This is a genomic window from Psychrobacter glacincola (genome assembly GCF_904846215.1).
In the GTDB taxonomy this organism is placed as follows: Bacteria; Pseudomonadota; Gammaproteobacteria; order Pseudomonadales; family Moraxellaceae; genus Psychrobacter; species Psychrobacter glacincola.
Genome location: NZ_CAJGZK010000014.1, coordinates 1 through 57,671, shown reverse-complemented (window position 1 = coordinate 57,671; position 57,671 = coordinate 1). Strand labels below are relative to the sequence as shown.

At 43.6% G+C, this 57,671-nt stretch carries 50 protein-coding genes and 3 tRNA genes (1 of these 53 running past the window's edge); 31 read left to right on the top strand and 22 right to left on the bottom strand.

Annotation, left to right across the window (positions count from 1 at the left end):
* The 8 genes from JMW90_RS09210 to JMW90_RS09175 form a co-directional block, all read right to left on the bottom strand.
* Positions 1-480: the 5' portion of a DinB family protein gene (locus JMW90_RS09210; RefSeq protein ID WP_201563441.1), read on the bottom strand. Its footprint begins 75 nt before the window's first position; the window shows 480 of its 555 coding nt (coding positions 1-480); the start codon lies at positions 478-480; the stop codon falls past the left edge of the window.
* 98 nt (positions 481-578) lie between these two features.
* Positions 579-770, bottom strand: a complete 192-nt coding sequence (locus JMW90_RS09205; protein ID WP_201563439.1) for a hypothetical protein — start codon at positions 768-770, stop codon at positions 579-581.
* Between the two features lie 29 nt (positions 771-799).
* Complete coding sequence (locus JMW90_RS09200) at positions 800-1,684, bottom strand: N-acetylmuramoyl-L-alanine amidase (protein ID WP_201563437.1); 885 nt, start codon at positions 1,682-1,684, stop codon at positions 800-802.
* A 6-nt stretch (positions 1,685-1,690) separates the two neighbouring features.
* The gene (locus JMW90_RS09195) at positions 1,691-2,461 is read right to left on the bottom strand and encodes an MOSC domain-containing protein (RefSeq protein ID WP_201563435.1); all 771 of its coding nucleotides are present in this window, start codon (positions 2,459-2,461) and stop codon (positions 1,691-1,693) included.
* 198 nt (positions 2,462-2,659) lie between these two features.
* Positions 2,660-3,073: a ribosome silencing factor gene (gene rsfS, locus JMW90_RS09190; RefSeq protein WP_201550532.1), complete on the bottom strand. Its 414-nt coding sequence runs from the start codon at positions 3,071-3,073 to the stop codon at positions 2,660-2,662.
* 153 nt (positions 3,074-3,226) lie between these two features.
* Entirely contained in the window at positions 3,227-4,135 is a 909-nt protein-coding gene (locus tag JMW90_RS09185; RefSeq protein ID WP_201563433.1) for a nicotinate-nicotinamide nucleotide adenylyltransferase, read from the bottom strand.
* A 372-nt stretch (positions 4,136-4,507) separates the two neighbouring features.
* Positions 4,508-6,664 carry a phosphate acetyltransferase gene (pta, locus tag JMW90_RS09180; protein ID WP_201563431.1) on the bottom strand — a complete coding sequence of 719 codons (2,157 nt, stop codon included), beginning with the start codon at positions 6,662-6,664 and terminating at the stop codon, positions 4,508-4,510.
* Between the two features lie 110 nt (positions 6,665-6,774).
* Positions 6,775-8,007, bottom strand: a complete 1,233-nt coding sequence (locus tag JMW90_RS09175; protein WP_201563429.1) for an acetate/propionate family kinase — start codon at positions 8,005-8,007, stop codon at positions 6,775-6,777.
* Between the two features lie 785 nt (positions 8,008-8,792).
* Between JMW90_RS09175 and lptM the strand changes: the two genes are divergently transcribed.
* From lptM to JMW90_RS09155, 4 genes are all read left to right on the top strand, one after another.
* Positions 8,793-9,101 (top strand): LPS translocon maturation chaperone LptM, encoded by a 309-nt coding sequence (gene lptM / locus JMW90_RS09170; RefSeq protein ID WP_201563427.1) that lies wholly within the window; start codon positions 8,793-8,795, stop codon positions 9,099-9,101.
* A 102-nt stretch (positions 9,102-9,203) separates the two neighbouring features.
* On the top strand, positions 9,204-10,535 hold the full coding sequence (lysA, locus tag JMW90_RS09165) for a diaminopimelate decarboxylase (RefSeq protein WP_201563425.1): 1,332 nt from the start codon (positions 9,204-9,206) through the stop codon (positions 10,533-10,535).
* A gap of 200 nt (positions 10,536-10,735) precedes the next feature.
* Positions 10,736-11,623 carry a diaminopimelate epimerase gene (dapF, locus tag JMW90_RS09160; RefSeq protein ID WP_201563423.1) on the top strand — a complete coding sequence of 296 codons (888 nt, stop codon included), beginning with the start codon at positions 10,736-10,738 and terminating at the stop codon, positions 11,621-11,623.
* A gap of 63 nt (positions 11,624-11,686) precedes the next feature.
* Positions 11,687-12,736, top strand: coding sequence for a tyrosine recombinase XerC (locus JMW90_RS09155; RefSeq protein ID WP_201563421.1), 1,050 nt, complete (start codon positions 11,687-11,689; stop codon positions 12,734-12,736).
* 60 nt (positions 12,737-12,796) lie between these two features.
* Here JMW90_RS09155 and JMW90_RS09150 read toward each other — a convergent pair whose 3' ends face one another.
* Positions 12,797-13,693 (bottom strand): carbon-nitrogen hydrolase family protein, encoded by an 897-nt coding sequence (locus tag JMW90_RS09150; RefSeq protein ID WP_201563419.1) that lies wholly within the window; start codon positions 13,691-13,693, stop codon positions 12,797-12,799.
* Positions 13,694-14,226: 533 nt separating this feature from the next.
* Here JMW90_RS09150 and rpoN point away from each other — a divergent pair.
* A complete protein-coding gene (gene rpoN, locus JMW90_RS09145; protein WP_201563417.1) occupies positions 14,227-15,879 on the top strand; it encodes an RNA polymerase factor sigma-54 in 1,653 nt (550 codons plus the stop codon).
* Positions 15,880-16,281: 402 nt separating this feature from the next.
* Positions 16,282-16,650 (top strand): ribosome hibernation-promoting factor, HPF/YfiA family, encoded by a 369-nt coding sequence (hpf, locus tag JMW90_RS09140; RefSeq protein WP_201563415.1) that lies wholly within the window; start codon positions 16,282-16,284, stop codon positions 16,648-16,650.
* A 306-nt stretch (positions 16,651-16,956) separates the two neighbouring features.
* On the opposite strand, the gene thiS is transcribed toward hpf, so the two are convergent.
* From thiS to JMW90_RS09120, 4 genes are all read right to left on the bottom strand, one after another.
* The gene (gene thiS, locus JMW90_RS09135) at positions 16,957-17,157 is read right to left on the bottom strand and encodes a sulfur carrier protein ThiS (RefSeq protein ID WP_011512598.1); all 201 of its coding nucleotides are present in this window, start codon (positions 17,155-17,157) and stop codon (positions 16,957-16,959) included.
* A 244-nt stretch (positions 17,158-17,401) separates the two neighbouring features.
* A complete protein-coding gene (locus JMW90_RS09130; protein ID WP_201563413.1) occupies positions 17,402-17,770 on the bottom strand; it encodes a DUF423 domain-containing protein in 369 nt (122 codons plus the stop codon).
* Between the two features lie 70 nt (positions 17,771-17,840).
* Positions 17,841-18,704 (bottom strand): RNA polymerase sigma factor RpoH, encoded by an 864-nt coding sequence (rpoH, locus tag JMW90_RS09125; protein ID WP_201563476.1) that lies wholly within the window; start codon positions 18,702-18,704, stop codon positions 17,841-17,843.
* Between the two features lie 241 nt (positions 18,705-18,945).
* Entirely contained in the window at positions 18,946-19,413 is a 468-nt protein-coding gene (locus JMW90_RS09120) for a sulfurtransferase TusA family protein (protein WP_201563411.1), read from the bottom strand.
* Positions 19,414-19,798: 385 nt separating this feature from the next.
* On the opposite strand from JMW90_RS09120, the gene JMW90_RS09115 reads away from it, so the two are divergent.
* The gene (locus tag JMW90_RS09115; RefSeq protein ID WP_227691921.1) at positions 19,799-21,484 is read left to right on the top strand and encodes a M48 family metalloprotease; all 1,686 of its coding nucleotides are present in this window, start codon (positions 19,799-19,801) and stop codon (positions 21,482-21,484) included.
* A 75-nt stretch (positions 21,485-21,559) separates the two neighbouring features.
* Here JMW90_RS09115 and JMW90_RS09110 read toward each other — a convergent pair whose 3' ends face one another.
* A complete protein-coding gene (locus tag JMW90_RS09110; protein WP_201563409.1) occupies positions 21,560-22,009 on the bottom strand; it encodes a GatB/YqeY domain-containing protein in 450 nt (149 codons plus the stop codon).
* A gap of 193 nt (positions 22,010-22,202) precedes the next feature.
* Positions 22,203-22,418, bottom strand: coding sequence for a 30S ribosomal protein S21 (gene rpsU, locus JMW90_RS09105; RefSeq protein WP_079690742.1), 216 nt, complete (start codon positions 22,416-22,418; stop codon positions 22,203-22,205).
* Between the two features lie 433 nt (positions 22,419-22,851).
* On the opposite strand from rpsU, the gene JMW90_RS09100 reads away from it, so the two are divergent.
* The 4 genes from JMW90_RS09100 to JMW90_RS09085 all read left to right on the top strand — a co-directional run bounded on the left by JMW90_RS09100 (position 22,852) and on the right by JMW90_RS09085 (position 25,421).
* Positions 22,852-23,256 carry a hypothetical protein gene (locus JMW90_RS09100; RefSeq protein WP_201563406.1) on the top strand — a complete coding sequence of 135 codons (405 nt, stop codon included), beginning with the start codon at positions 22,852-22,854 and terminating at the stop codon, positions 23,254-23,256.
* 66 nt (positions 23,257-23,322) lie between these two features.
* Entirely contained in the window at positions 23,323-23,796 is a 474-nt protein-coding gene (locus JMW90_RS09095; RefSeq protein ID WP_201563404.1) for a c-type cytochrome, read from the top strand.
* Between the two features lie 139 nt (positions 23,797-23,935).
* The gene (gene tsaD / locus JMW90_RS09090) at positions 23,936-24,994 is read left to right on the top strand and encodes a tRNA (adenosine(37)-N6)-threonylcarbamoyltransferase complex transferase subunit TsaD (protein ID WP_201563402.1); all 1,059 of its coding nucleotides are present in this window, start codon (positions 23,936-23,938) and stop codon (positions 24,992-24,994) included.
* Positions 24,995-25,049: 55 nt separating this feature from the next.
* Positions 25,050-25,421 (top strand): CrcB family protein, encoded by a 372-nt coding sequence (locus JMW90_RS09085; protein ID WP_201563400.1) that lies wholly within the window; start codon positions 25,050-25,052, stop codon positions 25,419-25,421.
* A 73-nt stretch (positions 25,422-25,494) separates the two neighbouring features.
* On the opposite strand, the gene JMW90_RS09080 is transcribed toward JMW90_RS09085, so the two are convergent.
* Complete coding sequence (locus JMW90_RS09080; protein WP_201563398.1) at positions 25,495-26,385, bottom strand: LysR family transcriptional regulator; 891 nt, start codon at positions 26,383-26,385, stop codon at positions 25,495-25,497.
* Between the two features lie 692 nt (positions 26,386-27,077).
* Here JMW90_RS09080 and JMW90_RS09075 point away from each other — a divergent pair.
* The 3 genes from JMW90_RS09075 to JMW90_RS09065 all read left to right on the top strand — a co-directional run bounded on the left by JMW90_RS09075 (position 27,078) and on the right by JMW90_RS09065 (position 29,573).
* Positions 27,078-27,716 (top strand): carbonic anhydrase, encoded by a 639-nt coding sequence (locus JMW90_RS09075; protein ID WP_201563396.1) that lies wholly within the window; start codon positions 27,078-27,080, stop codon positions 27,714-27,716.
* 248 nt (positions 27,717-27,964) lie between these two features.
* Positions 27,965-28,534, top strand: a complete 570-nt coding sequence (gene gloA, locus JMW90_RS09070; RefSeq protein ID WP_201563394.1) for a lactoylglutathione lyase — start codon at positions 27,965-27,967, stop codon at positions 28,532-28,534.
* Between the two features lie 70 nt (positions 28,535-28,604).
* Complete coding sequence (locus JMW90_RS09065) at positions 28,605-29,573, top strand: mechanosensitive ion channel family protein (protein ID WP_201563392.1); 969 nt, start codon at positions 28,605-28,607, stop codon at positions 29,571-29,573.
* A gap of 340 nt (positions 29,574-29,913) precedes the next feature.
* On the opposite strand, the gene JMW90_RS09060 is transcribed toward JMW90_RS09065, so the two are convergent.
* The 3 genes from JMW90_RS09060 to ribA form a co-directional block, all read right to left on the bottom strand.
* Positions 29,914-30,384 (bottom strand): c-type cytochrome, encoded by a 471-nt coding sequence (locus tag JMW90_RS09060; protein ID WP_201563390.1) that lies wholly within the window; start codon positions 30,382-30,384, stop codon positions 29,914-29,916.
* A gap of 441 nt (positions 30,385-30,825) precedes the next feature.
* Positions 30,826-31,833: an oxygen-dependent coproporphyrinogen oxidase gene (gene hemF / locus JMW90_RS09055; RefSeq protein WP_201563388.1), complete on the bottom strand. Its 1,008-nt coding sequence runs from the start codon at positions 31,831-31,833 to the stop codon at positions 30,826-30,828.
* An 18-nt stretch (positions 31,834-31,851) separates the two neighbouring features.
* Complete coding sequence (gene ribA, locus JMW90_RS09050; RefSeq protein ID WP_201563386.1) at positions 31,852-32,544, bottom strand: GTP cyclohydrolase II; 693 nt, start codon at positions 32,542-32,544, stop codon at positions 31,852-31,854.
* A gap of 567 nt (positions 32,545-33,111) precedes the next feature.
* On the opposite strand from ribA, the gene dxs reads away from it, so the two are divergent.
* Positions 33,112-35,181 carry a 1-deoxy-D-xylulose-5-phosphate synthase gene (gene dxs / locus JMW90_RS09045; RefSeq protein WP_227691920.1) on the top strand — a complete coding sequence of 690 codons (2,070 nt, stop codon included), beginning with the start codon at positions 33,112-33,114 and terminating at the stop codon, positions 35,179-35,181.
* A gap of 369 nt (positions 35,182-35,550) precedes the next feature.
* Positions 35,551-36,378, top strand: coding sequence for an inositol monophosphatase family protein (locus JMW90_RS09040; RefSeq protein ID WP_201563384.1), 828 nt, complete (start codon positions 35,551-35,553; stop codon positions 36,376-36,378).
* A gap of 46 nt (positions 36,379-36,424) precedes the next feature.
* On the opposite strand, the gene JMW90_RS09035 is transcribed toward JMW90_RS09040, so the two are convergent.
* Together JMW90_RS09035 and JMW90_RS09030 are read right to left on the bottom strand one after the other, a co-directional pair.
* A complete protein-coding gene (locus JMW90_RS09035; protein ID WP_201563382.1) occupies positions 36,425-37,864 on the bottom strand; it encodes a WS/DGAT/MGAT family O-acyltransferase in 1,440 nt (479 codons plus the stop codon).
* A 46-nt stretch (positions 37,865-37,910) separates the two neighbouring features.
* The gene (locus JMW90_RS09030) at positions 37,911-38,693 is read right to left on the bottom strand and encodes a thiazole synthase (protein ID WP_465269374.1); all 783 of its coding nucleotides are present in this window, start codon (positions 38,691-38,693) and stop codon (positions 37,911-37,913) included.
* Positions 38,694-38,893: 200 nt separating this feature from the next.
* Between JMW90_RS09030 and gspE the strand changes: the two genes are divergently transcribed.
* Positions 38,894-40,462 carry a type II secretion system ATPase GspE gene (gene gspE, locus JMW90_RS09025; protein WP_201563378.1) on the top strand — a complete coding sequence of 523 codons (1,569 nt, stop codon included), beginning with the start codon at positions 38,894-38,896 and terminating at the stop codon, positions 40,460-40,462.
* A gap of 28 nt (positions 40,463-40,490) precedes the next feature.
* Here the strand turns inward: gspE and JMW90_RS09020 are convergent, their stop codons facing one another.
* Positions 40,491-41,168, bottom strand: a complete 678-nt coding sequence (locus tag JMW90_RS09020; RefSeq protein ID WP_201563376.1) for a DUF4442 domain-containing protein — start codon at positions 41,166-41,168, stop codon at positions 40,491-40,493.
* 310 nt (positions 41,169-41,478) lie between these two features.
* On the opposite strand from JMW90_RS09020, the gene JMW90_RS09015 reads away from it, so the two are divergent.
* The 14 genes from JMW90_RS09015 to JMW90_RS08950 form a co-directional block, all read left to right on the top strand.
* Positions 41,479-42,936 carry an McrB family protein gene (locus JMW90_RS09015; protein ID WP_201563374.1) on the top strand — a complete coding sequence of 486 codons (1,458 nt, stop codon included), beginning with the start codon at positions 41,479-41,481 and terminating at the stop codon, positions 42,934-42,936.
* A 72-nt stretch (positions 42,937-43,008) separates the two neighbouring features.
* Positions 43,009-44,484 (top strand): McrC family protein, encoded by a 1,476-nt coding sequence (locus tag JMW90_RS09010; RefSeq protein ID WP_201563470.1) that lies wholly within the window; start codon positions 43,009-43,011, stop codon positions 44,482-44,484.
* 245 nt (positions 44,485-44,729) lie between these two features.
* Positions 44,730-44,806 (top strand) — tRNA-Pro (locus JMW90_RS09005).
* A 93-nt stretch (positions 44,807-44,899) separates the two neighbouring features.
* Positions 44,900-44,976 (top strand) — tRNA-Arg (locus JMW90_RS09000).
* A 40-nt stretch (positions 44,977-45,016) separates the two neighbouring features.
* Positions 45,017-45,092: transfer RNA gene (locus tag JMW90_RS08995), tRNA-His, on the top strand.
* 377 nt (positions 45,093-45,469) lie between these two features.
* Positions 45,470-46,405, top strand: a complete 936-nt coding sequence (locus JMW90_RS08990; protein ID WP_201563372.1) for an AraC family transcriptional regulator — start codon at positions 45,470-45,472, stop codon at positions 46,403-46,405.
* A gap of 565 nt (positions 46,406-46,970) precedes the next feature.
* Positions 46,971-48,062, top strand: a complete 1,092-nt coding sequence (locus tag JMW90_RS08985) for a hypothetical protein (RefSeq protein WP_201563370.1) — start codon at positions 46,971-46,973, stop codon at positions 48,060-48,062.
* A gap of 100 nt (positions 48,063-48,162) precedes the next feature.
* On the top strand, positions 48,163-49,365 hold the full coding sequence (gspF, locus tag JMW90_RS08980) for a type II secretion system inner membrane protein GspF (protein ID WP_201563368.1): 1,203 nt from the start codon (positions 48,163-48,165) through the stop codon (positions 49,363-49,365).
* A gap of 724 nt (positions 49,366-50,089) precedes the next feature.
* Positions 50,090-50,572 carry a type II secretion system major pseudopilin GspG gene (gspG, locus tag JMW90_RS08975; RefSeq protein ID WP_201563366.1) on the top strand — a complete coding sequence of 161 codons (483 nt, stop codon included), beginning with the start codon at positions 50,090-50,092 and terminating at the stop codon, positions 50,570-50,572.
* 441 nt (positions 50,573-51,013) lie between these two features.
* A complete protein-coding gene (locus tag JMW90_RS08970) occupies positions 51,014-51,538 on the top strand; it encodes a protein-disulfide reductase DsbD N-terminal domain-containing protein (protein WP_227691918.1) in 525 nt (174 codons plus the stop codon).
* Positions 51,539-51,597: 59 nt separating this feature from the next.
* Positions 51,598-53,886 (top strand): cytochrome c biogenesis protein CcdA, encoded by a 2,289-nt coding sequence (locus tag JMW90_RS08965; RefSeq protein ID WP_201563362.1) that lies wholly within the window; start codon positions 51,598-51,600, stop codon positions 53,884-53,886.
* Between the two features lie 624 nt (positions 53,887-54,510).
* The gene (locus JMW90_RS08960; RefSeq protein ID WP_201563360.1) at positions 54,511-55,944 is read left to right on the top strand and encodes a phospholipase A; all 1,434 of its coding nucleotides are present in this window, start codon (positions 54,511-54,513) and stop codon (positions 55,942-55,944) included.
* A 57-nt stretch (positions 55,945-56,001) separates the two neighbouring features.
* A complete protein-coding gene (locus tag JMW90_RS08955; protein WP_201563358.1) occupies positions 56,002-56,880 on the top strand; it encodes a ComF family protein in 879 nt (292 codons plus the stop codon).
* Positions 56,881-57,130: 250 nt separating this feature from the next.
* Positions 57,131-57,671, top strand: a 541-nt coding sequence (locus JMW90_RS08950; RefSeq protein WP_201563356.1) for a pilus assembly FimT family protein, incomplete at its 3' end; no start/stop codon positions are given.

The window sequence follows — 57,671 nt, the reverse complement described above, 5'->3', positions numbered from 1 at the left end:
AAGTAACGTAGTTACTTGCCCGCGATGATGAGTTTGATGATTAAAAAGATGTTGTAGCAACATAGAAAAAGACTTATTGAAGGTATCGTTATTAGTATTTTGATAACCCAAGCTTTTTGAATAATCGCTTTCGTCTGATTCCTCAATGAATCGAATCATTATCTGATCTAGAGCCTGCCTATTTCTACTAAAACCATGTTTGTCATCATATAAAATCTGAGTAAGCTTAGTAGGTAACGGGAAATCTTTTAACGGCTCTAAAGCTTTAAATCCTGTTGGATAACTGGGGTGTTGGTTTAAACGATTGAGCCAAATTAAATCGCCAACCATTAAATGATTTAGCGTACCTAATATGGAACCAAAAAATGCCTTTTTGTTCTCCCATAAAATATTGTCAGAAGTGGTCAAAATACTGTCACATATTTTTTTATTTATTAGCGCATTGTATGATGCCATGATTTTAAAGTTGGGTTTTATCATTGTATTTGCGCCATAGGCTTTTTTCAGGTTTCAGGTTTCAGGTTTCAGGTTTTTTATATTGCGATAGTATTCCGAACTTTATGTCGCTAATACTCAAATCATTTTTTAACTTCTTTCTGAGCTTCAGCAATCAACTCATGAAGCTTAGCACTCTCTTTTAGTACACAAGCTTCATACGCAGAAAGTGGCTCAGGTTCTTGTTCAACTTCTCGCTCTTGTTTAGCTTTTTCTTCTAGGTATTTTTGAAGTTCGTTTTGTTCATTTTGCTCATTGCATTGTGAGTTACTCATGACTTATGTCTCCTACTATTTTTTATCACTTAATAAAAGTCATCACGACCAGCATACTTCTTATTGAGTGCGCGTAGTATCGCATAAGTTTCTAAATCCAGCTCGCCCGTTGGCTGCTGCGGTCTGAAATGCAATTGAAACGCATAAATAACATCACGACTGGCTTTATCCCACTCATCACTGTCATTGATTTGATACCCATAATCGCGGAACGCTTGCTTAATATCGGGTATCGTTGCCGCGTCAAAATTCTTTTGATTCATAAAAAATTGCTTATCAAATGCATCATACCAAGCGCCAATACCATATTGCTCGTACAGTCGTTGCCAAGGAAACTTCGCACCCGGATCAATCTTGCGAGAAGGTGCCATATCCGCGTGACCGATGATATTCTTTGGTGAGATATCATATCTGGCTGCCAAATCTTGCACCAGCTGCGCAACTTTCTTAATCTGCAACTCATTAAATTCTACATAGTGCTCATAAGGATGATAGTCGAGCGCGCCGTTTTTTAAAGCGTTTCGATATTCAGGCTTAATCCCTGCATTGACGATTTCGATGCCGATAGAGGTATCATTGAGTATCGTTCTACTTGCAAAGCCGCCCGCGCCAGCATGCCAAGCGCGTTCGCTTTCGGGCACTAGGTTATAAATTTTATTATCGTCATGGTCTAAAATCAGATAGTGGGCGCTCACATTTCCAGTGGTCAACAGTTTGATAGCGCGGGCATTATTGCTCACCGTATAATGCAGAATAATGGTTTTAATACGCTCACTTTTGCCAGTGGCTTGGTAAGTTTCGCTATCAATAACAAAGGGTTCAGTATTCGCTATTTGGGTGTTATTAGTGGTCACGCAACCAATTAGAGGTAGCGTTAAGGCACATGCTAATGCTAAAAAGATATTTTTTGCCATGAAATGCTAACCCTTTTTAATCTTCTTTGCCAAAACGGTTTTCCAGCTCTCTTCCAAACACTCAATCGCAAGCCAAGGCTCAATAACTTCTGCTGCAAACTTCTCTTTTGAATTAGCCAGTTGCCACAGTTTCTCAAGTGTCGCAAAAGGATAGGGACGTTCGATGAGATAAACCGGTAAATCAGCGCCGATCATGCCGTCACGAACGACTTCAAAGTACCAGCCAGCGATACCTTGTTTGGTTACCCAAGACGCAATATTTGGCACTTTAGTAAATTGTCCTATTTGGTCATTGATTTTGTAGCATGGTCGTCGTGGTTGGACGATGCGTAATCGCACACTGTCGCTGTCATTACTATCGACTCGTTGCTTTTCAAAATCCCCACCGTATTGAAAAACGTCGCCAATACAAACCGTTGACTCGTCCATATCAGGCAAACCATTGACTGCTTCCGTGGTGAGATTTTCTCCCAATGTGCCAACGCGTACCTTTAAACCAAACTCAGCGTTAATCTTCTCATAAGTCGCCGTTGCTAGTTGATGTACCGCTTTTAATGGTCCACCATGATGGCGTCGGTCGGCTTGCTCATCGGTGGTGAGACCCATAAAGTTGACCGCGACGGGCGCTTTGATAGGCGCTTTATCAATCGCGCTCATCTCTTCACGGGCGAACGGCATGGCTTTACCAGCACGGACGCAGACTAGATTGGCGATATGCAGTGGCAAGGTTTGGTTAAAGTCCGCGGTATTTTTCTGGCTAAGAGTTTCTATGCTCATTGTCTTTCCTAGTGGCTAATCATTTTTTAAAAAACACAATTTAATGGTTGCCATCATCTTATCGCAATCACAGGCAGCTTTCAGCTTATTTATATCGCGCCTATGGATGGCGTTATTTACCAAAATTCAGGCATAAAAAAAGACCAGAATAATCATCTGGTCTTTTTGGTTTTCACGGCGTTATAGCAATAAATAAAATTATTTATTTTTATTGCGACGACCGGCTGTTTTCTTTTCACGCGGCACGGCAACCAGCTCAGCCAATTGCTCAGGTGATGACCATAGACCTTCTAGGTCATAGAACTCGCGGGCTTGTGGCGTCATCATATGCACGACGACCGCACCCAAATCTATCAACGTCCAGTCAGAATCGATACCGCCTTCACGACCAAGCGGCATAAAGCCACCTAGTTTGGCTTCAGCGCCGACGCTGTCAGCCATCGCACGTACATGGCGCTTTGAGGTACCGTCAGCGATAACGATGCGCTCCATTACGTCTGTCAATGCTGCTACATCCATTACGGTGATATTCTTAGCTTTCATATCGTCTAGCGCGGTTTCAACAAGGGTCAAGCATTCTTGCAAACGTTCGTCAGTCATGGTATTGGTCATAAATTTTAATCTCTTGAATCGTAAATATTAAAAATAAAATGATAAATCGTCACAGTGCGTTCTCTAACGTGCCCCTTAACATATAAGTAGGTAGGCAGACGTTTTTTGAGGCAACATGATCAAAGTGGGCAAAGTTAAAAGTATAAGGCGATTTTAACGGAATTGAGCAGCAGAATATAGCTGATGGGCGATAATATATTGATAAACAGCAGGATTTAGCCATTTAGCTAATGAATTGGGTGCAGTATTGGCTATGATATCATTTATTGGTGCGATAGAGGCAATTTGCATGTCAGCGCTGTGCGTTATATTTAATGATTGAGGTGCTTGCGGCAGTTGTTGGTACAGTTGCTGCCGGACTCGCGTACTTGATACGGCTGCCACAGGGCTCGGGTCGATAAAAATATAACCTTGATAGCTATTTTTTACGCCAAAGCTGTTTGTTAAAGATTGAGGGTTAGCTGTTAATAACTGAAGCACTGAATCGACGATAAAAGGTTGTAGCAGTTTTGGAAGTTGGGATGTTAGAGAGTGCTGCAACTCAGTCTTAAAGAAGTTTTTATCAGTATAGATATCAGTATCTATATCGCTATCAAAATTTTCTTCACGGTCAAACACCCATAGGTTGACATAATCCGTAAGTTGCAGCCCATTTTTCCAGTGTTCTAAACTACGCGCGCTGTCCATACCCATGATAAATATCAGGCTGTCATTTGGATAGCGGGCGCGTAATATCTGTACACTATCGATAGTATAGACGGGCGGTGCCTGCCACAGCTCAAGCTCGTTAATGTACAAGGGCGACTCTTGCGTTGCCAGCTTTAGCATCGCCAGACGATGTTTAGGATCGGTGCTATCTTCTTTAAAAGGCGAGCGCGCATTGGGCAGCAACGATACATACAGCGGGCGCTTTTGTTGCTTTGCTATCGGCAATAAATGCTCATAAACATACATCGCCATTTGCAAATGACCGTTATGTACAGGATCAAATGAGCCGCCCAAATAAGCACGGATGGCAGACTTAGGACTTCGGCTGTGATGATTGTTGGCAGTATTTGGCATAAATGAGTGAGTAAAAACTAATGCAGATGGGCGTTGTAGTTGATGTATTTTAAATCGACTATAGCACGTGATTATTCACTTATCCTACTTATCGATTTTATTATGCCTAACTATGTATAGTCAAAATACTCTAAAAACGCTAGGGTACTGCTGGTATCAATTTTTTGCAGCCTCTGTCTGCATGGGCACAGCAAGCAAGAAAAATTGATATCAGCGGCACGTGATGTATCGATATTACTTTTCTATGACTATAGTACCTAATGTGTCGATATTACTTTTCACTGACTATGCTGTTTAAACGCGCTATAAAAAGCCGACTATCATTATAATAATCGGCTCAATAATACGTGTTTTGAACGAAGCTTTAAATGCTTAAATGACGTCGCTATGCGCTTGGATGGCAGTGAGGGCGATGGTATAGATAATATCATCGATCAAGGCACCACGTGACAAGTCATTGACCGGTTTATTTAAGCCTTGCAACATCGGTCCAACACTGACCACATTGGCGCTACGTTGTACCGCTTTATAAGTCGTGTTACCTGTATTCAGGTCTGGAAAAATAAAGACATTGGCTTGTCCAGCTACGGGTGAGTCAGGGGCCTTTTGCTTACCGACGCTCATAACAGAGGCGGCATCATATTGTAGCGGTCCGTCGACTTTTAAATTAGGCGCACGCTCACGGACGATTTGAGTCGCACGGGTAACTTTTTCGACATCAGCGCCAGTGCCTGACGAGCCCGTAGAGTAGCTAATCATTGCCACTTTTGGATCGATGCCAAAGGCAGCAGCAGACTGCGCAGACTGAATAGCAATCTCAGCCAATTCTTCCGCATTTGGATCAGGATTAATGGCACAGTCGCCGTATACCACCACTTGCTCAGGCAGCAGCATAAAGAATACTGACGACACGAGTGAGTATTCCGGTGCCGTTTTAATCAACTGAAACGCTGGGCGGACGGTATTCGCCGTGGTATGTATCGCACCAGAGACCAAGCCGTCAACTTCGTCCATTTGTAGCATGGTCGTACCTAAATAAACCGTATCTTGCAGATATTCAGCAGCCACTTCGGCGCTGGTTTTACCTTTACGACGTTCGACGACAGCAGCGATATATTTGCTCATATCTAAGCTGTCAGGATCAATAATCTCAAGCCCTTCAGGTAATACCAAATCGCGGTTTTTGGCGACTTGTTCGACATCAGCACGCTTAGCGAGTAGCACACAATTGGCAATACCGCGGCTTTGGCAAATACAGGCGGCTTCGACCGTACGTGGCTCAGAGCCTTCTGGCAGCACGATGCGTTTTTTGGCGTTTTGGGCTTTTTTGACCACTTGATGACGAAAGGCAGAAGGCGACAAACGCGGCTCATGATTTTGGCTAAAATATGCTTTAATCCAGCTCAAATCTAAATGCGCCGCGACGTAACGAGCCACTTCCTCGGCGCGTTCGGTGTCATCACTTGGAATCTCAGCACTCATGTTTAATAGACTTTGTACCGTCTCAAAGCTGTCATCTTCGACACTCATCACAGGGATACCCGTTTTGAGTGCAGATTGCCAAAGCTCAGCGACCGTTGGACTAGGGACAACGCCGCCAGTCAATACCAATCCTGCTAGCGGAATACCATTGATACAGGCAAGACCCGCCGCCAATAGTAAATCGTCGCGGTCACCGGGCACCACGATAAGCGTGCCACGTTTGAACACTTCATCGACACGTGCAACTGAACGTGCGGTCAAGCTGATGCGATTGATGCGGCGCGATTTTGCCTCACCAACGTTGAGCCAAGTGGCGTCAAGTTCAGCTGCGATATCCCACGTACGCGGCACGGACAATGAGTCACTAAATGGTACGACACCGATTAAGCGGAATTGTTCGGTATTAAAGTGCGGCGATAGGCGCTTCACTTCTTGGATAAAGCCGCTGTCTAAGCTTACAATCGCTTCACCAGGGGCAACGATTTGATTTTCTAAGGTACTTTGCGTATTTGGTAAGTCATGCATCCGCATCAAGATACAGCCAAGCGTACGATCACTTGCCATACCACCAAATTCACGGGCATGGACATCAAGCTTATCGGCCAAATAGGCCGGCTTACTGGTATCAGCGGTGCTAACAAAGATAATTCTGGCATCGAGTGCATGAGCAATCGCACGGTTGATTTGTGAGGCATAAGATGTTTCAGTCGTCGGTACTAAGCCTTCGCAAATCACCACATCGTAATCATCACCAAGAGTATGGTAGTTAACAATCACCTCTTCCATCAAGTCATCAAGATTGTCATCGCCAATCATACGCTCTACATGTTGACGGCTTATCGATTTAGGGGGCTTTAGACCAAAGGCATGCATGGCTAATGCGCTTGAGCTGTCCAAGCTGTTTTGCTTATCCAGCGTATCGTCTTGTAAAAACGGCTTCATAAAACCCGCTTTGATACCGTTATAATCAAAAGCACGAATCAGCCCCAAAGCCGCTGATGTCACACCGATACCGCGACTGGTTGGCACAAGTAAAATAGTTTGCATAATGTATCCTACTGTTTATTATATTTTTAGAGAAATTGTTATTCTGGAGTGTATCAGAATCAGCTTGTGATTCTTATCGCAGGCATACTAGTCTTATTGTAGACCTGGTTTTATTTTAGACCCAAGGCTGCACGAGTTTCTTGTGCGATACGGCATTCTTCATCAGTTGGGACAACCCACAGCTCAATACTGCTATCGTCAGTATGGAAACTGCCTTCATTGCCACCGACCAAGCCAGCGTTTTTATCGTCATCTACTTTGATACCAAAATGACGCATGACTTCTAAAATACGCGTCCGCGTGGTTACAGAGTTTTCGCCGATACCACCGGTAAAGACAATACCAGTTAAGTCAGGGAGCGCGCAGCTTAAGCTGGCAAGATATTTACCAACACGATAGCAGAACATCTCAATAGCCAGTTTGGCGTCTTCATGATCTTCATTGGCAGCTTGCTCAATAGTACGCAAGTCATTTGATAAGCCTGAGATGCCAAGTAAACCACTTTCGTTATTGAGCATTTTATCAATTTCTTCTAAGCTCATGCCAAGTTGGCGCTTGAGATGAATGTGTAGGCTTGGGTCAACATCACCGCTACGCGTACCCATCATGAGACCCTCAAGCGGGGTCAGACCCATACTGGTATCAAGACTTTTGCCATCGTAGACGGCAGTCGCTGAACAGCCATTGCCCAAATGCGCCGTCAACCAACCATGGGGTCCTGTTGCGCTAGTAATGTGGCTGGCGCGTTCTGATACATAAGCATGAGAGGTCCCATGGAAGCCATAACGACGGATTTTATGTTCTGAATAGAGTGTTTTTGGCAGTGGATAGCGGAAAGCGACAGGTGGCATGGTCTGATGGAAAGCAGTATCAAATACCACCACTTGCGGAATATCCGGATAGATCGCTTGTACGGCTTCGATACCCAGTGCATTTGCCGGATTGTGCAGCGGGGCGAGGACTTTTAGACGTTTGACTTCTGCTAACACATGCGCATCGACACGCACCGCTTCTGAGTATTCACGACCGCCGTGTACCACACGATGACCGACCGCGATAAAATCATACTGCTCAAGTAGCTCAAGGATTTTTTGTAAGGCAAGTTCATGGCGACCACCAGCGATTGCAATTTCTAACTTTTCACCATTTAATGTGGTGTGTTTGATACGGGCAGTATCGAGACCTAAGTTTTCGGCCAGACCTGTGATACGAGTGCCTTCATCCTCACTAATTAAGGCGTATTTGATGGAAGAGGAGCCGCAGTTCAATACTAAAGTAGGATTGGTCAGGGTCGATATTTTAGAGTGTTTGTCATCAAAAGTGGTGCTTACGCCAGCGCTCATACTCTATCCTTAGATTGTCTTTTATAAAAGGTGCCGCATCTTGACGGTCACCTGTTGAATAAACGAAAACCAGCGATAGGGGTGCTGGTATAGAGCAGACGATTCGGAAACATAAACCATCATCGCGCTGATTTCCGTTATGCTTGGCCATCACTATATCTAACAGGGATTAAGTGTAACGCAAACGCCTGCTAGCGCTGCCTCATAGCTACAAGGGTTGACTATAATGTATCATATTTTGGCAGTGACACCACGATAACTCTAAGGCTTTAATCAGTCAGCCCTTGATTGGTGGTTGCAGGTGTACCCCGAAGGCCGTACAGGCTTGTCAGATAAAATCAGCAAAAATTTGCTTTTATAAAAATTGTAAGGAAGTTTGTCCAACTTTATATCGATAGCATATTTGATACTTATAGTTGATCCACTTTTAAAAGAGCACAACACTACTGCGGTTAATTATTCGCAGCCTCTGTCCGCGTAGGCACAGCAAGCAAGAAAAATTAATATCAGCAGTACTTGATGTATCGATATTACTTTTCTCTGACTATACTTGTATTTTTTTATTTAGGACTGACTATAGATTGGATTCACTATGGCTATATTTTAGCAACTTTACTAAGCAATCTTATTCTATAAGCGCACAGCTTTATAGAATAATGCTATGATTAAAAACGGTCATCTTCTACTTGTTTTATGTGAGCTTTTTATAAGAGCGTCTACCGGCAGTGTCATCAGCAAGATGTTGACACTCTCAAACCATTGCAGCATTAAAGGCTATCCACTCTATGTTTACTACACAACGCACCTCAAACAAACAACGTTTTAATAGCCGTTTAATAGCCAGCCGCCACGGTGTCTATACCTTTCTATTTGGTACAAGCATCGCGATAGGTTCCGTTGTCTTGACAGGCTGCGGACAAAAAGGCGATTTATATCTTGTAGATGCTAGTAGTAAAGCGGTGCAAGGTAGCTCGGCAATATTAGATAGCGGCAGTAATCCACAAGATACCGCCTTTGCTAAGATTGACAGCGACCAGCAAAATACAGAGAATTTTCAGCTGCCTGAACCGAGTAACGATCCTAACGATTACTAATAATTCATCGTGGATTATTAAAATGTCAATGCTCACATGATTGTTGAGTAAGCCAATACTTTATTGTTACCTTGATAACTTGATTATATTAGAGATATTTATATGAGTCAGTCAGTCACGACCCAAACTGAGCAAGGACTGTACATCAATCCTGAAGCCTTAACCGCCCATTTGCCTGAGCTACATTATCAAAATGATGCACTACATATGGAGCAAGTCAGCATTAGCGAAGTGGTTAAACACTACGGTACGCCCTGTTATGTCTATTCAAAACAGGCGATTTTAGACGTATATCAAGCATACGCTGACAGTTTTGCTAGTTTAAATCACCAGATTTGTTATGCGGTAAAAGCAAACTCTAACCTTGCGGTACTTGGTGTATTGGCGCAAGCAGGGGCAGGGTTTGATATCGTCTCACGTGGCGAGCTGATGCGGGTATTGGCAGCAGGCGGCGAAGCTGCACGTGTGGTATTCTCAGGCGTGGGCAAAACCTATAGCGATATCGAATATGCGCTCACCCAAGGTATTGGTTGTTTTAACGTCGAGTCAATCAGCGAGCTGACTTTAATCAATAAGGTTGCCGCGCAGCTGGATAAATCAGCGCCGATATCACTACGCGTCAATCCCAATGTCGACGCCAAGACCCATCCGTATATTTCAACAGGTCTCAAAGACAATAAATTCGGTGTCGCTCATGAAGATGCGCTGGTCGTGTATCAGCAAGCTGCCAAATTGTCTCATATCGATATCGTCGGTATTGACTGTCATATCGGCTCGCAGCTGACTGAGGTTGAGCCATTCGTTGCGGCATTAGACAAAGTGATTGAGCTGGTACATAGCTTACGTAAAGCAGGTATTGAGCTGCGTCATATCGATTTGGGCGGTGGTCTGGGTGTGCGTTATATCGATGAGACGCCAGTGTCTATCGATGAATTTGCCAATGCTTTATTGCCAAAACTTAGCGAGCTTGGCTTGACGGTATTCTTTGAGCCGGGTCGTAGTATCGTGGCAAATGCAGGTATTTTATTGACGCAAGTTGACGTACTAAAACCGACCGAGCATAAGAACTTTGCCATTGTCGATGCGGCGATGAACGATTTGATTCGTCCTGCTTTATATCAAGCTGAAATGGCAGTGATTCCAAGTTTCTTGCCTAATAATGGTATTGACACGGAAGGTACACAGCCGTGGGATATCGTTGGCGCTATCTGTGAAACGGGTGATTTTTTGGCGAAAGACCGTTTATTGTCGCTCACTACCGGTGACATCTTGGCAATCACAGGCGCTGGTGCTTATGGCTTTACCATGAGTAGCAACTATAATTCACGCCCGCGAGCTAGTGAAGTCATGATAGCTGACGATCGCCATCAGCTGATTCGCAAACGTGAAACCGTTGAGGCGCTATATGCAGACGAAATATTGTGGCAAGGCTAACTGCTAAACCATATCAAGTATCTCAAAAAGCTAACCCATTATCATGATGATAGTGGGTTTTTTTATGGCAAATTTTGATCGAATACATGAATATGCAAAGATGAATATAACTTGGCATTTGATAACGGTGATAGTTATGATTGTAACTGACAGCGTGCTAATATAAGACATACATAAAAATAGGATAGGGTATCAGGGATATGCTAATAGAATTTACTAAGATGCACGGGCTGGGCAATGACTTTATGGTCATCGATTTGGTGACTCAGCGTTTGGACTTGACCAAGGATTTGGTGCAATTATTGGGTGATCGTCATTTAGGTATTGGTTTTGATCAGTTGCTCGTCGTTGAGCCGCCGATGCGCCCCGACGTCGATTTTAGTTATCGTATTTTTAATACGGATGGCACAGAGGTTGAGCAATGCGGCAATGGAGCTCGCTGTTTTGCCCGTTTTGTGCAAGCCCGCAAATTATCCTTTAAACAGCGCCTGCGTGTTGAGACGGCAAGCGGCATTATTTCTCTGACGACCGATCGTTATGGCTGGGTCGAAGTTGACATGGGTAAGCCCAAGTTTGAGCCAAGCGAGATTCCATTTACCCCAAGAGCCACCACCAAAATTCAAAATGCCTATCATCTGGACGTGAATGGTACGCCTGTGCAGCTTTATGTTGCCAATATGGGCAACCCGCATGCGGTGATAAAAGTTGCCGATGTGCTTGATGCCGACGTTGAAACCTTAGGTAAAGCCATCGAATCGCATCCGGCGTTTCCAGAACGCGTCAATGTCGGTTTTATGCAAATAATGAACCAGCGTCATATTCGTCTGCGAGTGTATGAGCGCGGTGTCGGTGAGACGCAAGCCTGTGGTACGGGCGCTTGTGCAGCCGTTGCCATCGGTATACGCGAAGGCTGGCTTGACGAAGGCGAAGATGTGCGTGCTCAGCTCTATGGCGGCAGCATGGTGATCAAATGGCAGCCGGGCTATTCGGTTATGATGACCGGACCAACTGCGTTTGTGTATGAAGGTGTCTTTAGTCCAGATGGCTTGATGGCACAAGCCGGTATCAAGCCCAATCCAGAAAGTTAATAGTAAAACATAAATAACAGTTATTTTTACTAGCTAGATATAGGTAACGGGGTTGCTTCCAATATGGTGATGTCTTATAAAAACGCTCGAGCGACAGACGCACAATCTGATAAAAAATCCGCTTCACCGTCATGGCTATCAGCAGGATTGGCAATCACCATAGAAGCTGATAGCGCGTTATGTGAATTATTAGCCCCTGTGCATCGTTGGCTAAATGTCTTGTCTGCGCGCAATCACTCGCCGCATACATTGACGGCCTATTTTGCAGGACTGAATCAACTGGCGCTGTTTCTGCGCGGTAAACGCTTGACGTGGACGCGCTGTGATAAACGCCAACTAGCACAGCATATCAGCCAACGCCTTGATGAAGACAAGCTAGCCCTTGCCAGCGTTCAGCAAGAGCTATCAGCCATTCGTCATTTTTATGGCTGGCTGATAGAAGAGGATTTGGCACGTATTAATCCAACCACAGGCTATCAGCTTAAGCGCAGCCCTAGACCATTACCCTCTATCGCAGATGTGGATTTATTGACACAATTGCTCGATCAAGAAATCCCCGATACACCCGAACAAGCGCGATTATGGCTACGTGATAAGGCGATGTTTGAATTGCTTTATAGCAGTGGTTTACGTGTCGGCGAGCTAGTCGCGCTGGATATAGTAGATGTAGACTTGGCTGATTTGCGGGTACGCGTGACCGGTAAAGGGAATAAGACACGTCTAGTACCTTTAGGGATAAAAGCGGCTGACGCCATTCGCTGTTATTTACCGCATCGCAATCTGTGGGTAGAGCAGATGGATAGCGCGTTATTTATTAGTGAAAAACTGGGTACGCGTTTATCAACACGGGCCGTGCAACAGCGTCTTAAAGTTGCTGCTACTCGTGCTGGTATTGCTCAAAACATGTATCCGCATCTGCTGCGCCATTGCTTTGCGTCACATATGTTATCTGGCAGTGGCGACTTGCGTGCTGTACAAGAGATGCTTGGGCATAGCGATATCAGTACCACGCAAATTTATACCCATGTCGATTTTGTGAAATTGACCCAAGTTTATGACCGCGCCCATCCTCGAGCCATTCACGCACCCAAAAACAGCGATTCAACTATTTAATTTTAAAAGTGTCTTTTATCATAAATAGCTTTTATCAAGAACGCTTGTATAAAAATAACTTTACGCCAAACGATGACAATCAAAGATAGGCATCTTTTGTCGTCCCTGATTTTGCGCTTGTCTCTCTAATGTCGCCATCACGATGGCATAATTTTTATGGTCTTTATTCAAAGGGTGGTTTAATTCGCTATCATCGTAGCTGCTGATTACGGTTCCATCATAAGCTGTAATCGTCGTATGCCCCCATGTCTGGCGTGTCTGACCGTCTTTATAGGCATGCTCGCCGCCTTGTGCCGCACCAATCACCATACATTGGCTGTCCAAAGCGCGCGCTTGCAGTAAGAGCGACCAGTGGGCTTGTCCGGTCAGATACGTAAAAGCAGACGGCGCACTTAATAGTTCTGCGCCTGCTTGACGCAGGCGCTGCGCCAATGCAGGAAAACGCAGATCAAAGCATACCATCATACCGAGCTGATAAACGGCACCCTCTATATCGAGCGCTGTCACGACCGTCTGCGTACCCGGCTCAAACGTCGCCGCTTCGTTATAACTGCCTTGTTTGTCCGCGACCGTCGCGGTGAATAAGTGAATCTTGTCATAGCGCGCCACTTGTGTACCATCCGGCGCAAACAATAGGCTTACTTGGCGCAATCTACCGTCAGGCACAATCATACCGTCAGGGCGATATGGGCAGGGCAGAGAGCCCGCTAGCACATATATACCATATGTACGTGCATACTCCGCTATCGTCGCTGACAGCGCATCAAAGCGTTCTGCTGTCGCAAACTGTCTACCCATGCTACAGCAGTTCTCTGGTAGTACGACAAGCTGCGCGCCTTGTGTACGGGCATCGATAATAGCGGCTTTTATATCCGCTAGATTGTCTTCAATGCTTTGCTGGCTATTCATTTGGATAGCAGCAACGGTCAGCTGTGTGTTATTGATAGGTTCATTCATAGCGGGCTTCTCAGTATTGTTAGTGTTGATCCACTTTTAAAAGGGTACAGCAGTGCTTTATAATATTTGTATTTCTTTTATTTAGGACTGACTATAGTATTGTATATTTCTTATAAAGCATTTTTAGGTTTGTGGTTATTAGTGGTTTATTTGCAGCTTACTCCGCAAATCATTTTATGCAACTATAGTCAGGGAAAAGTAATATCGATACATCAAGTACTGCTGATATTCATTTTTCTTGCTTGCTGTGCCTACGCAGACAGAGGCTGCAAAAAATTTATATCAGCAGCACTGTAGCGTTTTTGAGATATTTTAACTATATGATCAGGTATGAATTTTTATTAAAAGATGCTTTAAAAGCGATTAGACAGCTATGGACAGCGGTTTGTAAATCACTTATCTGACCAGGGCATAAATTATCATAGCAAAATTGCCGTAAAAAATGCTATCGTCATGTCCTGTTAAGGGTAAACCGCTCCTTAATCAGCATCACATATACAATATCACTAAGACTGGAGTGTAATAAGCTGCCCATGAGTATGTCGTTCGGATTGGCGACCACGCTAAGCATCTCACAAAAACTGACCCCGCAAATGCAGCAAGCCATTAAATTGCTGCAGCTCTCTAGTCTTGAGCTTGCGCAGGAGGTTCAAGCGAAGCTGGACAGTAATCCGCTACTAGAGCGCATTGAAGACGATGAAGATGAGTATGAAAGTACAGGTAAAGAAGCATTAGATGAGTTTGGCGAGCCATTAACACTAGACAGCTGGAACCAAAATACAGCTTCTGATGCATCATCTTCTGATAATAATGAAGAGGGCTTTGACTATGACGACAGTATCAGCGACAGCCTTATTAGTGATAGTTTAGATAAATTGCAGCAAGACAGTTTTGATACGGATGCCATTGACAGTTATACGCTGGAGGACTTTGACGGTTTTAACACAGCCAGTACTGGTTTAGGCAGCACATCAGCACGTCCAGATGTTGATGATTTTGATAGCTATCAAGGCAGTACCAATGCGACGATTCAAGACCATGTGCGCTGGCAGCTGAATTTTAAGCATCTCTCAGAGACAGACACACTTATCGCTGAGTATCTGATGGATTCTATGGACGATATGGGTTTTGTACGGCTCGATATTGAGGAGTTGCTACAAAGCTTTGATACCATTGCAAGTTTTTATCAGTGGGATGAGCGTGTTGAACAGGATGAGGTGATGGCAGTACTGCGTATGATTCAATCTTGTGACCCGCTAGGCGTTGGTGCGCGAAACCTAAGTGAATGCCTAGCGATTCAGCTATCTAAGCTCGACATTGACACACCATATTTAAAACAAGCCCAAGCGCTCTTGTCTGCCAGTGAGTATTTGGTCAGCAATAATATCAAAGCCTTAACTGAGCGAACAGGACTTGCCGCACAGGAGATTACCCCTGCACTTACGCTGTTGCGTACTTTAAATCCTTCACCAGGATTGCTGTTTCAAAGTCGCCAACCTGATTATGTTCAGTCGCCCGATAGCTATGATATCCCTGATGTACTGGTAACGCCTATCCGTCGCCATGATGCTCATCAAAACACCAACACATCTACCCAAGAAGATGGTTGGCAGGTACGTCTAAACCCTGAAACCTTGTCAAAACTACGGGTCAATCAAGACTATGCCAACCTTGTTAAGCGCGGTGATAATAGCCCTGATAATCAATATCTGCGTGAAAATCTCACCGATGCGCGCTTGTTTATTCGCAGTATCGAAGAGCGTAATCAGAATCTTTTAAAGGTGGCGACAAGCATCGTGCGCTATCAGCAAGCGTTTTTGCAGTACGGTGCCACTGCCATGCAACCGCTTATTTTAAAGGTGATTGCAGACGAGGTCGATTTACATGAATCAACGGTCTCGCGCCTGACCACTAGCAAGACCATTTTGACACCGCAAGGACTGTTTTCGCTCAAGCATTTCTTTTCATCACATGTTAGTAGCAGCGATGGTGATATCTCATCAACTGCTATCAGCGCGATGATTAAGCAGCTTATCGCTGATGAAGAGCCCCAAAAGCCATTGTCTGATAGTAAGATAAAAGAGTGTTTGTTAGCAGAAGGTATCGATATTGCCAGAAGAACGGTTGCCAAATATCGTGAAGCAATGAATATTGGCTCATCTACTCAGCGCAAACAAAAATATTAATGCTCTGAATTCAATAAGTTATCTATAGAGGTAACTAACAATCAAAATTTTTTATAGCAAACATAAAAAATAAAATTTTTTGATTATATAGAAACAATGAGGAAACAACCGATTTTATTACATTTGCTTACAATATATAGCCTTGCTACTAGCAGGTTTTCATGACAAATTAGAGTCATACCAACAACAAAATCTAAGTGTCGATTTAGCGAATTTATGTAGACAGTTATTAAGGATAAGATAAAAAAGACAATAAAAGAATATGTCGATATTTTATTAAAAGCACTGCTATCAAAGGCGTTGAGGATTAAGACACAGGATTTTTTTGTGGTAAGGCAGGGTGATAAGAGCAGCAATGCGACCTCATCTGTTGATTGCAAGTACTAATAAGAGGGCAATAATATGAATGTTTCTATCAGTGGTCACCATATCAGTATTACCGATGCCATGGACACCGCAGTTCGCGAAAAACTTGAAAAAGTAGAGCGTCACTTTGATCAGATTCAAAGCATTCAAGTGATTCTATCGCTAGATAACAGTGGTGCTAAAAAGAGCCATAAGGCTGAAGCTATCATGCGAGTCTCGGGTAAAGAGATGTTCGTCCAAGCTCTTGATGATGATATGTATAAAGCCATAAATGAGATGGCAGACAAACTTGATAGACAAGTACGCAAGTATAAAACAAAAATGGAGAGTAAGAAGACTCAGGGTGCTGGGCGTGATGGACGCTATGAAGATTTGATGCCGGCTGAAGCAGAGCCTGCAGTTTAGTGACAGTTTGCTGTGTCATAAAAGTTTAATATGCTTAGCTTAAGAATAAACATACAAATAGCAGGGTTATTAAATCGAACTGTATTCATAAGTAACTTGAATACATGACATACTTAAAAACGAGCAAATCAGCAAATCTAAAGTAAGCCTAAGGCACTAACTAAAAAAGACCTCAACGATCATTCGTTTGAGGTCTTTTTTATAATAAATTTAAAAAGGAAGTGTTGTAAACGTTAGGTTTTAAAGTGTGATTTTCTAAAGTGCTATGTCTCAAAACTGACTTTCTATTTTAATTGCTAGAAAATCTTAGCCACCGCCTACCGCCTGTACTACTTCAATAGTCATGCCTTCGACAATATGTAGCTTATCAAGCTCACTTTTAGGAATCAGCTCACCGTCGACTTCCACCGCATAACGACCGTTACTAAGCCCAAGCTCATTAACGACCAATTGTACCGTTTGATGAGTCGTCTGTAACTTCTTACCATTGACACTGATATTACTCATAAACTGTGCTCCCTAATAATCCAAAATTCCTATGTAACTATAGTTAAAATATCTCAAAAACGCTACAGTGCTGCTGGTATAAATTTTTTGCAGCCTCTGTCTGCGTAGACACAGCAAGCAAGAAAAATTAATATCAGCAGTACTTGATGTATCGATATTACTTTTCCCTGACTATATTTTATTTTTACTATTAACCGTGCCTGAATGACTGATTAAATCAAAGATTTTTATTTAAATGCATGTATCAGCTATTTGTTAAGCGTGCTGAGGATACTGCAAGCCATAACCAACCCACAATCATCAGTACGCCGCCAACAGGGGTAATCGCGCCGAACCAACGTGGCGCGCCAAGTGTCATGGCATATAAGCTACCCGCAAAAATAATGACCCCAATTTGTAATAACCATGCAACGGTTTGGGTTGCATAATTCAGGCGAATAAGGATACCAACCAGTAGTAACCCAAGCGAATGAACAAACCAATATAGGGTTGCCGTCTGCCACCATTCTAGCTGCTGCGTGCTGACCATGCCTTTGAGACCATGCGCGCCAAACGCGCCCAAAGCAACGGCAATAGCCATATTGATCGCCGCGATACTTATCCAATTGAACATGGTTGTACTCGTATTGTGGAGTGAACTGAAGCGCTACCAGAAAAATACTTTCGTCTGATTAACAGACAGCTTATTGAATGTCATCAGGCAAAATCACGCTATTAATCGTCATCGCTTCACGGATTTTATCCATGGCATTTTTTTCAATTTGGCGTACGCGTTCTGCAGAGATAGAGTAGACCGCGGCCAACTCATGCAACGTTGACTTTTGCTCAGATAACCAGCGCTGCTCGACAATGTCACGCGAGCGATCATCCAAGGTTTCCATTGCTGCAATCAAGGCTGATGAGTTATTTTCTTCCCAGTCAGATTCTTCAACAATCTCGGCGGGGTCAATGCCATCTTCTAAAAATAACTGCGGTGCGTAGCGTCCATCATCATCATCGCTTGACTGCGCCTCAAATGACGCATCATAAGAAGTCAGACGCGACTCCATTTCAAGCACTTGCTTACGAGTGACGTTTAAGTCATTGGCAATCGCATCGGCTTCTTCAAGCGTCAATTGGTTATTGGTCTTTTTGAGACTGCGTAAGTTAAAGAACAGTTTGCGATGCGCTTTGGTCGTGGCAACTTTTACAATACGCCAGTTACGAATGACAAATTCATGAATCTCCGCTTTAATCCAATGCACCGCAAACGAAACCAAGCGTACACCTTTATTAGGATCAAAACGCTTTACCGCCTTCATCAACCCCAAATTGCCTTCTTGGATCAAATCTGCTTGCGGCAGTCCATAACCTGAATAGCTACGGGCGATATGAATCACAAAACGTAAATGCGACATGACTAAAAGACGCGCCGCTTCCACATCGCCTTCATCATAGTAGCGATGGGCAAGCTCTTGCTCTTGCGTTGGCGTCAAGATAGGGATTTGATGGACGGTATTAATATAAGCACCCAAATTCACTCCAGGCGCGGACAGATGTGTTGGCATAGCCGGTACCAAGTCGCGCGTACTAGTGTCTTCAAACGCACTGGCATCATAAGGCGGACGCTCAGCCGCCGCTTTTAGTGCCGCATCGCGCGCTTCGTTTATTTCAGGAGCAGCGCTGTCTTTTTTACGGGTATTTGCAGCGTTAGTAGTGGTATTAGCCATATTCTTGACCTTGGTTAAATAGATAAGCAAACAGTCAGATAAAAATCTTTATAGTTGTAATTGTAAAGGATAGCGACGCTTAGTTGCTATCAGTTTTGGTAATGATGAAGTGATATATTGTATCAACAGAATGTTTAGATTGCTGGTGGCTTGCCGCTTTTTTGTCTGATACGCTGGCTTGATTTATGATAAGCGATAGTGAGCTTGCGGCATCTGTTTGTATGCTTTGCTGACAAAAAGCCATGATGTCAGCTTGAGAATTTGGGTCCGTTGCCACCACATATAATGACTCACCAGCGACGACACTGCGTAAAGCCACTTTGGTTTTTAACAGTGGCATCGGGCAGGCAAGTCCACGGCCATCGACCATGTTTTTGATAATGAGTGCCGGTTTACTCAAATCCATTTCATCTTTTAAGTTGATGTTATCTGCCGGTAATAAGTCTAGGAGTTGCCTTAGTGAGTGCTGCTCGCTCTCAGACAAAGTCTTTGCCAGACATATCGGATAAGACGCTCGTATCATGATGGATGGGCTATCAGCAGACATAAAATAAACCTTTAACGTGCTTATCATTAAACCTAGCGTTTCAGTCTAATGCTTAGAATTACAATATTTATGGATAGTACTATCTGAATATGACACAGCGATTATGTTGCGACGCCGACGGTTTTATCAGCAATTATTATAGCAAATTGTCTGCATTCAATTGCAGTTGAATATAGTCATCACCGCGTTTGATCAATCAGAACAACTGAGTAGTATGGAGCTTTATATTTTTATATCAGACTTACCCTATAGGTTCATATAATCATGTTGCGCAATAGTGACGCCCTACGGAGTTATTGGTAGCGACAGGCAGACGATAATTGACCTTCAATAGACAAGCTCGTATAGTCAAAGCACGTTATGATTATGTATATAAGGTACGCACTTGGATTATTCTAAAAGACAATCAATGCTTGATAAGCCGCTGATAAATGCACAGGATAAATGTGCTATTGCTCACTATGCAGGCATACAGGCAGGGTCATTCTCTAAACGGGTCAATCGCCATCTGTCGTCAACACTTGCGCTAAAATTAGCGCTGTCAACGATACTATTAGCCTGTACAAGCGCTGCCTATAGCAAGAGCCAAGCTGTGCCCTTGAGCTATGATTCATGGCAAACCACTAACACAGAAGAGCTAAGTTTGCCCAGTTTACGCGGACAAGGGTTGAGCTTTGATGAGCAATATCAAAATAAATTGCTTGGTGAATGGTCATTAAGAAACATCAATGGTCGCGTAAAGATAGAGCATGATCCTTGGATTCAAGAAACGGTCAAAGAGCTGACGTGGCGGCTCAATGCCCAAGCGCGTCAGCAAGCACCGCTCGGTTTGGTCATTATTGATAACCCAAGTATCAATGCTTTTGCGGCACCAGGCGGCGTGTTTGGTCTTAATACTGGAACTATATTGGCAGCAAACAGTATGGATGAGCTGGCAAGCGTTGTGGCTCATGAGGTTGCACATATTAGTCAACGTCATTATGAAAGTGGCGCTGATGAGCGCAAGAAAGCCTTGCTGATACAAATAGGTGGCATGCTGGCCGCGATCGCAGCCTCTACCGTCGATGGTGATGCGGCAGCAGCAGTCATGATGGGTAGCCAAACCGCTACGATGAATAGTAGCATGGCGTTTAGTCGTAATAATGAGCGTGATGCTGATCGGGTTGGCATGCAAATCATGAACCAAGCTGGTTATGACCCACGCGCGATGCCGCGATTCTTTGCGACTATGAATCAAAAAAGTCAGATGAACCAAACGGCCAATCAGTTTTTGCCCAGCTTTATCCGCTCTCATCCACTGAGTAATGAGCGCTTGAGTGAATCTCAAAGCCGTGCGCAGCGTTATAATACACTGCCGTTAAATCAACAGCAGCGCCATCAAGCCTTGTTTGATTTGCTGTATTGGCGCGTACAAAGTACCGGAAAGCATGCTTCTGAGACCACATTAACGGCGGCGGCAAACAACAGCGTCGGCGCAAAGCTTGCCCTGATGTATTGGTATGGGGAGCAGCAGCGCTTTAAAGAAGCAGACAATGTATTTGTTGAGCTGTCTGCATTACCAATAGCAAAGCGCCAAGTACTCGAGCCTTTATTGTCCATTACCCAAAGCCAGATTTTGACGGAACAAAATAAATGGCAACAAGCTGCTGAAGTGTTGGCGAGTCAGCAGCAGCTCTATCCTGAGCGCCGTGATTTACGTCTATATTTAGCGGAAGCCTTGACCAATAGCAATCAGCCAACCCAAGCGCAAGCCTTACTCAAGCCATTAACTGAGCAGCAGCCAAGCGACCGTTATGCGTGGCAAAGTTTGCAATTGGCCAATGAAAAACTGGCAAAGACCACCGATTCTGCAGCGCTGAAAAGTATCGCTACTATTAATGCGCTGCGTTATCGCAGTCATGACCAACTATGGAGTGGAAGTTACGAGCGTGCGTTGACTTCTTTAACGCAAGCCAAAAAATTGACAGAAAATTTGCAAAACACCAATCAAGCCAATAGCGCTCGTCCACTGCTTGCCAATATTAATGCCGAAATTAAAGCGGTAAAAACCGCCAAAGACTTTAAGCCTTAGGCGGTTATTTGATAACTGACTGCTATAAAACGCGATATAAAAAATAGCGCTCATTTTATAAACATGCTGTCGCGATTAACCTTGTAGCACGTCTTTAACGAGCTTTGAGATTAGCGCAGGGTCAGCACGACCCGCGGTTTTCGTTTTCAGTATACCCATCACGCTACCCATATCACGCATTGACGTCGCACCTTGTTCGGCAATTTCTGCGTTAACCAAAGCGGTAATCTCAGCATCATCCATCTGTTTTGGCATATATTCATTGATAATATCAATCTCAAACTGCTCTTTGGTCGCCAAATCATCACGACCATTTTCGGTAAAAATAGTCAATGACTCATGACGCTGTTTGAGCTGTTTTTGTAATATCTCCAACACTTCAGCATCATCAAGCTCTGTCTGACGGTCAATCTCAATTTGTTTGATAACCGCTTGTACGTTACGCAATACTTTAACCCGTTCAATCTCCCGTGCTTTCATAGAGACGATGATAGTATCAGTCAATGTTTGTTTGATTTGGCTCATTGTTATTATTCCTTATGAGTATAGATAAAAAGGTTATGTAAAAATCTGCTAATCATCACAAGCTTTATAATAGAAAGCCTTGAATTAGGGAGTAGCAATAATAATAAAAATTGTAGCATAAAAAACGCCACTGATATCATTGGATAACAGTGGCGTTCGTGTAGCGCTGGTACTTAGCTAATCGAATGATCGATTAGTACATACGAGTGGTACGAATAGTTTCGCGTTGTAATTTCTTTTTATAACGCTTTACGGCAGCTGCTGCTTTGCGCTTGCGTACTTGCGTTGGTTTTTCATAAAATTCACGCTTACGTACATCTGACAATACGCCAGCTTTTTCACAAGCACGTTTAAAACGACGGATAGCGATATCAACTGGTTCGTTTTCTTTAACCTTAACTGCAGGCATGAAGACTCCTTGATTAGGATGAGATATAAAGGCATTAGTTTGGCTGTATGTTAGTATTTAGCCGTAATATCTCAAGATTACTGGCATCAGCTCAAACTAGGATAGTCTTGCGCAATAGCACAAGGGTGCTTATTTTAATAAAAAATATCAGTAAAGTCAAAGGCTTTAGCGTACCTATTTTACATAAAGGGCTCGCTTTAACGGCTTATAGTCAGTTTAATGACTGATTTAACCTGATATAAGTGTTATTATTTATGGACAGTCTTTTTAAATAGATAGTGTTTTTAAATAGATAGTCATTGAATGTTGGATAAAGCCATAGTTTGGTAATAACGGCTGATATGCAGTCTATGTTATGATAAGTGCAGTCTGTTATTAAATAAAATAATCAGGCGCGACAACGCTTTTATAGCAATTATATTGAGGGTTTTTGATGAAAACTGGAATAAAAAAATCAGTAGTAAGTATGGCATTATGGTCGACATTGGCGCTTACTATGGGTGTCAGTCTGAGTGCTTGTAGTAGTGAAAAAGAAGGCGAAGAGTCCGGTCACGTCGTCTTGGCTGTTGATCGTGTCGATGAGGCAGCAGTGCTTGCTCGCAAGAACGCACCTGAAGCAGAAAAGATCGATTTCCCAGAAACAGCACCAATGCCAGCAGTTGACACGGCAGCAGACGCTACGATGAGCACTGAGGAAGGTGCCGTTGCCGGAGAGGGAACAGAAGCCGATGCGACTGCAAGCGCTGATACTGCTACTGCCGCAATGCCAGCGACAGATGCGGCTGCAATGCCAGCGATGGATACGGCTGCTACTGACGCTGAACCAGCCACAAATTAATTGTGTTTAAAGGTAGCCATCAATAATAAGTGATGTCATTAACCATCTATAGACGAGGAAATAGCCATGACTGTGAAACGATCTGCAATGAAGAAAAAATTGGTTGTTAAGTTGGTATTGTCAGGATTGAGTCTTAGTGCGTTATTGACACTTAGCGCATGTAGCGGCGGTGACAATACGGCTGCTGACGAGCCTGCAGCGGTTAATGAGACTGAAGCTGTCGTTGTAGAGCCTGAAGCGCCTGCTGAAGCCGAGCCTATCGTTGAGGCAGAATCTACTGAAGAGCCAGTAGTAGAGGCTGCTGATGCGGGCGCTACACTGTATGAAAAACAGTGTAAGGTTTGTCATGAAAAAGGATTGTTAGCCGCGCCAGTATTTGGCGACAAAGAAGCGTGGGCACCGCGAATTGCCAAAGGTATCGATACGCTACACATGCACTCTGCCAAAGGCTTTAATAAAATGCCAGCGCAAGCCAGTACAGAGGTCAGTGAAGCGCAAGTTCATGCTGCTGTTGATTACATGGTTGCTGCGGCTAGCTAAATGTTATTGATTGAAATTTGTTGAACTGACCGCCATTGTAAGCTTACAGTGGCGGTCTTTTGTTTCAATGACACAGAGCGACCTTTTGAGCGTTAAGCTAACTAAGAAGTCATGTACCGTAAAAAATAAAGGCAGATAGATGAAAGTATTGGGTTTAGAAACCTCTTGTGATGAGACTGGTCTGGCGATTTTCGATAGCGAACAGATAAATAGCGAGAACAAAGGTCTGCTTGGGCAAGTGCTGTATTCACAAATAGAGCTGCATGCCCTTTATGGTGGTGTGGTGCCTGAGCTTGCCAGTCGTGATCATATTCGTAAGCTGGTGCCGCTGTTTGATGAGCTATTAGCGCAATGTAATATCAGCAAAAACGAGATTGATGCGATCGCCTATACCAAGGGTCCGGGGCTTATTGGCGCGCTGATGACGGGAGCCTTATTTGGTCGTAGCTTGGCTTATGGGTTAGATATTCCAGCGATTGGTGTTCATCATATGGAAGGGCATTTATTGGCACCACTGATGGGTCCCAATCCACCGGCGTTTCCGTTTGTATCGTTACTGGTTTCTGGTGGACATACGTTGTTGATTGCCGCACACGGTATTGGTCAATATGACATCCTCGGCGAGTCCATCGATGATGCGGCAGGTGAGTGCTTTGATAAAGCGGCAAAAATGCTCGGTCTGCCATACCCTGGTGGTCCAAATATCGCTAAATTAGCGGAAAATGGCAATCCGAATGCTTATAGTCTGCCTAGACCAATGTTACATCGCGGTTTGGACTTTTCTTTTAGCGGTATGAAAACAGCAGTACATAACCTCATCAAAGATACCGATGGCTCAGGCGGTTCAGGAAATAGTTCTGATAGCGACCCGCAAGTCCGTGCTGATATTGCCGCCAGTTTTCAGCATGCTGTGGTTGATACCTTGGTGAAAAAATGTGTCAAAGCGCTTAAGCAAGTCAATATGAGCCGCTTGGTAATAGCAGGCGGTGTCAGTGCCAATAGCCATCTACGTGACACTCTCGAACGTCAACTGGCTAAAATCAATGCGACTGTATATTATGCACCGCCTGCTTTATGTACTGATAATGGTGCAATGATTGCTTATGCCGGTTATGAGCGTTTGCAAGCAGGGCAGTCCGATGATTTGGCTGTCACCTGTGTACCGCGTTGGCCAATGACTGATCTGCCTGCAGTTTAAGCACTATTTTATGAGAGAGTATCTCTGTTAACCTCTACTTGATTAAGGATGATTTATGCAGTGGCTGGCTATTGGATTGGGGGCTGCCTTTGGCGCGTGCTTGCGAGGTTGGATGGCGCGTTTCAATCCGCTGCACCACTGGATACCTCTTGGGACACTTGGCGCCAATGTATTGGGTGGATTGTTGATAGGACTGGCACTGGTATGGTTTGAGCGGATCGGCAGTGGTCTGTCTGATAATGTCCGACTGTTTGTCATTACGGGTTTTTTGGGTGGTTTGACGACTTTTAGTACCTTTAGCGCTGAAGTATTTACCTTTATCCATCATGGGCGGCTACTGGCAGCTTTAGGGTTGGTGGGTTTGCATGTGGGATTGACGCTAGTAGCAACTGCGCTTGGGTTTTATTTCTTTAAGCTGATTTTGTAATAACCAAAATGCATTGATAAAAAAGAGCCGTATTAACTTTTAGTACGGCTCTTTTTTTTAGTAAAAATTACCTCTATACAGGTTTTACAATCCCTTCTAATAAGCTGGCAAACCCCTGCATATAAGCGGTATCTTGACTCAATGTACGCGTTGCAGCATAGAGTTGACAGTAGACACCATCCCCTAATGGGCGCGATACTACCCAGCCTTTTTTCTCATATTCGGCAACTACCCAGTCGGGGAGTGCTGCTACACCGCGTTCGCTCGCTACTAACTGTATGAGCATAGCCGTTAGTTCAGTAGTACGGATGCTTTTGAAGCTGACCTGCTCTGGCGCCATAAAATTGGCAATGATATCGAGACGTTTAGCTTCTACTGGGTAAGCAATCAAGGTTTGCTCAACCAAGTCCTCAGGACGCACAAAATGCTGCTCTGCCAAATCGTGAGTGGGCGACAGTACCAAACGACTCTCATACTCAAATAAGGGCTGATAGCTAATACCTTCTATCGGCAAATTGCTGGTGGTAATGAGTAGGTCGATATCCCCTTCTATCAATAAATGATGCGGTTCAGGCTCAAAACCCGTGGCAAAATCCAGCTCAACATCTGACCACTCGCGGCGATAATGATTGAGAATCGGCATCAACCAATCGAAGCAACTATGACATTCAGACGCCAAACGCAGTCTGCCTGCCTGACCGTGAGCGAGGCGCTTTAAGTTGGCTTTGGTGCGAGCAACTTGTGGCATGATGCTATCAGCAAGCGCCAATACCATTTTGCCAGCGGGCGTAAAGGTCAGCGGACGCGTGCGACGATTGACCAAACTGATGTCGTAATAATTCTCTAATTCTTTTAACTGATGCGAGACGGCAGAAGCAGTCACATGGAGCTCATCGGCAGCAGCGGCCAATGAGCCGTGCGCTCGTAGCGCAGTTAAGGTATTAAGATGACGAAGCTCTAACATAAAATAATCTAACCACCGAAGTTAAAAATAAAAAGTGTATAGCAGATATAAGATAAGAATCACACGAGTTCTATTGATATGCAATTCTTGTTAGAGCGATAGCGCTAAGACAATCTCAGGCGACATCATCAGCACAAATAGTAGCCCATTTAATAAACCTTTACCGCGAAAATTATAACAGTTTAAAGCCAGTGCCGTCAGTGTACCGATTATGATAGCAAGCTATTACAACAAGCCTTCGCTATAAGTCAGCGCAAGTTCGTTATTGGTTGAGCCCTATATAGTCGATTCATTTTAAAAACGATACAGTGCTATTGGCTATAAATTTTTTGCAGCCTCTGTCACGCATGCCAGCAGCAAGCAAGAAAAATTATAGCCAATAGCACGTTATCGCAATCGTATCGCTTTTATTTTGAACGGACTATAGTTATCTTGGAAGGGCGGTTAAAGATAAGTTTACGCTTTGTTAAATAGGCCAAGTATCGGGCCTTAAATTAAATAATTTTTACCATTTTTTTGACTTTATTCCTATACAATTGGTTTACGTATGATAAAGACAACGTGATTTGCAGATGTCAGGATTTAAGAGAGGTTTGCTTAAAGCGCCAAACGATAGCGAAGAATTAGACTCTATGACAGGATGGTCATAGAGCATTTACTATGTTAACCAGTTAAATGATCAAGGATTTATTATGCCTAACGACACACGCCCTAAAACAGGTCAGGAAGCACTGGAGCTTCTTAAGCAAGGCAATATACGCTATGTAGACAGCTTGACCAATACCGACCCCTGTATGCAAAAGCGTCCAGAATTAGTCAAGGATCAAGATCCTTTGGCGATTATTTTGGGTTGCTCGGATGCACGGGTGCCAGTCGAGATTGTATTTGATCAAGGACTGGGTGATTTGTTTGTCATACGAGTGGCAGGTAACGTGGTTGCCCCTTCACAAATTGGCTCGGTCGAATTTGCTGCCGAAAAGTTCGATACTAAACTGGTCGTGGTGCTAGGACATTCGCACTGCGGCGCTGTCACCGCTTGTGTTGAAGCATTAATCAATCCTGAACAAAACTATTCGCCCAATCTGCAATCTATCGTCGACCGTATCCGTCCAAGTGTCTATAACCTGCACGAACTTGCGACCGCCAATGGACAAGATGTGGATGCAGACGAACTGGTTGACCGCTCTATACGTGCCAACGTGCGTATGTCGGTCAGTCAGCTCAAGCATGGCTCGCGTGCCTTAGAGGACTTAACTAATAGTGGTCAGCTGTTAATCGTTGGTGCAGAGTACAACTTAGAAACAGGAAAAGTGCGGTTTCTAGATGCTTAGTTTTTAGATACTTAGTTTCTAGATATTTAATAGTATCCTGTAGAAACTGAGCATTATCAGTATGACGGTTTAATCTATAGTCAAAATACTCTAAAAACGCTACGGTGCTGCGGGTATAAATTTTTTGCAGCCTCTGTCTGCGTAGGCACAGCAAGCAAGAAAAATTGATACCCGTAGTACATAATGTGTCGATATTACTTTTCACTGACTATATTAGCGATTAAAAATATTTAAACATAGGAATAACCATGAGTAATAATGATACTTTTAATAATAACCATGCATTACAAGAACAACCTGAAAGCAGCGTAAAGACGGATGGTGTACAGCCTATCTCAGCGCAAACGACAGGTTATACTTTTAACCATACGATGCTACGCGTCAAAGATCCTGTGAAGTCTTTAAAGTTTTATACTGGCGTTTTAGGTATGACATTACTGGCAGTCAAAAAATTCCCAGCCATGGGTTTTGATTTGTACTTTTTAGCCAAGCTGACTGAGAGCGAGCGTGACAATCTGCCAGCTGGTGACGACTTAGAAATCTTCGCATTTCGTCAACGCGGTATTTTAGAATTAACGCATAACTATGGAACTGAGACAAAGGCTGACTTTAGCTATCACGACGGTAATGGCGAACCACAAGGCTTTGGTCATATTTGTTTTAGCGTACCGAGTTTAGAGGAAGCCGTTGCTTGGTTTGATAAAAACAACGTCGAATTTAAAAAGCGTCCAGAAGAGGGTAGTATGAAAAATATTGCCTTTATCAAAGACGTTGATGGCTATTGGATTGAAATCGTACAAGCAGATTTGATGCGCTAGATTTTAGACATTTGAAAAATATAAGTGCTAATGAAGCAAAAAATTTAATCATTTAAGGAGTGACCCCTACATGCCTAGCCCTGAGGCTGACACGACGACTGTGAATCCATCGACTATTAATTCTGCTAATTCTGCGCCAACGACTGATGTGCTGACTTATCAAAGTATCATTGATTCGGCGAATGGAATATTTATTGGTTTTGTTGAGCGTATCCCGTACTTTGTGGCGTCAATTGTCGTTATTCTGATTTTTTGGTTTCTATCGATTGTCTTCAAAAAAGTCGTCTACAAATTTCTAGGTAGTCGCAATCGACACCAGAATTTGGTCAAAGTCTTTCAGCGGGTGGGTGGGGCACTGATTATATTTATTGGCTTTATGATTGCCATGGTCGTTGCGGTGCCAGGTTTTACTCCTGCCAAGCTGATTGGTGCGCTCGGTATCGGTTCAGTCGCCATTGGTTTCGCCTTTAAAGATATTTTTCAAAACTTACTATCTGGTATTTTGCTGCTACTTTCAGAGCCGTTTCGTATTGGCGATCAGATTGTTTCAGGGGAGTATGAAGGGACGGTTGAAGACATCAAAATCCGTGCGACTACCATCAAGACTTATGATGGTCGGCAAGTGGTCATTCCAAACTCAGATCTGTATACCTCAGCCCTGACTGTCAATACTGCTTATAAACAGCGCCGCTTGCAGCTTGCAGTCGGTATCGGTTACGCCGATGATATCGCTGAAGCAAAATCTGAGATTATGCAGGCTTTAGATCGAGCTGATAGCGTATCTAAGCAAGCCTCACCTACTGTCATTGCCGTCAATTTGGGTGACTCCACCATTGATTTGGTCGTGCGCTGGTTCATTGATGATGGGACTCAAGCTAATAAAGTCAGCTCTATAGATCAAGTACTCATTGAGATAAAAACGGCTTTAGACAAGGCAGGTATTGATATGCCGTTCCCAGTACGTACTATCGACTTGAGTGATCCATCGGTCAAAGCCATTGTGAATAAACTCAATGAGCAAGAAAGTGTCACTCAATAAAAAGTTTCAATCAATAAAAAGCATCAATCAATAAGAGGTATAGTTAAAATATCTCAAAAACGCTACAGTACTGCTGGTATAAATTTTTTGCAGCCTCTGTCTGCGTAGGCACAGTAAGCAAGAAAAATTAATATCAGCAGTACTTGATGTATCGATATTACTTTTCCCTGACTATACAGTTTGAAATACTGGGTTAATCTGCTCTATTTAACAATTTATTAGTCCATTTGACAATCAATGGCAAGCTAATAACAAAAAACCCGCCTTATCATAGGGCGGGTTTTTTTGTGGTCTGTTTATAAAATCATAACCAATGGTTTGGTCGAATGTCTAACACGCCCTAGTCTTTTTTGACTTGGAAATCCGTGTGGCATGATTTACAGCTGTCACCAACAGCTTTAAAAGCTGGCATCGCATCGTCGATGCTGGTGGCTGTCTGTGCAGCAGCGTTTAGCTCAGCAGTGGCTTTTTGAAAACTCTCTGCCTCAGTTTTAAAGCCAGCAACATTTGACCAAACCGCTTCTTTGGCATTGCCAGCTGCGTCTTTATTATTAAAATGACTCCAAGGATTTTTAGACTCTTCTGCTAAAAATGCCGCCTGCTCTTTAAAAACGTCAGCATCAAAGGTATCCGGCTCTTTTGCCATGCCGCCCATGACCTTCATCGCATCACCGAAGTTTTTCATGATGTCCTGACGGGCTTTGACATCAGGGTCAACTGGCGTACTACAAGCCGTTAGCCCTAAAGTTGCTGCCATCAATGTGATACCAAAGATAGACTTCAATGATCTGTTGGGATGAATCTGTGCCATGTAAGTTACTCCTGTAAAATTGGCTAGTAGTAGGCGTGCCTATTTGTGAATGTTCAACAGCCCTAATATTATTATAAAAATTTACGTATAGTGAGTCCCAAATAAAAGATGTACAAATGTTATAAAGCACTGCTGGGATTAATTTTTCTTGCTTGCTGTAGCTAGCAGACAGAGGCTACGAATAATTAACCCCAGCAGTGCTGTACTCTTTTAAAAATGGATCAACTATATTGTTTTTTGGAAATGTATTTACTTTTAGATAATTTGTGATTGTAAGAATTATCTAAGTAGTCGTTAATATGGTTTTAGATCACAATTATATCTGAGGTGGCAATAATGATTATTTCTTATACAAATAAGGTCAGCTATCGCAGCTGACCTTATTTACGTTTTCTAAAAACAACTTAACAGATGCTTTAACCTTTATTATAGGTACACAAATTATAGAGTCAACCAATTACGGGGTTTTAAGTAAAAATCAGTCAATTCAAATTCAGCTGTGCCCTCAGTAGGCTCAAAGCGATAATGCCAGCTGGCAAGCGGCGGCATGCTGACTAGGATGGATTCGATACGTCCGTTACTTTGTAAACCAAATAGCGTTCCGCGGTCATAAACAAGATTGTATTCGACGTAGCGACCACGGCGATAGAGCTGAAATTCACGCTCTGCTTCGGTATAGGGCGCATTTTTACGAGCTTCAAAGATTGGCAAAATACCATCGAGATAGCCGTTGCCCACTGCTTGCATAAAGTTAAAGCAAGTTTCGAAATCCCAGCCTCGACTTTCCGTATTCACATCATCATAAAACAAGCCGCCAATACCGCGCTGCTCATCGCGGTGACGCAAATGAAAATACTCATCGCACCATTGCTTAAAGTCGGGATAGACGCTATCACCAAAAGGGGCGCAGAGATCATGACAAACCTGATGCCAATGGACGCAGTCAGCAAGCACCGGATAAAACGGCGTCAAATCAAACCCACCACCAAACCACCAAATAGGTTCTTTGCCTTCTGCTTCGGCAATAAATAAGCGCACATTGGCATGGCTGGTTGGGACGTTAGGGTTTTTTGGATGGACAACCAGTGACACACCCATTGCTTGCGCTTTACGACCGGCAATATCAGGGTGGCGGGCGGTTGCTGAAGCAGGTAGATTATGGACATGAATATGACTAAACATGACGCCAGCTTTTTCAATCACCTCACCATCTGCCAACACACATGAGCGACCACCGCCGCCTTCCGGTCGCTCCCAATCATCAGGAACAAAGGTAGCGGCCTTATGATCATCAGCGCAGCCATCGCGCTCTTGTGCTTCTAGTGCCTGACAGATACGCGCTTGTAAGTCGACTAGAAATTCACGCACGCGCATAATATCACCATGACTTGGTGTTGTTGCCTCGGTCGCTGACACATTGATATCGTTGTCTATATTTGGGATACTCATAAAATATCTGATTATTTGCTATTTGTTAAGGTGTAAGGCGGTATTAAAATCTGTATCTAATAGATGACCCATACGATCGCGCTTGGTTGCTAGATATTCAGCATTCATATCGTTGACCCCAACCACCAATGGCACACGCTCAACGACATCGATACCATGCTCGTTTAAGTAAGCAACTTTACTGGGATTGTTGGTGATAAGGCGCACCGCATCAACGCCAACATAAGCAAGCATCGGTCCGCACATATCATAAATGCGTGCATCAGCAGGTAGTCCTAACATAAGATTGGCATCTAAAGTGTCGTGACCTTGATCTTGTAAGGCGTAAGCACGGATTTTATTGGTTAGACCTATACCGCGCCCTTCTTGGCGTAGATATAAAATAGCCCCGCATCCGGTTTCTTGTATCGCCTGCATAGCAGTATTCAGCTGTGGACCGCAATCACATTTTAGGGAGCTAAAAGCGTCACCGGTCAAGCACTCAGAATGAATCCGTATCAAAGGAATAGGGCGTTCTGATAAAGCATTATCTTGTTGATTTGAGAGGCTGTGAGTCGAGGGTATGCTGCCTGCAATATCCGTTTGATCCACCACAGGCAGACCAACAGTCAGCATCACATGCTCTTGACCCTCATCATTTTCAAAGATATGAATATCAAACTCGCCGTGACGAGTAGGCAATTTGGCGCTAGTAATAAATTGATATGACATTAATGCCCTGCATAAGCTGATCATCGTGACGCTAACTGTCTGACATAGCTTTATTATAATAGCTAAGTTATTGTAGGGTAGCGGGTGTGCAGAGTAATAGTATGCTAATTATATTTATTATAAAGACCCACAAATTATAAAAACACACAAAGTTCACAGACGACGCACGATGATTGAAGCGACAATTAAAAATAAATGCTATTATGCCATACTATTTTAACGGATACAGTGACAAGTCTTTGCCCTTACATTACTATGTCGTCACTAACGTCCGATATTGATGCAAAATAATGAGGCATAATAGCCATGATTATGACCTTTGAGCCAGCTGTTAGAGCAGTCTTTACGGTTATTATTAAGCGTTATTGTCTCATATCAAATAGCGTATATTGGGTTACTTGCAGCGATAAAAGCTGTATCACTAATTGTATAGTCGATGCCATCCATTGCATTAGCAATGATAAAAATGATGGCGTCACTATTATTAACGCCACTTAGACTATCGCTATTGCTAGATATCGTCTAAGGTAGCATCTTGTCAGCAGATTGGTAGGTATCGTACGTTTTATGCAGCAGTCACCTCATTCCCCACAGTCTCAGTCATTATCTGCGTCAGCTGTTGATTCTGCTGTACCGCTATCAAACCTGCAACAAACGTATGCAGTAATTCCACGTGAGCGTCCATATACGCCATTGCTTGATAGAGTAGATAGCCCAGCTGATCTCAAGACTTTTAGCAGTGCTGAGCTGATTACTTTAGTCGATGAGCTAAGGCTGTTTGTATTGTATTCAGCGGGTCAAAGCGGCGGTCATTTCGGTGCCAATTTAGGCGTGATTGAATTGACCGTTGCGTTACATTATTTGCTAGATACCCCGCAAGATCAGATCGTTTGGGATGTGGGTCATCAAGCTTATGCGCACAAAGTACTGACGGGTCGCCGCGACCAGTTGGGCACTATCCGCTCTAAAACTGGCTTGACCGCTTTTCCAGAACGTGCCGAATCTGTCTATGATACCTTTGGCGTTGGTCATTCATCGACGTCCATCTCAGCAGGTCTGGGCATGAGCTTGGCGCTACGCTATCAAGGGCGTGCGCAAACGGTTGCTTGTATTATCGGCGATGGTGCGATGACAGGTGGTATGGCGTTTGAAGCGATGAATGATGCGGTGCAACAAGACGCTGATTTGATGGTGATTTTAAATGACAATGACATGTCGATTTCGTGCTCGATTGGTGGATTCTCGCGGCATTTAGCGATGCTTTGGGAGTCAGGATATCAGGTTGATATCTCTGATGCAGGCGAGCCGATATTATGTCAGCGCCCTGATATGCAAGCCTTTGATCGACGTAAACGTCATAAAGAGCAGCGTGATGTACCGCAATTAGAAGACAATCTATTCAAAGCGATTGGCTTTACCTATTTCGGTCCTTTTGATGGTCATAATATTCCTGAGCTGCTACGTGTTTTGTCGCTTGCCAAGCAGGTTAAAGGTCCGGTTTTAGTCCATATTTATACCACGAAAGGTAAAGGCTTTGCGCCTGCTGAATTAGATCCAGTAGGCTATCATGCTATTAGCAGCTTACCTTTGGAAGGCAGCCAGCTTTTGGAAAGTAGTAAGCTTAAAGCTGCAAAAGACAGTACAGTGGCCAATAAGCCTTCTTTAAAATACTCGCAAGTGTTTGGGCAATTTTTATGTGACAAAGCGGCACAGGACAATAAGCTGCTCGCCATTACCCCAGCGATGGAAGAAGGCTCAGGGATGATTGAGTTTGCTTATGAGTTTCCAGAGCGTTTCTTTGACGTGGCGATTGCTGAGCAACACGCAGTGACGTTGGCAGGCGGCATGGCAACGCAAGGCGTGAAGCCAATTGTGGCGATTTATTCGACGTTCTTACAGCGCGGGTATGATCAGCTGATACATGATATTGCTCTACAAAATCTTGATGTGATGTTTGCTATTGACCGTGCTGGTTTGGTTGGTGAAGATGGTGCCACGCATGCGGGCGTATTCGATTTTGCCTTTTTACGCTGCGTGCCCAATATGCTGATTGCAGCGCCAAAAGATGAAAACGAATGCTATCATTTGCTCAATACGTGTTATGAATACCAAGGTTGTACAGCAGTGCGCTACCCACGCGGTGTCGGCACTGGTGCAACTATTACGCAGCCAGCGCAAATTTATAACGTTGGTGAAGCGGTCGTAGAGTCGGTATTGGGTCAAGATGATGCGCCCAAAAAATTGGTATTATTGGCATTCGGTACCATGGTCGAAACCGCTCAGCAAGCCGCAGAAGTGATTGCAAAATCCCCTTTATTCGCATCAAGCTGTCAGCTGCAGGTGGTCAATGCGCGCTGGGTTAAGCCTTTAGATACTAATTTACTTGAAACTTTAGTCGAGCAAGGTATTACCCATATAGCGACTTTAGAAGAGCATATGATCATGGGCGGCGCAGGCAGCGCGGTCAATGAATACTTATTAAATGAATCGGCAGCCTTTAAACTCCATCGCCCAGCTATCTGTAATATAGGTATTCCTGATCGCTTCATCGCGCACGGCTCTCAAGCAGAACAGTTAACGGATTGCGGTTTGGATGTAGACGGTGTGGTTAAACAGCTTCAACAATTATTATCTTAACTGATGTGGTTCAAAATTTTAAAGACGATTAAAGAAATGTTTGCTAAATTATAAAAATAATAAATGAGCGTAATCTGTAAAAAATTGATAAAATAGCTGTGCAAAAAATAAAGCATGTATTTTTATGCCAAAACATCGCCTGCTTGCCGTAGGTGTGAACTATTTGACAACTTGGGCGGTGCGACTGATAGCAACCATATATGGTGGTTTGCTATGTGGCTTTATTTTTCATTGATTTTATAAGAAGTTTTTATGTTATGAGTACTTCTTGATTGATATATCTCTTTCAAGAATCAGAATCTATCGATTGGTGCTTATCAATTAATAGTTATCTAATAATATCCATTCATCAAACAAGCAGGTTATTCTATGGAACCCATGGTCGTCATCGCAGCGCGTGCTGCTGAAAAAGTCGGTAAAGAGATTTTGTACGCGCATCAAAACCGTCATAAAATCGAGCTGGATATCGAGTCAAAAGGACTAGATGGTCTGGTTACCCGTATTGATCGCTTCAGCGAAGAGCTGACGATTGAAACCTTAAAAGCCAGCTATCCAAATCACTCGTACTTGGGTGAAGAGTTTGGTATGCAAGAAGGTCGCGGCGAAGATGCTGACTGGTGCTGGATTATTGACCCATTAGATGGCACCAAAAACTTCGTCCATGGCGTACCGCAGTTTTGTGTTTCTATCGCTGTACAGCATAAAGGCGTCACTCAACATGGTGTCATCTATGATCCTGTCCGTGATGAGATGTTTTCTGCTAGCCGTGGTAAAGGTGCGCGTTTAAACCAACGCCGTATCAGCGTCAGTGAGCGTAAAACGATCGATGGTGGCTTATTTACGACCGGTCATCCTCTTGAGCGTAAACGCAATGGTGAAATCATCTCTTATGCCAAAGAGCATTATGAAAGCCTACAAAAAATCACTGAAGCGGGCGGTCAAATTCGCCGTTTAGGCTCAGCAGCCCTTGATTTATGTTATGTGGCAGCTGGTCGTTTTGATGGTTATTTTGAGATGTCAATCAAGCCTTGGGATATCGCAGCAGGCGAGCTTATTGTCACCGAGGCACGCGGCGTGGTCGTTGACCATACTGGCGCACACAATTCGATGACATCAGGTTCTATCTTTGCCTGTAATATAAAGCTGCTAAAACCTTTAATGCAAGTGGTTGTACCAGCATGGGGCGACGCGCTTTAATCGCACCCTTTTAGATAGCTAGGTATGACAAAAAGGCTGGTTCCGGTTACGGAGCCAGCTTTTTTGTTTTACTATTACTTTTGTAGCCACTTTTGTCTTCAACCGTGATGCCATTGAATTCAAGCTCTTTACTGACCTTTTCAAGCAGCTGCAACTCTTCTTCTATCAGCATCAGCATATCTTGGATATGATGTAAGGCTTTGCTACACGCGGTAAAACCAAATTCAATCTTATCCAAATAACTGGCAAGAGTAATATTCATTGCTTGCCCGTTAAAGACAATCGAGGCAGGGTACAAGGATTGTAGGCGCGCGCCATTCCAATATAATGGCTTTTCAGAGCCTGGAACATTTGAGATGATCAGGTTAAAGGCTTGTTTTTTAGGAAACAAACCTGTTGCCAGATTGATCCCTTCCCATGCATAAGACACCACACTGTAGTTAATGACTTGCGCTTGATTCATGCGTCTAAAACGACGTTTGCCATTACTCATACTGCGATGAATCAGCTTGATTCTACTCAGCGGGTCATCCAGATGGGTGCCCAAATTGGCAAGGACAAATGACAGCTGATTGCCCGCGACGCTATCGTCAGTTCGTAAAGACATGGGCACAAATGCAATCAGCGGTTTGCTCGGTAGCGCATCCATCGAAATCAAATAACGCCGTATGGCGCCTGCACAAACCGCAAGCACCACATCGTTTTTGCTAATATTGATGCGTTCAGCAATATCATTGAAGCGCTTGATATCATAAGATTGTGCTGCTACACGTCTCGATGCTGAAATGCGTCTGTTTAAAATACTCCTCGGCGCATCAAAGGTGCTGACATAGCTGTCGTCATTGTAATTTTTAAGATTATCTAGGAATTCTGTAAATACAGGCTTAATGGTAGATACTTGCTCTTTAAGAATGCCTAAAGCGGAGCGCTCTTTGGGCAAAATAGCATCGATCTGATTGCGATGGCGTGCCATTAATGACCAAATGGGCAAAGTAACCGGCTCATTGGGCGATTGTGACAAGGATTTTTTGACCAGACGCATGGCAGCGATGCCATCAACCAGCGAGTGATGAATTTTAAAATACAGCGCAAAGCGTTCTGGGCTACCTTCAGTTTCTGACTGAATGCCTTCAATCACATGGCATTCCCATAGCGGCATAGCACGGTCTAACAGGCGCCCATGCTCTCTTGAAACATACATCAAAAGTTCGCGCACACGGGCAGGCTTTGGTAGTGCGACATGATGCAAATGGTGCTCGACATCAAAATTTTTGTCTTTTTTCCAAAATACCATATGCTCAAGCACTTGGTTAAACGGAAACGTTGGCGGTACATCAGAGTCTTGCATCTGTTTTACCAGCTGGTGAACAAAGCTGATATCAGCGTCTTCTGGTAATTCAAATAAAAATAGACCTCCAACATGCATGGGCTGTTTGCGCGACTCAAGAAGTAAAAACACCTGGTCGACTGCTGTGAGAAGTCGCATAATAAATCCTTTTATAATGAAAAATACAATCAACTAATAGGTAATGCTACTGAAAAAAGTATCCCGTCTGTGGCGAGCTGGCAGTTGCCATTTTGCGCATCGGCATACGGCCCGCCAAGAAAGCCTGACGTCCTGCCCAGACTGCATGCTTCATGGCTTGAGCCATCATCACAGGGTTTTGGGCATTGGCAATCGCTGAATTCATCAGTACGCCATCACAGCCAAGTTCCATGGCAATCGCGGCATCAGAAGCGGTACCAACACCGGCATCAACCAATACGGGCACCTTGGCATTTTCAATAATCAAGCTTAGCGTATGGCGATTGAGCAGACCAAGACCAGAGCCAATCAGGCTACCAAGTGGCATAATTGCCACACAGCCCATGCTTTCAAGCTCTTGTGCGACGATAGGGTCGTCTGATGTATAGACCATGACCTCAAAACCGTCATCAATCAACACCCTTGCCGCTTTGAGCGTTTCTATCACATTAGGGTATAAGGTTTTTTCGTCCCCTAATACTTCAAGCTTAACCAGATTATGCCCACCTAATAGCTCACGAGCAAGCTTGCAAGTGCGAATCGCCGTTTCTGCATCAAAACAGCCCGCTGTATTGGGCAAAATAGTATATTTATCCGGTGAAATCACATCAAGCAAATTGGGCTCATCTCTATTTTGACCAATATTGGTACGACGAATAGCGACCGTCACTATCTCTGCTGCTGACGCCCCGATTGCAGCGCCCGTTTCGGCCATATCTTTATACTTACCCGTACCGACCAATAATCGAGAAGAAAAGGTACGACTGCCTACCGTAAAAGTATCTTGCAAAAGGGCTGTCGGTTGAGTAGCAGTGCTAGTGTTCTCTGACATAACTGAAAATCCTAATGGCGAGTAAAACAAAATGCTATTATAACAAAATCATGCAATCTTACTTGCAGTCTTTTTCGGTTTAGCCAGTTAAGCATAATACATTTGCCGTGCTTTGATACAAGTTTCTTTCTGAGTTTTTTATCTATTAGGTCGTTTTTATGATGCAACTGCCGTACAGTTTTGCGAAACGCCATCAGATTTTGGTCATTCTAGCCATTGATCCTGAGCTGCCACCGACATTACTATTGACCAAGGTCACGCCGCTTTCAGCAATCAATGAAGCCGTGCGATTCTTACAGCAGCAAGGCATACGCGGTGTGCCGATATATGAAAGCGTCAGCTCGGATGATTTTGAAAAACGCATGAACGCCGCTTATGCGGGCAACACTGGCGAGTCGCAGCATATCGCCGCTGGACTTGAAGACCATCCTGATCTTGATAGTCTGGCAGACAGTGTGCCTGAAACTGAAGATTTGATGGACCAACAAGACGATGCGCCCATTATTCGCCTGATTAATGCGTTATTGTCTGAAGCCATCCGTTTAAATGCCTCAGATATTCATATTGAAACTTTTGAGAAGCGGCTAGTCGTACGCTTTCGCGTCGATGGTGAGCTAAAAGAAATCATCACACCAAAACGCCAATTAGCCCCATTACTGGTATCGCGTATCAAGGTAATGGCTAAGCTTGATATCGCCGAAAAGCGCGTGCCGCAAGATGGGCGTATCAGCTTGCGCTTAGCGGGGCGCGAGGTTGACGTGCGGGTATCGACATTGCCGTCGAGCTTTGGTGAGCGCGTGGTCATGCGACTGTTAGATAAGCAAGCCGGTCGCCTGAATATGACCTATTTGGGTCTATCTGATAATGATTATAGCGAGCTAAAACGTCTAATTCATCGTCCGCATGGCATTATTCTAGTGACAGGACCGACGGGCTCGGGTAAAACCACTACGCTGTATTCAGCATTGACTGATTTGAACGACCAAACCCGTAATATCTTAACCGCCGAAGATCCGATTGAGTTTCAGCTTGATGGTATTGGGCAAACGCAAGTGAATAACAAAGTCGATATGACCTTTGCCAAGAGCTTACGCGCGATGTTGCGTCAAGATCCAGACGTGGTGATGGTTGGTGAAATTCGCGATTTAGAGACAGCAGAAATCGCTGTGCAAGCGTCATTGACCGGGCATTTGGTCTTATCAACTCTGCATACCAATACCGCCATTGGAGCGGTCACGCGCTTGCAAGATATGGGCGTTGAGCCGTTTTTATTGTCCTCATCATTGATAGGGGTGGTTGCGCAGCGTTTGGTACGTACCTTATGCACCCATTGCCATGATTGGCAGCTGGCTGACCCTGAACAAGCCAAATTGTTTACTGAAATTGGTATTCAATCAGTGTCCGAGCATATTGCAACTAACAATACTGATGATAATCCGGTAGATAAAGCCATCAAGCTACCTAGAGCAGTCGGCTGTGATAAGTGTAACCAATCAGGCTTTAAAGGGCGGACGGCGATATATGAAGTGGTGCCCGTTGATGATGCCTTGCGACGCATGATTCATAGCAATACCGCCGAGTATGAGCTAGAAGAGTACGCCCGACAAAAGACACCCTCGATTCGTGCTGATGGTTTGCGTAAGGTAATAGCGGGGCGTACGACATTAGAAGAGGTGCTACGCGTGACCAAAGAAAGCGCCCTACTTGAGGACGCTTTGATTGTTTAAAGTAATTTTTTTACGTATTCTTCACCCATTACTTGCTTGCAACAGTCTTATCAGCTGCTACCGAAATTTCGCTGGTTTTGCCTAGACGACGCGCTTCTAACTCAGCTTTGGGTATCCAAGCCCACGTCATCTCGACCACGATTGGGTCGCGATCACTATCTGACTCACGGTCATGAATGACACATGGAATGACCATCTCACCTTTTGGGGTATTTAAAATATCTAAACGCTGCTCATCAGATAAGCTTGCGATGGCGGCCATCTGTCCTTTTTTAATCGGACGATAAAAATTCACCGAATAAGACTTAATCAATAGGACACGATCAGCAGGTAAATTTAAGCCTAAGATAAATCCCGTTGCCGTTTCAGCCAGTAAGGTAATGGCAACTGCATGGACGGATCCAATATGATTCTGCACGGCTTTGCTGTTATTTAAACTGACCACCACTTGGTTTGGATCGACTGTCTCATAATAGATGCCCGTCGTGCCGACATAAGGCACCACTTTACCAAATGCCTTTGATAAAACGCTTGAGCGCGCACCAGCAGGCAAGTATTTGGTGATAGATAACAGTTTGGTGAATTGATTGCTGATTGGCTTTAGCGTGCTGTTTGGTTTTTCGACAGTAGGTTTTGTGTTCTCAGGGACTTTGGCTGGCAGTTTATTGGTCAATTTGATCGGGAGTTTTTTTAGTAATCCTGACATACAACATTCCTCATTCAAGTGGGATTTACAATGCTAATGATACTAGGGTGAAAATGCTCATGTCATAAATGAGTCACCGAATAGGCTTTATCCTAGCAGCTATTTTAGTTATGGTACATCAACTGCTCAGTCGCTACTATTATTACCCTGTACTACCGTGCTCACAAAATAACAGTGACGTAACGGCACCTTAGGCGTTAGTAATCGAAACACTGATACCCTGTAGAGTGAGCGACTATAATGATAAAATGTTAGCGCTTTTTTTATACTTTTTTGCTGGATTTTTTATACTTTTTCGCTGGAAAATGCTATGCCTGATGTGTCTAATGATAAGGCGACCAATATTATTTATACGGGCGTCGCGGGTACCGGTAAAACTTACCGATTGCTCCAAATCGCTAAAGATTATACGGATTATCTGCCCAGAGCCAATGATGAGGATTTGCTCAAGCAATTATTGCAAGAGTTGAGCTGGCGTGACGTTGTCTGTTTAATATTTTTAGATTTTCAATCGCAAAAACAGGACTTAGTAAAAGTACCTGAAATCGTCAATCATAGATTTTTTGTCGTCAAAGCAGCGCAAAATGCACGAGAGAAAAATTTAAGTAATACGGCGTGGTCTGTACTGCAAATGCACAGTCCAACCAGCTCACAGACGGTTGGGTATAAAAATAGAGCCAGTCAAGCGTACTTTGATAAAGACCCTAGCGGCGCGTGGTATTTATTGCCTGACAGCTTGATGCTATTGAGCGAATTGTCAGAGCAATTGTCAGAATTTCAGCAGGCGCAGTGTGATAATAGTGCCAGCCAAAACCAGCGCTTTAGCCAACAGCGTTTTAGTATGGTTAGCTTCCATCAAGCATATGGCTATGAAGAGTTTGTCGAGGGCATTCGCCCGGTGATGGCAGCTGCTAGTCAGTCGAATAACAGCGCATCGCAAATGAGCTACACTATTACAGATGGTGCATTTTTAAAATTGTGTCAGCGCGCTGCTAATGATCCTCAGCAGCGCTATGCCATGCTGATTGACGAGATTAACCGTGCCAACGTCTCACGCGTTTTTGGTGAATTGCTCAGTCTTATTGAACCTGATAAACGAGCAGGTACGCCCAATGCGATGACAATAAGTTTGGCGTACTCTGGGCGAGCGTTTAGCGTGCCTGCCAATGTTGATATCTATGCGACCATGAATACCCAAGATCATTCGTTAGCGCCACTAGATATGGCACTGCGTCGTCGTTTTCGCTTTATTGACTGTCCGCCGCAGCCTGAGCTGTTACCGACTGTCCACCTGAATAAAGGGTCAGAAGTAACCGACGAAGCGGAGTCTATCGATTTAGCCAAAATATTAACAGGTTTAAATCATCGTATTAGCCAAACGTTAGGGATTGAGGCGCAAATGGGTCATGCATTTTTATTCTCAGTGCATAGTCTTGAGCAGTTACAAATGGCACTTACTGAGCAAATTATTCCACAATTAGCCCAAGCAGCGGGCGGGCAAGTAGCTGTCTTGCAATACATCTTTAAAGATGAACAGCAGCTGATGCCAGCGCAATTTATTCATGATAGCCAAACATTAATGAATAACGAGACATCCAATCAAATGGCTAGCCAGAATACTATTACTACTCAAAACTCAATGTTTGCAGGACAGCAATCCTATTTTGCTCAGTCTATGCATGCAGGTAGTTATACAATTAATACTGACCTTATTGCCAAGACCGGTGAGTTTATCAAACCTGCCATCTATCAGCGCTTATACCTGTGATGGTGTGAATCAGTGATAAATAACAATGGACTCAATCAGAGCACTGCAAAACATCAGACAAACAGTGCTCATATGCATACGCTTGATAGCCATCTTGTAGCTAATATCATGACGGTATTTGAGCATCAGCGTTTAACAACGCATGATTTTTTGCATGATTTTGATTTTCAGTGGCTGATAGCGCAAGAGCTGTCGGTATTTAGCATTAAGCGTAAACAAGGACAGTGGCAACTCAAGGTTGGATGTTATATCGGCGTTATTATAATGCCGAGCGGTATGATTGTTGAGATACTGCCAAAACCTATCGCAAAAGCAGTTAGTACTGATATTCGACAGTCATATCAGTCAAATAAGCGGCTAGCAGATACAGATATTTTTCAAATCCGTCACTGGGTGCAAAATATGCTGTCAGACTTAATAAATGGTGACGATTACAAATCACCTCATAGCAAAAACTTTGGGCAATACAGCCGCCAGTTGACAGCGCTCCCAGTCAGCGCATTGCCTTTATCTGATTGGCTCATTACGCAGTTTTTGCAGTACTTAGCGCATTATCAGCCAACCATGCAGTATCAGACGCAAATCCACAATCAAGCAGCGCTGCAAGGTCGCCTGCTGATAAAAGAACAGCTGCGTCACAACAGTATGCAGCCGCACAAATTTGTCTGTGAGCGCAGTGTGCTCAGCCAAGATATGTTAGGCAATCGCATGATTAAAAGTGCATTAAAGCTACTAACACCTTTGCTATCCCAATCAAACCTTCTCCTATATTTGCAGCCATGGCAGCAAGTGTCTGTGCTACATCAGTATGAAATACGCCAGCTAGAGTCGATATATTTTCAAGCCAAGCGTGAGCTTGAGACTCAGCCACTGCAAGCAAAGCAATTACAGGCGGCCCAGCAGCTAGTAGATTTCGCTTATTGGCTGCTATGCCAGTCACCTACTGAGACTGGTCACGGTATGGATTCACAAAATCCATTTAATAAACACCCAATGCCGCAGCGCTTATGCCTGTTGATTGACATGAATCAAGCATTTGAACAGTGGGCAAGTCAGCGCATTGCACTGTTTTTTCAGCAGTTAAGCGACGACTATAAACCACTGTTTCAAACCCAACGTGTCTGGCTGAACGATGCAGAAGGGCAGGCGTGTTTGTCTATTCGTCCTGATTTACTGATTTATAAGCAAATACATTCAAGTGCTGAAAATACGGCCATGTATGATAGTCATGTGTCGAAAGTAAAGGATACAAGAGAAAAACAGTCACGTCATTATAGCCATGTGATCGATATTAAATGGAAACCCTTAGCGCATGCCAGCGCCATTAGTGCCAGCGACGCCTATCAACTGAGCAGCTATGCACAGGCTTATCAAGCCGAGCAAGTCTGGCTGGTATATCCGGTGCAAGACAATCAGAGGCAGGCGGTTGTATTGAAACAACACGTTCAAGATATTCATAATAGTAAAAAGGCATCCTATGCCCAGTTATGGCTGATACCCTTTAATGTGCTGACAGGGACGATAAACAGCAACTTGCTTCTGACATAAGAGCTAGTACAATTAGCGCATAGGTCATTAAGCACTATGTTAAGTAACGCCAGTCAATGTTCAATTTATAAGAAATAAGCTTTTTTGCAATAACTTAGCAGTTAATTCAAATTAATTAAAAATAGGTGTTGACACCATCGGCGTTTCCCCTTAATATGTGCACCTCGATAGCGATGAACGTTAGCCAGCTAGTGGCATTGCCAATGACCAGCTAATCAACAAACTATCGTAGTAATAGAGAATTTCGGAGTGTGGCGCAGTTTGGTAGCGCATCTGGTTTGGGACCAGAGGGTCGTAGGTTCGAATCCTATCACTCCGACCATCTATTTTAAGAGCCTTACAGGCTTTTTTTTATGTATAATGGTTTGGTTTCTTGTCTATCAAGCTGACCAAAATATGTAAAAGTCCTCTAAGAGCGCCTGTAGCTCAGTTGGATAGAGCATCTCCCTTCTAAGGAGGTGGCCGCAGGTTCGAATCCTGCCAGGCGCACCATTTAGCCTGCATATCTTGCCGCATTTTGGCAACAGTTATGGCGGTTGTAGCTCAGTTGGTAGAGCCCCGGGTTGTGATCTCGGTTGTCGTGGGTTCGAGTCCCATCAGTCGCCCCATTTTATTTTTCTGTATTCCTCCTTTTTATATTCTATCTTTATATCAAAATTTGTTAAAAACAGACGCTGCCATTCTTGGCATTTTTTTGTGCCTGTCTATTTTATATCCTTTTGCCTCTGTTTATGTAGGCACAGCAAGCAAGAAAAATTAATACCAGCGGTACGTAATGTATCGATACTACTTTTCACTGACTATGTATATTATATGGTAAAGGCTTTATTAAAGTATGCTAGCTTTGCTGACTAAGAAAAATTCATCTCAGTAACACTATATTATTTTTAAATAAAATCGATCCTCGTATCAATGCAGCTTTTTTATTAAATTGGCACGTTATTGAGTGGCGATTATTGAGCATCTGTGATTGGAGAAATGGTTCATGGACGCATTAAGCGTGTTACTACAAAATGTGCATTTATTTGATACAAAATACTATCGCTTAAATGGTACGGGTAATTGGTCTTATTCTCTCACTAGACAAGATACGATTATTTTTTATTTGGTGATGTCCGGCAGTTTTTGTATTGATATGGGCGGTGGACTCAGAGAAGCGCATGCTGGCGATATTATTATGATTCCCAGTGCGCACAATCATGTCAGTTACGCGCTCAATCATCATGCTCAGAGTGCCAAGCCTTTGGATGAGTTGCTTACCAATTGCACGGAACAATCGCTTGATATTCAGGGCGATGGAGATGCCCAGTCGTCCTTAATACTGATTGAATGTAAGTACGATAAAGAGATGATTCGTCCTTTATTGTCAGTGCTACCAACGATATTGCCTGAAATTAACGATGAATCTGATGGTCGGTTTGAGGTGATTGATGTCGAGATTCGGCTGCTGACGTTGGAAGCTGAGCATGAGCGGATGGGTAAGACGGCGATTATCAATCATTGGGCAAGTATTATGATGATTGAGTGCTTAAGAGTTTTTATCGAAAGTTTGCCTGAAGCCACGGACAGTTGGTTGAAAGCCATGAAAGACCCGTTTTTAACCAAGGCGTTGGTCGCTATGCACGAAACACCAAGCCAGAACTGGACCATTCATAAGCTTGCTGAGGTTGCAGGTATGTCGCGATCGAGTTTTGCCCAACGTTTCAAAGACGTGGTTGGTATGCCGCCTTTGACCTATTTGATTGACTACCGTTTACGTCTAGCAGCACGTTACTTACGCTTGCAGCAAAACAGCATCAGCCGAATCAGTGAGCTGGTGGGTTATGCCTCAGATTCAACCTTTAGTCAAGCCTTTAAGCGCGTGTATGGCATATCGCCAAAAGCGTACCGTCAGCAATATCAAAAACAAAATCTCGCTTAGTTGGCACGTCAGACTGAAATAGGCATCCAAGCAGCGCGATATTTTCTAAACTGAATCAGTGATATATATAGTTAAAATATCTCAAAAACGCTACAGTGCTGCTGGTATAAATTTTTTGCAGCCTCTGTCTGCATAGGCACAGCAAGCAAGAAAAATTAATATCAGCAGTACTTGATGTATCGATATTACTTTTCTCTGACTATAGTTGATCCACTTTTAAAAGAGTACGATGCTACTGTGGTTAATTATTCGCAAACTCTGTCTGCGCAGGCACAGCAAGCAAGAAAAATTAATCCCAGTAGTGCTTTATAATATTTGTATTTTTTTTATTTAGGACTGACTATAACAGCATTTGTGTGATAACACTGTTTTGTCATCACAAGTATTTCGATCTTGCATAGCTGACAATGAGCGTAGGTTCAGGTACTATGGAATGGCAATGAAGTAATAAGTCGCCTAGATGCGACAATGTTTTAGCGACCTATATTTTATGCTTATATATTACGAGCTATCGGCAATATAGTATGACTTAGGCGATGTTTATTTTTGCAGCTGATGGTGTTTTATGACTGAACCGACCGCAAAACCAAGCGTAAAATCAAGTGATCTACAAGACCCTTCTGCGTCTGCTAATAGTAACGACAAGACTCCTAGCAGAGGTAAGGCCAATCTTAATCTGCACGACTCAACTATTCAGCAGGAAACTGGCGCACGGGCAGGTGTGGTTACTTTGCTTGATAAAGCGGCACTATTGGCATTGTTTGTTTTGCCAAACGCAGATGACAGCTTGCTTGAGAGGGTAGAATCCTCTACTGCTAGCGCCACCAATCAGACTCTTATGGCGCCAAGCTTATTTACTTCTGCCAGTGAAAGCAGTGTGGCGACTCAGCGCGTGGCACTTTATCGGGCGCAGCACGAACGCACGCAGCAATTATATCTGGCTTCTGCTGCTATCCGTCCGACTTACCTTGTACAAACTCTCAAAACCCAGTTTGCCGAATACCAGCAGTATTTGCTTGCACAGCAGCTTGATAAACGCGGTTTGATGGATACAGATGCCATTGAGCGCTTATGGCAGCAGCTGCATGTGGTGGACGATATCATCGAAGATATTGTACGGCATATGCCAGCTCAGCAACCAGCAGGTTGGCAGCTGACGACGCAGGATGGGCACAATCCATTATGCTTTGCCACCGTTGGCAAGCTAAAGCATAATAAACCTATCTTTGACCAAGGCAGCCTTAATAGCTACGTGCTTGGGCACTTTGGCGTCAGCAGCTTTACTTACGATCGTGGCTATTATATCGGGCATGTGGTCGGCTACTTATTCAGCTGTTATTTTTGCGCCCATTTACTCATCAGCTATGGTGTGACAGCGCTTGGTCAGGATGTGGTGAGCGATTATGATTATGCCAGCCTTGAAACCCCTCATATGGTCAGATTGTTACAAGGTTTAGATGGTTACTGTAAAAAACGTATTTATCAGTTGGCGGTCATTTGTGCGCGTCTTAGTGTGTTTGCCAGTGATAAGCGCATCGAGCGTATGCTGATCGCGGAAGTCAATGATTTTGATAAAAAGCTACAGCAGCAGCATTTAGATGTTTTATTATTGCAAGGTTTGATGCCCGATAGTAACGATTCTACGCCGCTTTTTTAAGTCGTTTATTATTTTAAGTCATTTATTGTTTTAATACGCTTATTTGTCAAATCTTTATCCCTCCTCTTTTGCCTTTGACTACCTTAGGATATTCGCTGCTATGCCCGCTTATCATTATAAAGCGCTTGACGATCGCGGCGGTATCCAAAAAGGTTTGCTTGAAGGTGATTCTGCACGGCAAGTACGCCAGCAGCTGCGCGATAAACAATGGACGCCCGTTGAAGTCAACGCCGTCAATGACAGACAAAGTCAACATAAAAGCCGCTATAAAAAGCCCTCTGCGTATGAGTTGGCACTGCTTACCCGTCAGCTATCTGTGTTACTTGCTGCCGGTATTCCTTTAGAGGAAACCTTAGCAGCTGTCGCCAAACAATCGCCAAAAACCCATATCAAATCTTTGATGCTTGCCGTGCGCTCGCATGTCCTAGAAGGCTTAAGTCTGGCGCGCGCTTTGCAGCAAGCGGCGAGCTTTCCGCCATTATATATCGCTACTATTGCCGCTGGCGAAAAGTCTGGGCATTTGGATTTGATTTTAAATCAGCTTGCCGATTACACCGAAAATCGCTTTGCTTTACAGAAAAAAATACAAGGTGCTATGGTTTATCCCATCGTGCTGATGGTGATGGCCGTTGGCGTGATTATGGGCTTAATGAGCTTTGTGGTACCCAAAATTGTCAAAGTCTTTGAGCAGTCTGAGCAAGCGCTACCTTTAATTACCCAAATTGTTCTTAGCTTATCAAACATCATTACCCAGTGGTGGTGGCTGATGCTGCTAGTGTTGGCAGGAACGGCATTTTTATTCTATCGCTTTGCTCAGACGCAAGCGGGCAAACTTACCATAGACAGTGCCGTGCTAAGATTGCCTATATTTGCACGCTTATCAAAAGGGCTGAATGCGGCGCGCTTTGCCAGTACGCTTGCGATATTGGTGCGCTCTGGCGTACCACTGATTGAGGCGCTACATATTGGCGCTGCAGTGACGACCAATTTGCATATTCAAAAAACGATTATTACCGCTGCCGATCGAGTCACGGAAGGTTCAAGTTTGTCGAGCCAATTAGACAAATCGTCCTATTTTCCACCGATGATGGTGCAAATGATTAAAAGTGGTGAAAATTCAGGCGAGCTTGAAAACATGCTCAGCCGCGCAGCTCATATGCAAGAGGCAGAAGCCACCAATTTTATCAGCACCTTATTGTCGTTACTTGAGCCCTTAATGCTGGTGCTGATGGGCGTGGTAGTAATGATTATCGTCATGGCGGTGATGCTACCGATTGTTAATATGAATGATTTGGCTGGCTAATTTTTATTAACCTTAAATATACTACCCTAGTAGTGAGGATTATTTTACTATCCATATATAGTTAAAATACTCTAAAAGCGCTACGGTACTGCGGGTATAATTTTTTTGCAGCCTCTGTCTGCCTAGGTACAGCAAGCAAGAAAAATTAATACCCGCAATACCAAGCAGTACCAAGCAATACCAAGTAGTACCACAAGGCATCGATATTGCTTTTCACTGACTTTAGTTATACGCTTTTATATTTCTAGATCAAGCCTTGCTACCTTTAATACTTTTTGATCTTCTTTAGCAACCTTCTAGTGATTTGACTTCATACTTAGCTACGTTTCTTAAGTTTTGCTTACTGTTATATATTGTTGATCGTACAGCGCTTTTACTTTCATCAAATCTAGCCCTGCGTTATAGTAAGTATCAGTTATAAGTAACAGTCAAACGCTATTTCAAAAGGTTAGCCATCATAGATTATTAATAACACATTGACTCAAATAACAATCTATCGTCAATGCTGGATAAAAATAAAACCATGGTTTATAGTGATAATCGTTTCAGTGCTCATTAAGACACTGCGAATATAGAATGTGCCTATTGTGAATGTGACGATAAAGGCGACTTAAACGCCATTTTCATTATTTATATAACCCTGACGCGAAAAGCGATGCCAGAAGCGATGACTATGATTGATAATATTCGAGTAACTATGATTTCACCGAGTGATAGGAATAATATGCCAGTGTGTTCAGAGACCGCTTGCAGTCACAAAGCAGCGGTTTTACCAAGCACTCAGCGCTTAAGCAATCGCCAATCGGGATTTACCTTGATTGAAATCATGGTAGTGATTGTGATTTTGGCCATCCTTGCCGGTCTTGTGGTGCCAAAGGTCGTCGGACAAAGTGATAAAGCACGGGTCAAAACCACTGAAACGGCACTATCGACGGTATCAAATGCATTGGATATGTATAAAGTAGATAACTCGCGCTATCCGACGACGGCTCAAGGTCTAGAAGCACTTACCACACCGCCTGCTGATGCTAAAAATTATCCTGACGGTGGTTACATCAAAGGCGGTTATCCAACGGATGGCTGGGAAAATGAGCTGCAATATGTTGCCCCTGGCAATGAAGATCGACCTTATGATTTATTTTCTCTAGGCGCTGATGGTGAACAAGGCGGAGAGGGGCAGGATGCTGATCTTTATGCTCAGCTATAAGCTCTAGCCTACTGAGTTATTTAGGTGTTGTTTGCAAGCTATACCATGATAAATACCTTGGCGCTAAAAGCATTTTTAATGAGACTAATATATCAACCAATAAGACGTTATTGGTTGATATTTTTTATGACTATCGCTAACTATAAATATCACTATAGTCAAAATACTCTAAAAACACTACGGTGCTGCGAGTATAAATTTTTTGCAGCCTCTGTCTGCGTAGGCACAGCAAGCAAGAAAAATTGATACCCGCAGTACATAATGTGTCGATATTACTTTTCACTGACTATAACTTTAAATCCAGATAAACGGAATCTTAATCCTGCTATTTATTATTAAAACGATTGACTGTTTTTTTAGCGATTGTAAAAACTAGCGGTTCTTAAAGCCATCCGAGGTAATCATATGTCTATCAAAATCTCAAAGTCGAAATCAATTATCATGAATAAACAATCAACTAAAAAGCCTTATTTGCTTGCTATAACAGCCACTGCTTTGATGACTACTTTGTCAATGACGTCTGTGGCAACTCAAGCTGCAGGTCTGGGGGAATTGTTTAGCAATAATAGCGCTCAGCAATCAAAATTCTTGCCCGTTGATAAGGCATTTCAAGTAACCAACAGTACCAAAGCGACCGCTAAAGGCACGCAGCTATCAATCGCCTTTGATATCACACCGGGTCATTACGTTTATAAAGATAAGCTGACCTTGAGCTTTCCAAAAGGTATCAGTGCCGCGCCATTTACCTTTAGCCAATCGCCGGTTTCTATTGATGATCCAACCTTTGGCAAGGTACCGGTATTTACGCAAAAAACTGTGGTAGCAACGACTATACTGACGACCAAAAATGGCAAAGCGGCAAAGAATGTGCCGGTTATGATTGGCTGGCAAGGCTGTGCTAAAGCTGGACTATGCTATCCGCCAGAAAAGATCAAAACCACGCTAAACATTGCAGTCAAACGTTAGTCACCAATAGATAGCGCAAGCAGATTGATTTATATAGTCGTTATAACAGGTAGTCCCTTATGTCCATTAAGACAGCAAAAAATATTTCGTCACTTACATTGGTATCTACAAAAAGTCAGTCATCAAAAAATCTGCCATCAGTTGTAAATAAAGTGCCAAAGAAGTCCTATTTACTGGCATTGACTATTGCGAGTAGCTCGTTATTTGCAGGACTGGCTGCGCTGCCCATGACGACGCAGGCAGCGGGATTGGGCGATTTATTTAGTAATGATAAAAGCGCGGTGCAAACAAAGTTCTTACCCGTAGAGGAAGCTTTTCAAGTCAGTAGCAGCGGTAAGCCAGTTACTGCGAGCACGCGTTTATCAATTAACTTCGATATTACTCCTGGGCACTATATTTACAAAAATCAGCTTAAGCTAACGTTACCTGCTGGCGTGACTGCGGGGCCTTTTCGCTTTAATCAATCGCATAAATTAATTGATGATCCAACGTATGGAAAGGTAGCCGTCTTTGATCAGGCCAATGTAGTGGCAACTACCATGCTGACCAATAGTAGCGGCAAAAGCGTAGACAATGCGGCAATGGTTATTGGTTGGCAAGGTTGTGCGTATGCAGGCCTGTGCTATCCACCTGAAAAGATTAAAACCACCATCAGTGTTGCGGCGGCACCGCAACAGTCTACGGGAAGTAGCACCAGTTCTGCTGCCAAAGTCTCTGCTAACAAAGCGTTGGCAACTCAAGACAATCTTGCGACTAATGCCCAAGAGAATGTCGATACTGTGAATGTAGCTGGCGCTGCGAGCGCCACAAAGCCATCAGAAAATTTAAAGGCAACTGATGCTAATAGCCTCACGGCTGAAGCAGGAGAGGCGTTGATAGATGACGAGGTGATTGATTATGCCTTGATAGATGATGGCGCTTTAGATAGTGAAACAACAGCTACCAATATGATTTCTGGGGCAGATGGCAGGGTAGTAGGTAGCGACGCTACTAACAGTTCCAGTGCTATTTCCAGTTCCAGTGCCAATACCAGTACTATTGCTAATAACTTAGTAGAAGGCGACCCATTTGGCTTGGCCTCTCATCCTTGGTTGGCTTTCGGCTTATTATTTTTAGCCGGTTTGGGCTTGGCGCTGACCCCATGCGTACTACCGATGTTGCCTATTGTCGCTAATATTGTCGCCCGTCAGAAAAATCCAACGGTCAAAAAAGGCATCATCTTAACCACGAGCTATGCGATAGGTGTTGCCACTGCTTACGGTCTCCTCGGCGCAGTGATTGCTGTGTTTGGAGAGTCGTTAGGTATTATCGGCTGGCTACAAAATCCGATCATTTTGATCAGCTTCGCCATCGTATTTATTCTGTTGGCACTATATATGCTCGGCGTCTTTACGATTCGTTTACCGCGTGCCATTAGTAGTAAGATTCAAGGCTTAAGCCAAGCTGGTGATAGCAAGTTGGGTAGTACGGGCGGTAGCTTGGTCGCTGGTTTCTTATCAGCTTTAGTGGTATCACCTTGTGTTTCTGCGCCACTATTTGGCGCACTGCTTGCGGTCTCAACGATTGGTAGTCCGCTATTGGGCTTTGCCGCCTTATTTATGCTCGGCTTTGGCTTGTCCGCGCCGCTGATTTTAATTGGGGCCACCCAAGGTAAGATTATTCCGAAAGCGGGCGAGTGGATGAACTGGGTCAAAGTAGGTTTTGCTTTATTACTACTTGCCGTGGCACTACTATTAATTGAGCGGGTATTTATATCGCCAGTGATACTATTGGTATGGGCGCTATGGTTTATGGTCGTCGCTACTTGGGCTTGGAGCTGGCTGGGTCGTGGCCGTATGCTGACGCAAGCACTGGGCTTGGTAGCTGGTATCTGGGCGGCCTGTTTGATTATTGGTGCAGCCTTGGGTAATGATGACAGTTTACATCCATTAGTGTCATTAAGCGCCGCCCCAACGATGGTGCAATCTTCTAGCGGTCAATCTATTGAGGGTCAGCTGGCAGGTAATAATAGTGCGACAGATAAGACCGTCACGACGCTTGCGCAGTTAGATGCGATTATTGCCGCCAACCCTAAAGTCGTCGTCGATGTCACCGCTGAGTGGTGTATCGAGTGCCGTATTATGGATAAAAACTTATTCTATAGTCGTCCAGCGCAAATGCAAGGCTGGCAGTTGGTCAAGCTGGATATTACTGAGACCAGCGCAGACTCTAAGGCTATCTTAGCGCGTTATAAATTATTTGGTCCACCTGCGCTGTTGTACTATCAAGACGCTCAGCTGGTGACTCAACAAGTCGGTGAAATCGGTCGACAAGAGTTTGAGCAGACATTAACGGCATTGAACAAATAATATAGTCAAAATACTCTAAAAATGCCACGCCACGCCACGCAACGGTACTGCTGGTACAAATTTTTTGCAGCCTCTGTCTGCATGGGCACAGCAAGCAAGAAAAATTGATACCAGCAGTACATCATGTGTCGATATTACTTTTTACTGACTATAGTCATATCAGAAATCTTTGTTTTATCCTCTTAAACGCCTTCATACGATTCCTATAAGTAAGCCAACGTACTGTCACGGTACGTTGGCTTTTTTGAGCTTATTTTAGCAGTAAGCTGATATCACATTATCCGTTGTATTTGGTGTTAAATAGATCAAAATTACTTTGAGCGTGTTATTAGCCAGACACTTACGCAACGATTGCATTTTTATGTTGTAGGCAGTATAAGCATTTGGTTTTATGCTACTTATCTTCATTTAGCACTACATTATGCAGCAATAAAGCTAGTATAGTGTGTACGTTTTCATTACAATAAAGCAACATTGCTAAAAGCGCATTATTCAGCGTGATAGCAACCCCTTATCTCCAAGTTATATTGATTTTTTATGCCAGTTTAGCGTCGACGCTAATAGTTATATCCATCATCTCATATATTCTGTTGACAATCACGATCAGTTGAATAAAGGATACTTATGTTTTTCAATATTACTTTGCAGCGCCCCTCTATAAATAAACCTGAAGCACCAAAAAAAATGATGATTAAAACGACTAAGCGCTCTCTACATATCGCCGTTGGCGTAGCGCTCACTTTTTTCACAATACAAGCGCAGGCTGCTGATACAACTCAGACTAAGAGCTTGCAGCCTATGAATACCAATATCGCTGTGCAAAACGGCAGTGCGGTGAGCGAAGATTTTGTTGCTCAGCAGGCGGCATTGTTTTTTGAATGTACTCAAGTACAGACCAGTTCTGCCCGTTTGGCATGCTTTGATAAGGTTGCAGAACAAGGTAAGACGCCAAGTTATGTTACAAGTAAACAGCCAGTAGATTTGGCAAAAACGGTTATCAGTACGCTGTCAGGTAATCCGCAGGTGGTATTAGCACAAGAAACCAACGCTGTTGAAACTGCTAACGGCAATGCTAACGACAATGTTATCGCTCAAAAAGTGTCTGGTAACGCTTCACAAGATATTGAAACAAACCCGTCTGCTGAGACTGAAAGTTTAGATACGGCTGGACTGACGCAAAGAGAAGCGGAAGTATTAGAAAATGTCGGCGTGACGCAAGCGGATATCGAAAAATATACGCCACTAAGCTTAGCGTATGACCTTGATAAAAACAGTGAACGCGGTACATGGACAGTCAGAGCCTATCGTCCAACCTATGTTATGCCACTGTTTTATACTTTTGATCCCAATTTAAGCCCAAGTACATCCACTCGACCTCAACCAGAGAAGCCCTTTACGTCTAACGACACTCGTAATACGGATTTGAAGTTTCAACTATCATTAAAGACCAAAGTGGCAGAAGATTTGTTTAATACCAATGCTGATTTGTGGTTTGGTTATACTCAAGAGTCGCATTGGCAGGTTTATAATGAAGACAACTCACGACCATTTCGTGCAACCGATTATCAGCCAGAGGTATTTTTGACCCAGCCTGTGACAGCAAATCTGCCTTTTGGTGGACGACTGCGCATGCTCGGAGCAGGTGCTATTCATCACTCAAATGGTCAAGATGATCCATTATCACGCTCATGGAACCGTGCTTATGTGATGGCAGGGGCAGAGTGGGGCAAGTTATCTGTCATACCGCGATTGTGGTTACGAGTGAACAATGAAAATGATAGCAGTGAAGACAATCCGGATATCGAAGATTTCATGGGTTATGGCGATATCAAGTTCTTATATGATTTACCGAGTCAACAAAGTCTAAGCGGTACGTTGCGCTACAATCCGGGCACCAGTAAGGGCGCTGCGCAAATCGATTATACTTATCCGTTATCCAAAAACGTCAATGGTTTTGTGCAGGTATTCCAAGGTTATGGCGAATCTATCGTAGATTATAACTATGAGAATACCTCTATCGGCTTTGGTATCGTACTCAATGATTGGAAAGGGCTGTAACATCAGCACCTATAATATCAGTGTCTGTAACATCACTGTCTATAGTGACAGCCAATCATGCGTCACTTAGCGCCTTATCAGACCGGAATATGGCTGGCAGAGTATATAAATTTACGTTGCCAGTTATGTGCCGTTTATCGTAGTATCCCGCAAGCACAGCTCTCACAAAGTCACTCCTCATCAAACCCTTCATTATTCAGTCAAAACAGCTTATTGGCTGAAAACGCATCGCACTCTTTATCAAGTAACTACTCTTTATCAAGTAATCACCCTTTATTAAGTAACCATTCTTTTTCCACTAGTATACGCAAGCGATTCAATAGCCGTTTTAGTAGCGGACTGTTATGTCCCAGTTGCCATAGCAGTCTTACGTGGTTGCCCCAGCCGTTTGAAGTCGATATTGCTGCTGGTAGGACGCTGACCATTCAAGCAGCAACCTATTATGACTATCCCATGCGCCAAGCTATCAAAGCCTTTAAGCATCATGAAGATATGACAAAGCTGCCGTTATTGCTACATGCGATACGCCAGCTACCACGACCTCATGGTTGTCATCATGATAATAGCATGATTGTCGCTATGCCAACGACCGATGAGCGTCTCATCAAACGTGGCTTTGATCCTGTCAGTATCTTGGCCGCGTATCTATCTAAGCACTGGGATATCCCTTTATGGCAAGGTATAAGACGTGTTGATGATACGGTCAGTCAGCAAGGTTTGAGCCGTGCCGAACGCCTAACCAACTTAGACAATGCCTTTGCGCTTATTGAGCCACCACCTGTCAAGCGGCTGTTATTGTTTGATGATGTGGCGACCACAGGTGCAAGCCTACAAGCCTTAGCCCACACACTGTGCATTTACCCTGTGCCAGCCCCTAACGCCAATAATAAATATCATCTGTGTGCCTATGCATTGGCACATGGTAGCCAGTTGTAATAGCTAAAAATATTAATTGACAACTACTATTGTGTTACATTATTGATATATTGTTCATAACGGTTGATTGTCTTTGACTTTTTATTTACTTGGAGCAAATTTTATCTACTTATAGATACAAGTAGATTAATAGTTAAAATTAGTGGTATAAATATTGCATATACTATTAAAGAATGTTGAGAATTAATCTTACTAAAGATTTTATTTGTTGTCACAAATAACTCGTAATTACCATAAATAGGATAATAACATGCCTAATTCTATAAATAGCTTTTCACGTTACCACTCAGACTCTAACTCAGGTTTTACCCTGATTGAGCTGATGGTTACTATTGTAGTATTGGCTGTCATTGTATCTATTGCTGCGCCTAGTATTAGTACCCAACTTGCTAATCAGCGAGTGAAGTCAACAACTGCAACCTTAATCAATGCCTTAAGAGAAGCCAAAGCTGAAAGTGTTATTCGTCGGCAGCCAGTAACAGTAAGTTATATTAATGGAAATAGATCAAATAATATAATTAATATTGAGATTCCATACTCAGGTCCAATTACACTTTTATCTTTAACTACACCTAAAGATTGGACAAGTATCTTTTTAAAATCAGCGGTAGCTGGAGGTTCTGTTCCAAAAGAAGACCCAAACGGTCAAAGTGGGAACAGTGGAAACAGTGGGAACAGTGGGAACAGTGGGAACAGTGGGAACAGTGGGAACAGTGGGAACAGTGGGAACAGTGGGAACAGTGGGAACAGTGGGAACAGTGGGAACAGTGGGAACAGTGGGAACAGTGGGA

Bases quoted from the DNA above. Each gene is read 5' to 3' on its own strand.
- JMW90_RS08965 (WP_201563362.1), top strand. From the start codon at position 51,598: ATGTCCATTAAGACAGCAAAAAATATTTCGTCACTTACATTGGTATCT.
- JMW90_RS09130 (WP_201563413.1), bottom strand. From the start codon at position 17,770: ATGTTCAATTGGATAAGTATCGCGGCGATCAATATGGCTATTGCCGTT.
- JMW90_RS09200 (WP_201563437.1), bottom strand. From the start codon at position 1,684: ATGGCAAAAAATATCTTTTTAGCATTAGCATGTGCCTTAACGCTACCT.
- ribA (WP_201563386.1), bottom strand. From the start codon at position 32,544: ATGTCATATCAATTTATTACTAGCGCCAAATTGCCTACTCGTCACGGC.
- JMW90_RS09175 (WP_201563429.1), bottom strand. From the start codon at position 8,007: ATGAGCGCTGGCGTAAGCACCACTTTTGATGACAAACACTCTAAAATA.
- JMW90_RS08970 (WP_227691918.1), top strand. From the start codon at position 51,014: ATGAATAAACAATCAACTAAAAAGCCTTATTTGCTTGCTATAACAGCC.
- JMW90_RS08960 (WP_201563360.1), top strand. From the start codon at position 54,511: ATGTTTTTCAATATTACTTTGCAGCGCCCCTCTATAAATAAACCTGAA.
- JMW90_RS09155 (WP_201563421.1), top strand. From the start codon at position 11,687: ATGGTGATGTCTTATAAAAACGCTCGAGCGACAGACGCACAATCTGAT.
- JMW90_RS08985 (WP_201563370.1), top strand. From the start codon at position 46,971: ATGACTGAACCGACCGCAAAACCAAGCGTAAAATCAAGTGATCTACAA.
- JMW90_RS08955 (WP_201563358.1), top strand. From the start codon at position 56,002: ATGCGTCACTTAGCGCCTTATCAGACCGGAATATGGCTGGCAGAGTAT.
- gspE (WP_201563378.1), top strand. From the start codon at position 38,894: ATGATGCAACTGCCGTACAGTTTTGCGAAACGCCATCAGATTTTGGTC.
- JMW90_RS09205 (WP_201563439.1), bottom strand. From the start codon at position 770: ATGAGTAACTCACAATGCAATGAGCAAAATGAACAAAACGAACTTCAA.
- rpsU (WP_079690742.1), bottom strand. From the start codon at position 22,418: ATGCCTGCAGTTAAGGTTAAAGAAAACGAACCAGTTGATATCGCTATC.
- JMW90_RS09100 (WP_201563406.1), top strand. From the start codon at position 22,852: ATGAAAACTGGAATAAAAAAATCAGTAGTAAGTATGGCATTATGGTCG.
- JMW90_RS09085 (WP_201563400.1), top strand. From the start codon at position 25,050: ATGCAGTGGCTGGCTATTGGATTGGGGGCTGCCTTTGGCGCGTGCTTG.
- dxs (WP_227691920.1), top strand. From the start codon at position 33,112: ATGCAGCAGTCACCTCATTCCCCACAGTCTCAGTCATTATCTGCGTCA.
- JMW90_RS09075 (WP_201563396.1), top strand. From the start codon at position 27,078: ATGCCTAACGACACACGCCCTAAAACAGGTCAGGAAGCACTGGAGCTT.
- JMW90_RS09095 (WP_201563404.1), top strand. From the start codon at position 23,323: ATGACTGTGAAACGATCTGCAATGAAGAAAAAATTGGTTGTTAAGTTG.
- gspF (WP_201563368.1), top strand. From the start codon at position 48,163: ATGCCCGCTTATCATTATAAAGCGCTTGACGATCGCGGCGGTATCCAA.
- hpf (WP_201563415.1), top strand. From the start codon at position 16,282: ATGAATGTTTCTATCAGTGGTCACCATATCAGTATTACCGATGCCATG.
- JMW90_RS09065 (WP_201563392.1), top strand. From the start codon at position 28,605: ATGCCTAGCCCTGAGGCTGACACGACGACTGTGAATCCATCGACTATT.
- JMW90_RS09060 (WP_201563390.1), bottom strand. From the start codon at position 30,384: ATGGCACAGATTCATCCCAACAGATCATTGAAGTCTATCTTTGGTATC.
- JMW90_RS09195 (WP_201563435.1), bottom strand. From the start codon at position 2,461: ATGAGCATAGAAACTCTTAGCCAGAAAAATACCGCGGACTTTAACCAA.
- dapF (WP_201563423.1), top strand. From the start codon at position 10,736: ATGCTAATAGAATTTACTAAGATGCACGGGCTGGGCAATGACTTTATG.
- thiS (WP_011512598.1), bottom strand. From the start codon at position 17,157: ATGAGTAATATCAGTGTCAATGGTAAGAAGTTACAGACGACTCATCAA.
- gloA (WP_201563394.1), top strand. From the start codon at position 27,965: ATGAGTAATAATGATACTTTTAATAATAACCATGCATTACAAGAACAA.
- rpoN (WP_201563417.1), top strand. From the start codon at position 14,227: ATGAGTATGTCGTTCGGATTGGCGACCACGCTAAGCATCTCACAAAAA.
- tsaD (WP_201563402.1), top strand. From the start codon at position 23,936: ATGAAAGTATTGGGTTTAGAAACCTCTTGTGATGAGACTGGTCTGGCG.
- lysA (WP_201563425.1), top strand. From the start codon at position 9,204: ATGAGTCAGTCAGTCACGACCCAAACTGAGCAAGGACTGTACATCAAT.
- JMW90_RS09080 (WP_201563398.1), bottom strand. From the start codon at position 26,385: ATGTTAGAGCTTCGTCATCTTAATACCTTAACTGCGCTACGAGCGCAC.
- JMW90_RS09035 (WP_201563382.1), bottom strand. From the start codon at position 37,864: ATGCGACTTCTCACAGCAGTCGACCAGGTGTTTTTACTTCTTGAGTCG.
- JMW90_RS09010 (WP_201563470.1), top strand. From the start codon at position 43,009: ATGCATACGCTTGATAGCCATCTTGTAGCTAATATCATGACGGTATTT.
- JMW90_RS09040 (WP_201563384.1), top strand. From the start codon at position 35,551: ATGGAACCCATGGTCGTCATCGCAGCGCGTGCTGCTGAAAAAGTCGGT.
- hemF (WP_201563388.1), bottom strand. From the start codon at position 31,833: ATGAGTATCCCAAATATAGACAACGATATCAATGTGTCAGCGACCGAG.
- JMW90_RS09150 (WP_201563419.1), bottom strand. From the start codon at position 13,693: ATGAATGAACCTATCAATAACACACAGCTGACCGTTGCTGCTATCCAA.
- JMW90_RS08990 (WP_201563372.1), top strand. From the start codon at position 45,470: ATGGACGCATTAAGCGTGTTACTACAAAATGTGCATTTATTTGATACA.
- JMW90_RS09110 (WP_201563409.1), bottom strand. From the start codon at position 22,009: ATGAGCCAAATCAAACAAACATTGACTGATACTATCATCGTCTCTATG.
- JMW90_RS09020 (WP_201563376.1), bottom strand. From the start codon at position 41,168: ATGTCAGGATTACTAAAAAAACTCCCGATCAAATTGACCAATAAACTG.
- JMW90_RS09185 (WP_201563433.1), bottom strand. From the start codon at position 4,135: ATGCCAAATACTGCCAACAATCATCACAGCCGAAGTCCTAAGTCTGCC.
- JMW90_RS09120 (WP_201563411.1), bottom strand. From the start codon at position 19,413: ATGTCTGCTGATAGCCCATCCATCATGATACGAGCGTCTTATCCGATA.
- rsfS (WP_201550532.1), bottom strand. From the start codon at position 3,073: ATGACCAATACCATGACTGACGAACGTTTGCAAGAATGCTTGACCCTT.
- gspG (WP_201563366.1), top strand. From the start codon at position 50,090: ATGCCAGTGTGTTCAGAGACCGCTTGCAGTCACAAAGCAGCGGTTTTA.
- lptM (WP_201563427.1), top strand. From the start codon at position 8,793: ATGTTTACTACACAACGCACCTCAAACAAACAACGTTTTAATAGCCGT.
- rpoH (WP_201563476.1), bottom strand. From the start codon at position 18,704: ATGCCAACACATCTGTCCGCGCCTGGAGTGAATTTGGGTGCTTATATT.
- JMW90_RS09015 (WP_201563374.1), top strand. From the start codon at position 41,479: ATGCCTGATGTGTCTAATGATAAGGCGACCAATATTATTTATACGGGC.
- pta (WP_201563431.1), bottom strand. From the start codon at position 6,664: ATGCAAACTATTTTACTTGTGCCAACCAGTCGCGGTATCGGTGTGACA.